General features: G+C 64.9%; 54 protein-coding genes and 4 pseudogenes (1 of these 58 running past the window's edge). 22 read left to right on the top strand and 36 right to left on the bottom strand.

Going from position 1 to position 57,401, the window contains the following annotated elements; genetic code table 11:
* The 13 genes and pseudogenes from ACHQ4I_RS08670 to ACHQ4I_RS08610 all read right to left on the bottom strand — a co-directional run.
* Window positions 1-1,109, bottom strand: partial view of an aldehyde dehydrogenase family protein gene (locus ACHQ4I_RS08670; RefSeq protein ID WP_420771178.1) — the 5' portion only. 274 nt of this gene lie to the left of the window's left edge; only the first 1,109 of its 1,383 coding nucleotides appear in the window; it begins with the start codon at window positions 1,107-1,109; the stop codon falls past the left edge of the window.
* Window positions 1,109-2,209 carry a phenazine antibiotic biosynthesis protein gene (locus tag ACHQ4I_RS08665; RefSeq protein ID WP_420771177.1) on the bottom strand — a complete coding sequence of 367 codons (1,101 nt, stop codon included), beginning with the start codon at window positions 2,207-2,209 and terminating at the stop codon, window positions 1,109-1,111. Before ACHQ4I_RS08665 ends, ACHQ4I_RS08670 begins: the two co-directional genes overlap by 1 nt.
* Window positions 2,210-2,258: 49 nt before the next feature.
* Window positions 2,259-2,939 carry a phenazine biosynthesis FMN-dependent oxidase PhzG gene (phzG, locus tag ACHQ4I_RS08660; protein WP_420771176.1) on the bottom strand — a complete coding sequence of 227 codons (681 nt, stop codon included), beginning with the start codon at window positions 2,937-2,939 and terminating at the stop codon, window positions 2,259-2,261.
* A gap of 30 nt (window positions 2,940-2,969) precedes the next feature.
* On the bottom strand, window positions 2,970-3,740 hold the full coding sequence (locus ACHQ4I_RS08655) for a PhzF family phenazine biosynthesis protein (protein ID WP_420771175.1): 771 nt from the start codon (window positions 3,738-3,740) through the stop codon (window positions 2,970-2,972).
* A gap of 104 nt (window positions 3,741-3,844) precedes the next feature.
* On the bottom strand, window positions 3,845-4,138 hold the full coding sequence (locus tag ACHQ4I_RS08650; protein ID WP_420771174.1) for a hypothetical protein: 294 nt from the start codon (window positions 4,136-4,138) through the stop codon (window positions 3,845-3,847).
* Window positions 4,135-6,009, bottom strand: a complete 1,875-nt coding sequence (locus ACHQ4I_RS08645) for an anthranilate synthase family protein (protein ID WP_420771173.1) — start codon at window positions 6,007-6,009, stop codon at window positions 4,135-4,137. Before ACHQ4I_RS08645 ends, ACHQ4I_RS08650 begins: the two co-directional genes overlap by 4 nt.
* Entirely contained in the window at window positions 6,006-6,629 is a 624-nt protein-coding gene (locus tag ACHQ4I_RS08640; RefSeq protein WP_420771172.1) for an isochorismatase family protein, read from the bottom strand. The genes ACHQ4I_RS08645 and ACHQ4I_RS08640 overlap by 4 nt, the downstream gene beginning before the upstream one ends.
* Window positions 6,630-6,647: 18 nt before the next feature.
* A complete protein-coding gene (locus ACHQ4I_RS08635; RefSeq protein ID WP_420771213.1) occupies window positions 6,648-7,856 on the bottom strand; it encodes a 3-deoxy-7-phosphoheptulonate synthase in 1,209 nt (402 codons plus the stop codon).
* Window positions 7,857-7,975: 119 nt separating this feature from the next.
* Entirely contained in the window at window positions 7,976-8,467 is a 492-nt protein-coding gene (locus ACHQ4I_RS08630; protein ID WP_420771171.1) for a PhzA/PhzB family protein, read from the bottom strand.
* Between the two features lie 592 nt (window positions 8,468-9,059).
* A pseudogene (locus ACHQ4I_RS08625) lies at window positions 9,060-10,783 on the bottom strand (acyl-CoA dehydrogenase).
* A gap of 11 nt (window positions 10,784-10,794) precedes the next feature.
* Entirely contained in the window at window positions 10,795-11,931 is a 1,137-nt protein-coding gene (locus ACHQ4I_RS08620; RefSeq protein WP_420771170.1) for a 2Fe-2S iron-sulfur cluster-binding protein, read from the bottom strand.
* A gap of 12 nt (window positions 11,932-11,943) precedes the next feature.
* A complete protein-coding gene (locus ACHQ4I_RS08615) occupies window positions 11,944-13,431 on the bottom strand; it encodes a phytoene desaturase family protein (protein ID WP_420771169.1) in 1,488 nt (495 codons plus the stop codon).
* Complete coding sequence (locus tag ACHQ4I_RS08610) at window positions 13,428-13,856, bottom strand: nuclear transport factor 2 family protein (protein ID WP_420771168.1); 429 nt, start codon at window positions 13,854-13,856, stop codon at window positions 13,428-13,430. Before ACHQ4I_RS08610 ends, ACHQ4I_RS08615 begins: the two co-directional genes overlap by 4 nt.
* Window positions 13,857-13,975: 119 nt before the next feature.
* Between ACHQ4I_RS08610 and ACHQ4I_RS08605 the strand changes: the two are divergent.
* Window positions 13,976-14,335 (top strand): annotated as a pseudogene (locus ACHQ4I_RS08605) (PadR family transcriptional regulator); the annotation flags it as partial.
* A gap of 688 nt (window positions 14,336-15,023) precedes the next feature.
* Window positions 15,024-15,983 carry a hypothetical protein gene (locus ACHQ4I_RS08600; RefSeq protein WP_420771167.1) on the top strand — a complete coding sequence of 320 codons (960 nt, stop codon included), beginning with the start codon at window positions 15,024-15,026 and terminating at the stop codon, window positions 15,981-15,983.
* A 232-nt stretch (window positions 15,984-16,215) separates the two neighbouring features.
* On the opposite strand, the gene ACHQ4I_RS08595 is transcribed toward ACHQ4I_RS08600, so the two are convergent.
* Window positions 16,216-16,767, bottom strand: coding sequence for a hypothetical protein (locus tag ACHQ4I_RS08595; RefSeq protein WP_420771166.1), 552 nt, complete (start codon window positions 16,765-16,767; stop codon window positions 16,216-16,218).
* A gap of 208 nt (window positions 16,768-16,975) precedes the next feature.
* Window positions 16,976-17,107: a hypothetical protein gene (locus tag ACHQ4I_RS08590; RefSeq protein ID WP_420771165.1), complete on the bottom strand. Its 132-nt coding sequence runs from the start codon at window positions 17,105-17,107 to the stop codon at window positions 16,976-16,978.
* Between the two features lie 83 nt (window positions 17,108-17,190).
* Between ACHQ4I_RS08590 and ACHQ4I_RS08585 the strand changes: the two genes are divergently transcribed.
* Window positions 17,191-17,358 (top strand): hypothetical protein, encoded by a 168-nt coding sequence (locus ACHQ4I_RS08585; protein ID WP_420771164.1) that lies wholly within the window; start codon window positions 17,191-17,193, stop codon window positions 17,356-17,358.
* Between the two features lie 259 nt (window positions 17,359-17,617).
* Window positions 17,618-17,752, top strand: coding sequence for a TetR-type transcription factor C-terminal domain-containing protein (locus ACHQ4I_RS08580; RefSeq protein WP_420771163.1), 135 nt, complete (start codon window positions 17,618-17,620; stop codon window positions 17,750-17,752).
* A 547-nt stretch (window positions 17,753-18,299) separates the two neighbouring features.
* Here the strand turns inward: ACHQ4I_RS08580 and ACHQ4I_RS08575 are convergent.
* Genes ACHQ4I_RS08575 through ACHQ4I_RS08565 form a run of 3 tightly spaced genes read right to left on the bottom strand, consistent with a single transcriptional unit; the run spans window position 18,300 to window position 19,597 of the window.
* Window positions 18,300-18,569 (bottom strand): hypothetical protein, encoded by a 270-nt coding sequence (locus tag ACHQ4I_RS08575; RefSeq protein WP_420771162.1) that lies wholly within the window; start codon window positions 18,567-18,569, stop codon window positions 18,300-18,302.
* Between the two features lie 10 nt (window positions 18,570-18,579).
* On the bottom strand, window positions 18,580-19,389 hold the full coding sequence (locus ACHQ4I_RS08570) for an Lrp/AsnC family transcriptional regulator (protein WP_420771161.1): 810 nt from the start codon (window positions 19,387-19,389) through the stop codon (window positions 18,580-18,582).
* Complete coding sequence (locus ACHQ4I_RS08565; protein ID WP_420771160.1) at window positions 19,379-19,597, bottom strand: hypothetical protein; 219 nt, start codon at window positions 19,595-19,597, stop codon at window positions 19,379-19,381. The genes ACHQ4I_RS08570 and ACHQ4I_RS08565 overlap by 11 nt, the downstream gene beginning before the upstream one ends.
* Before the next feature lie 539 nt (window positions 19,598-20,136).
* On the opposite strand from ACHQ4I_RS08565, the pseudogene ACHQ4I_RS08560 reads away from it, so the two are divergent.
* Window positions 20,137-20,444 (top strand): annotated as a pseudogene (locus ACHQ4I_RS08560) (phosphotransferase); the annotation flags it as partial.
* Window positions 20,445-20,938: 494 nt separating this feature from the next.
* On the opposite strand, the gene ACHQ4I_RS08555 reads toward ACHQ4I_RS08560, so the two are convergent.
* The 7 genes from ACHQ4I_RS08555 to ACHQ4I_RS08525 all read right to left on the bottom strand — a co-directional run bounded on the left by ACHQ4I_RS08555 (window position 20,939) and on the right by ACHQ4I_RS08525 (window position 25,730).
* Window positions 20,939-21,961 (bottom strand): MDR family NADP-dependent oxidoreductase, encoded by a 1,023-nt coding sequence (locus ACHQ4I_RS08555; protein WP_420771159.1) that lies wholly within the window; start codon window positions 21,959-21,961, stop codon window positions 20,939-20,941.
* 38 nt (window positions 21,962-21,999) lie between these two features.
* Window positions 22,000-22,530 carry a hypothetical protein gene (locus tag ACHQ4I_RS08550; protein WP_420771158.1) on the bottom strand — a complete coding sequence of 177 codons (531 nt, stop codon included), beginning with the start codon at window positions 22,528-22,530 and terminating at the stop codon, window positions 22,000-22,002.
* A gap of 171 nt (window positions 22,531-22,701) precedes the next feature.
* Window positions 22,702-22,866 carry a 2Fe-2S iron-sulfur cluster-binding protein gene (locus tag ACHQ4I_RS08545; RefSeq protein ID WP_420771157.1) on the bottom strand — a complete coding sequence of 55 codons (165 nt, stop codon included), beginning with the start codon at window positions 22,864-22,866 and terminating at the stop codon, window positions 22,702-22,704.
* 21 nt (window positions 22,867-22,887) lie between these two features.
* A complete protein-coding gene (locus ACHQ4I_RS08540; RefSeq protein ID WP_420771156.1) occupies window positions 22,888-23,817 on the bottom strand; it encodes a ferredoxin reductase in 930 nt (309 codons plus the stop codon).
* Between the two features lie 25 nt (window positions 23,818-23,842).
* The gene (locus ACHQ4I_RS08535) at window positions 23,843-25,057 is read right to left on the bottom strand and encodes a phytoene desaturase family protein (protein ID WP_420771155.1); all 1,215 of its coding nucleotides are present in this window, start codon (window positions 25,055-25,057) and stop codon (window positions 23,843-23,845) included.
* Window positions 25,027-25,317: an FAD-dependent oxidoreductase gene (locus ACHQ4I_RS08530; RefSeq protein WP_420771154.1), complete on the bottom strand. Its 291-nt coding sequence runs from the start codon at window positions 25,315-25,317 to the stop codon at window positions 25,027-25,029. Before ACHQ4I_RS08530 ends, ACHQ4I_RS08535 begins: the two co-directional genes overlap by 31 nt.
* A complete protein-coding gene (locus ACHQ4I_RS08525) occupies window positions 25,314-25,730 on the bottom strand; it encodes a nuclear transport factor 2 family protein (protein WP_420771212.1) in 417 nt (138 codons plus the stop codon). The genes ACHQ4I_RS08530 and ACHQ4I_RS08525 overlap by 4 nt, the downstream gene beginning before the upstream one ends.
* 105 nt (window positions 25,731-25,835) lie before the next feature.
* Between ACHQ4I_RS08525 and ACHQ4I_RS08520 the strand changes: the two genes are divergently transcribed.
* The gene (locus ACHQ4I_RS08520; protein WP_420771153.1) at window positions 25,836-26,402 is read left to right on the top strand and encodes a PadR family transcriptional regulator; all 567 of its coding nucleotides are present in this window, start codon (window positions 25,836-25,838) and stop codon (window positions 26,400-26,402) included.
* 43 nt (window positions 26,403-26,445) lie between these two features.
* On the opposite strand, the gene ACHQ4I_RS08515 is transcribed toward ACHQ4I_RS08520, so the two are convergent.
* Window positions 26,446-28,047, bottom strand: a complete 1,602-nt coding sequence (locus ACHQ4I_RS08515) for an AMP-binding protein (RefSeq protein WP_420771152.1) — start codon at window positions 28,045-28,047, stop codon at window positions 26,446-26,448.
* 248 nt (window positions 28,048-28,295) lie between these two features.
* Here ACHQ4I_RS08515 and ACHQ4I_RS08510 point away from each other — a divergent pair, with 248 nt between their 5' ends.
* A complete protein-coding gene (locus ACHQ4I_RS08510; RefSeq protein ID WP_420771151.1) occupies window positions 28,296-29,510 on the top strand; it encodes a PucR family transcriptional regulator in 1,215 nt (404 codons plus the stop codon).
* 607 nt (window positions 29,511-30,117) lie between these two features.
* Here the strand turns inward: ACHQ4I_RS08510 and ACHQ4I_RS08505 are convergent.
* Together ACHQ4I_RS08505 and ACHQ4I_RS08500 are read right to left on the bottom strand one after the other, a co-directional pair.
* Complete coding sequence (locus ACHQ4I_RS08505) at window positions 30,118-31,650, bottom strand: ISL3 family transposase (RefSeq protein WP_420771150.1); 1,533 nt, start codon at window positions 31,648-31,650, stop codon at window positions 30,118-30,120.
* 774 nt (window positions 31,651-32,424) lie between these two features.
* Window positions 32,425-33,066 (bottom strand): hypothetical protein, encoded by a 642-nt coding sequence (locus tag ACHQ4I_RS08500; protein WP_420771149.1) that lies wholly within the window; start codon window positions 33,064-33,066, stop codon window positions 32,425-32,427.
* A gap of 113 nt (window positions 33,067-33,179) precedes the next feature.
* Between ACHQ4I_RS08500 and ACHQ4I_RS08495 the strand changes: the two genes are divergently transcribed.
* From ACHQ4I_RS08495 to ACHQ4I_RS08475, 5 genes are all read left to right on the top strand, one after another.
* The gene (locus tag ACHQ4I_RS08495) at window positions 33,180-33,404 is read left to right on the top strand and encodes a hypothetical protein (protein ID WP_420771148.1); all 225 of its coding nucleotides are present in this window, start codon (window positions 33,180-33,182) and stop codon (window positions 33,402-33,404) included.
* A 661-nt stretch (window positions 33,405-34,065) separates the two neighbouring features.
* The gene (locus ACHQ4I_RS08490; protein WP_420771147.1) at window positions 34,066-35,550 is read left to right on the top strand and encodes a carotenoid oxygenase family protein; all 1,485 of its coding nucleotides are present in this window, start codon (window positions 34,066-34,068) and stop codon (window positions 35,548-35,550) included.
* Between the two features lie 9 nt (window positions 35,551-35,559).
* The gene (locus ACHQ4I_RS08485) at window positions 35,560-36,759 is read left to right on the top strand and encodes a sensor histidine kinase (protein ID WP_420771146.1); all 1,200 of its coding nucleotides are present in this window, start codon (window positions 35,560-35,562) and stop codon (window positions 36,757-36,759) included.
* Window positions 36,756-37,397 (top strand): response regulator, encoded by a 642-nt coding sequence (locus ACHQ4I_RS08480; protein ID WP_420771145.1) that lies wholly within the window; start codon window positions 36,756-36,758, stop codon window positions 37,395-37,397. Before ACHQ4I_RS08485 ends, ACHQ4I_RS08480 begins: the two co-directional genes overlap by 4 nt.
* Before the next feature lie 410 nt (window positions 37,398-37,807).
* A complete protein-coding gene (locus ACHQ4I_RS08475) occupies window positions 37,808-39,013 on the top strand; it encodes a lipase family protein (RefSeq protein ID WP_420771144.1) in 1,206 nt (401 codons plus the stop codon).
* Between the two features lie 21 nt (window positions 39,014-39,034).
* Here ACHQ4I_RS08475 and ACHQ4I_RS08470 read toward each other — a convergent pair whose 3' ends face one another.
* The gene (locus ACHQ4I_RS08470; RefSeq protein ID WP_420771143.1) at window positions 39,035-39,157 is read right to left on the bottom strand and encodes a hypothetical protein; all 123 of its coding nucleotides are present in this window, start codon (window positions 39,155-39,157) and stop codon (window positions 39,035-39,037) included.
* 15 nt (window positions 39,158-39,172) lie between these two features.
* On the opposite strand from ACHQ4I_RS08470, the gene ACHQ4I_RS08465 reads away from it, so the two are divergent.
* From ACHQ4I_RS08465 to ACHQ4I_RS08455, 3 genes are read left to right on the top strand one after another with little or no spacing between them, the layout of a single operon-like run.
* Window positions 39,173-39,304 carry a hypothetical protein gene (locus tag ACHQ4I_RS08465; RefSeq protein ID WP_420771142.1) on the top strand — a complete coding sequence of 44 codons (132 nt, stop codon included), beginning with the start codon at window positions 39,173-39,175 and terminating at the stop codon, window positions 39,302-39,304.
* Entirely contained in the window at window positions 39,301-40,533 is a 1,233-nt protein-coding gene (locus ACHQ4I_RS08460) for a hypothetical protein (protein ID WP_420771141.1), read from the top strand. Before ACHQ4I_RS08465 ends, ACHQ4I_RS08460 begins: the two co-directional genes overlap by 4 nt.
* The gene (locus ACHQ4I_RS08455; RefSeq protein WP_420771140.1) at window positions 40,475-41,344 is read left to right on the top strand and encodes a class I SAM-dependent methyltransferase; all 870 of its coding nucleotides are present in this window, start codon (window positions 40,475-40,477) and stop codon (window positions 41,342-41,344) included. The genes ACHQ4I_RS08460 and ACHQ4I_RS08455 overlap by 59 nt, the downstream gene beginning before the upstream one ends.
* Before the next feature lie 668 nt (window positions 41,345-42,012).
* On the opposite strand, the gene ACHQ4I_RS08450 is transcribed toward ACHQ4I_RS08455, so the two are convergent.
* From ACHQ4I_RS08450 to ACHQ4I_RS08430, 5 genes are all read right to left on the bottom strand, one after another.
* On the bottom strand, window positions 42,013-42,198 hold the full coding sequence (locus tag ACHQ4I_RS08450; RefSeq protein ID WP_420771139.1) for a hypothetical protein: 186 nt from the start codon (window positions 42,196-42,198) through the stop codon (window positions 42,013-42,015).
* Window positions 42,199-42,248: 50 nt separating this feature from the next.
* Window positions 42,249-42,788 (bottom strand): restriction endonuclease, encoded by a 540-nt coding sequence (locus ACHQ4I_RS08445; protein WP_420771138.1) that lies wholly within the window; start codon window positions 42,786-42,788, stop codon window positions 42,249-42,251.
* Complete coding sequence (locus tag ACHQ4I_RS08440) at window positions 42,781-43,680, bottom strand: hypothetical protein (RefSeq protein WP_420771137.1); 900 nt, start codon at window positions 43,678-43,680, stop codon at window positions 42,781-42,783. The genes ACHQ4I_RS08445 and ACHQ4I_RS08440 overlap by 8 nt, the downstream gene beginning before the upstream one ends.
* A gap of 298 nt (window positions 43,681-43,978) precedes the next feature.
* The gene (locus ACHQ4I_RS08435) at window positions 43,979-44,584 is read right to left on the bottom strand and encodes a restriction endonuclease (RefSeq protein WP_420771136.1); all 606 of its coding nucleotides are present in this window, start codon (window positions 44,582-44,584) and stop codon (window positions 43,979-43,981) included.
* Between the two features lie 599 nt (window positions 44,585-45,183).
* Window positions 45,184-45,357, bottom strand: coding sequence for a hypothetical protein (locus tag ACHQ4I_RS08430; protein ID WP_420771135.1), 174 nt, complete (start codon window positions 45,355-45,357; stop codon window positions 45,184-45,186).
* 513 nt (window positions 45,358-45,870) lie between these two features.
* Between ACHQ4I_RS08430 and ACHQ4I_RS08425 the strand changes: the two genes are divergently transcribed.
* The 6 genes from ACHQ4I_RS08425 (at window position 45,871) to ACHQ4I_RS08400 (ending at window position 55,523) form a co-directional block, all read left to right on the top strand.
* A complete protein-coding gene (locus tag ACHQ4I_RS08425) occupies window positions 45,871-47,493 on the top strand; it encodes a hypothetical protein (protein WP_420771134.1) in 1,623 nt (540 codons plus the stop codon).
* Complete coding sequence (locus tag ACHQ4I_RS08420) at window positions 47,487-50,321, top strand: ATP-binding protein (RefSeq protein WP_420771133.1); 2,835 nt, start codon at window positions 47,487-47,489, stop codon at window positions 50,319-50,321. The genes ACHQ4I_RS08425 and ACHQ4I_RS08420 overlap by 7 nt, the downstream gene beginning before the upstream one ends.
* A complete protein-coding gene (locus tag ACHQ4I_RS08415; protein ID WP_420771132.1) occupies window positions 50,318-51,949 on the top strand; it encodes a hypothetical protein in 1,632 nt (543 codons plus the stop codon). Before ACHQ4I_RS08420 ends, ACHQ4I_RS08415 begins: the two co-directional genes overlap by 4 nt.
* Entirely contained in the window at window positions 51,942-52,937 is a 996-nt protein-coding gene (locus ACHQ4I_RS08410) for a nucleoside hydrolase (protein ID WP_420771131.1), read from the top strand. The genes ACHQ4I_RS08415 and ACHQ4I_RS08410 overlap by 8 nt, the downstream gene beginning before the upstream one ends.
* A 509-nt stretch (window positions 52,938-53,446) precedes the next feature.
* Entirely contained in the window at window positions 53,447-54,490 is a 1,044-nt protein-coding gene (locus ACHQ4I_RS08405) for a hypothetical protein (protein WP_420771130.1), read from the top strand.
* 307 nt (window positions 54,491-54,797) lie between these two features.
* Window positions 54,798-55,523: a histidine phosphatase family protein gene (locus tag ACHQ4I_RS08400; protein WP_420771129.1), complete on the top strand. Its 726-nt coding sequence runs from the start codon at window positions 54,798-54,800 to the stop codon at window positions 55,521-55,523.
* Between the two features lie 81 nt (window positions 55,524-55,604).
* On the opposite strand, the gene ACHQ4I_RS08395 is transcribed toward ACHQ4I_RS08400, so the two are convergent.
* Window positions 55,605-55,871, bottom strand: coding sequence for an alpha/beta fold hydrolase (locus tag ACHQ4I_RS08395; RefSeq protein WP_420771217.1), 267 nt, complete (start codon window positions 55,869-55,871; stop codon window positions 55,605-55,607).
* Between the two features lie 22 nt (window positions 55,872-55,893).
* A pseudogene (locus ACHQ4I_RS08390) lies at window positions 55,894-56,364 on the bottom strand (dihydrofolate reductase family protein); the annotation flags it as partial.
* Window positions 56,365-56,564: 200 nt separating this feature from the next.
* On the opposite strand from ACHQ4I_RS08390, the gene ACHQ4I_RS08385 reads away from it, so the two are divergent.
* Window positions 56,565-57,388 (top strand): IS5 family transposase gene (locus tag ACHQ4I_RS08385; protein ID WP_420770937.1). Its coding sequence is split into 2 segments (ribosomal slippage): window positions 56,565-56,912 and window positions 56,915-57,388, totalling 822 coding nucleotides; the frame shifts between segments, so codons are not numbered across the junction.
* Window positions 57,389-57,401 lie beyond the last annotated feature (13 nt).

Genomic DNA, 57,401 nt, shown 5'->3' with positions numbered 1-57,401 from the left:
GTGGGGTCCCTTACCTCGAATACCGCCGGACGGAGGGCTGCGCTGCCGTCGCCGAGTTCGTCGACAACGCCGTCACCGCCGAGCCACGCTCGCGCGCCTGCCGCAGCTTTCAGAAGGTAGCTCTCGATCGAGCGAGCGGCCGACACCTGCTGAACCGGGAGACTCGCCTTGGAGTGCTCTGGAGGCAGGCTAGGCATCGCGGCCAGTCGCTCGGCGATGGACTCGGCGAGTGGACCGGGGTCGCCCTCGATCAGCACGGCACTGGTGTTCACGCAGCCAGTGCCTCCGTAATCGGCCACCGACTCGACGATAACGTCCAGGTGCTGGCGCCAGTCGGTGTCAGCGGTGATCAGGATCTTCGACCGCCCCGGCCCCTGCGGTAACACCTGGGCGCCTCGGTACTTCGCCACAACGTCGGCGCCGCCGTAGACCATCCCCAGGTCCGCACCGCGCAACACTGCGTCGGCACCGACATGGTCCGTGGGCAGCAGTACCACGTGGTCGGCCGGGAATCCGGCAATGCGCAGTGCGGTGATCAGCCGATACGGGGTGAACGGATCCCGACTGGACGGGCGGACCGCGACCCGGTAACCCAACGCCAGTGCCTCCGGCCAGATGGCGTGGGTGCCCGGATAGTTGCCAGCCGCGAGGACCGCGAACACCGACCCACGCCGGACCCAGACAGCTCGGCCGGATCGCGTGGAAGGATGCCGCCACTCCGCCGACGCTCCCCTGGGCCGGGCTTGGTGAGCGCTATCGAAGGCGTTCGCCACCCGCTGCGCCACTGAGCCGTTTGCCTTCCGCACCGACGAGATCGGCACACCACCGGCCCGGCTGACCGCATGCTGGTAGTCCGCGGGGGACAGGCCGCCAATGGTGGCATGCTCGAACAGTTCAGCCGCCTCTGCCAGCAGAGCGGCCCGGTCTGCTGTCGGCAGCGTCTCGGCACGGTGCAGCGCGGCCATCGCTCGATGGATGAACACCGGCGGGACCAGGCTCACCTCGGCGAGGGCGGCTCCGCTGACATCGGTGACCGACAGCCGGTTCGCCGCCCGGAATTCACCGGACGGCCCCAGCGCTGGAACGTCGATCGGGGCAGAGCCGGTCATCAGTACACGCCCTCGATGACGACCTCGTCTTCGAAGGTGGCGACCGGCGCGATGTCGGCCACCGCGTGGCCGACAGTGCCCTCGACGGCCGGCATCCGGGTGGCCAGGTCCCGTTCGAGGTTGTTGGGGAGCAGGAACGACTTGCTGACGTGGTTGACGACCACCTCGCCGCGCTGCCCGTCCGGCACGGGTTCGCCCGTCTTCGCATCGACGACCGTGAAGGTGACGTACGGCGAGAAGGGGTCGAAGATGCACGGCGAGCCGCTCTCCAGGCCCGCACGTTCCCCCGCGACGCCAAGCATCATCGTGCTGCCGTACTCGCCGCACATCGCGGTGTCCGCGAAGACCTCGTTCTTGAACAGGTTGCGGGAGTCCGGGTTCATCTGTGTCCCGCCCCAGCGGATCGCCTTCACCCGGGAGTTCACCAGGTCGACCAGCGCGTCGTCGGAGGCGATGCGATCGAGCAGCGGCGGGGTGATCGTGAGAAGGCCGATATCCTGGGTGCGCAGCACGTCGACAGCCTGGTCGATGACATGCCCGGCGTAGGCCTCGGCGTCGGCGAACCGCTTGCCGGCGATGAGCTTCTTGACCCAGCGCGGGTCCAAGTCGATCGTGAAGCCGTGCGTTCCGTGCGTGCGGGCATGCCGATGGAACAGCGCGGCGACAACATGCGGGCCGGTGGGAATGATGCCCAGCCAGTTGACGCCGCGTGGGACACCGTGCCGGTCCAGATGCGCGTTGCTCCAGGACACCATGCGCTCCAGCCAGTCCCGCATCAGCACGACCCGCTTCGGGGTGCCCGTCGTGCCACCGCTCTCGAAGAACCCGACCACGTCCGGACGCTTCCCGTAGCCCTTCGGAATCAGGTCCTCGGCCCGGGCTTCGCGCAGTTCGGCGGCGACGTTCGGGAACAGCCGCAAGTCCGCGTGGGTACGCACGTCCGCTCGCGGGTCGAATGCGAGCGTCTTCGCTCGCTCCAGCCAGAACGCACAGCCGGTCTCAGGGTTGAAGTGCCATTCCATCGCCGCCCGGATGAACTCGTCCGGGTCCGGCGTGACGTCGAAGGGGAGATCCAGAATCTTCTCGGTCGCAGTGGTCATCGGCGGTACTGCCTTTCTTTCGGTGTTTCGGTGAAGGGTTTCCGGTCGCTCAGGGCTGCAGCCGATCCGCCTGCCAGCCACCCGGCCCGAGGTCGTACCGCAGGCGACGGTGCAGGCGGTCGGAGGCAGCGGACCAGAACTCGACCACGGCCGGCCTCAGGCAATAGCCGACATAGGAATCCGGCCGCGGGAGCGGCCGGTCGAGCATCTCGAGCTCGAGGGCCTCAGCCCGTAGTGCTGCAACGTCTGTCAGGGGCGCGCTCTGATGACTGACGCTCGACATGGCGTGCAGCGGGATCGGCCGTGCCGACCACAGCGCGTCGGACTCGAATTCCGGCAGCGGTGCCACCGGGCCGGACAGAATGAGTTGCTGCCCGGTCTCCCGCCAATAGAGCAGCCCGGACGCCCAACCCGTGGCGGCCATCTCACGGCCCTTCTGGCTTCCGCTGTGGCTGGCGAAGACCAGTCCTCGATCGGTGATCGAGATAATCACCACGATGCGGTTGGAGGCGATACCACGAGCATCCGCAGTGGCCAGTGCCAACGCTCTCGGCTCGCGGACACCACGCTCGACGGCGTCTTCCAGCCAGCTGCGCACCAGATCCAGCGGCTGCGACGGCGGCCGATCATACTCCGGGAAGTCGAGATCGACGCTCCCCCCGAGTGACTCGAACCGGCTCGATGTCGATCTCGTGCCTTCTGGCTTCATGTCGTACCGACCCGTGATCATTTACAGGCTCCTTGCTGAAATCGGGTACCGCTAGATGTAGAGGGTTCCGCGGGCGATGATGACGCCGTGGCCGCTGACGTTTACGGCCGAGACCTGCTCGCCACCGCCCCAGGCAATGGCCCGCATCAGAGAGGGCCGCCCCAGTTCGATTCCCTGTTCGATCTCGATGTCCTGCTCCCATCCCGCCAGACCGTGCCTGGCCAGGTGGATCGCCAGCGGCCCGGCGGCCGAACCTGTCGCCGCGTCCTCCACCACCCCGTAGGCCGGCGAGAACATCCGGATTCGCCATCGCGCGCCAGCACCGGCAAAACAGTTGATGGCCATGTCCGGAAAGCGGGCCAATGCCCGGTGGTCGGGGAACACGGCGGAGAGCGAGGGAATGTCGGGCAAGCCGACGAACACGTGGCGCGGACCGTTTCGATATGCCTCCACCGGCGCGATCGAGGTCTCCACGCCGAGCGCCTCCATCAGTTCGGAGCCGTGCTCGTACAGTTCCCATCGGGGCAGCGGCTGCTCCATCCAGGCTTCAGTGGCGCCGTCGTTGGTACCGAGCCGGAACGGGATGACACCGATTGCGGTCTCCAGTTGCAACTCGTCCTGGCCGAGCTGCTCGGCGAGCGCCACTGCGGTGCCGAGCATCGGATGCCCGGCGAAGGGCAGCTCGTTGACCGGGGTGAAGATGCGGATGTGAGCGTCGCCGCCGCACTTCGGGGGCAGGACGAAAGTGGTTTCGGACAGGTGCATCTCATTGGCGATGCGTTGCATCAGGTCGGTGGTGAGGTCCTCGCTGTCGAAGATCACAGCGACTGGATTGCCGTCGAGGGGCCGACGGGCGAACGAGTCGACGACCACGTAGTCGTGCATGCTGGCTCCGCTCGGGATAGTAGGTAACGGATGGTCGGGGTTCACGAGTGATTCCCCTCGGCTGTGGCGACCACTTCGAACTCTGTCCGGTGGGTCGGTGGACGGCCGATCAGCTCTGCCGCCCGGTTCGGTGGCAGGCGCCGATCGGCGGGAATGTCCCGGGCCCACCACATGACCGCGCCCCAACGGTTTCGCTCCCGGTCGACGATCCAGAGCTTCACGCGCAGTCCCTCGACCTCGCACCAGGTAGCGACCGAGCTCCACATGTCCTGTTCGAGCGACTCGATCGTCGCGCCGGAATCGGTCAGATCCCACCACGCGATGGTGACGGTCATCGGTCGAGCACCCCCCGGATCGAATCAGCGATCAGGCGCGGTCCATCGACAGTGAGCACCGACTCTGCATGAAACTGCATCGACGCGAAACGCGGGCCGCGCAAGGCGTACACCTCACCGGTCTCGGCGTTGTGGCTCACCTCGACCGGACCGATCCCGTCGACCTCGATCTTGTCCTGATCGCAGAAGGCCGCGAAGGTGTTGTAGAAGCCGACCCGCTCGCGGACACCGAACAGATCCACCTCCCGCGCCAGACCCTGGTTGGGCGGCTGCAGACGGCGCAGTTGGAGACCGAGCCGGATGCTGAGTATCTGGTGACTCAGGCATACCGCGAGCAGAGGCCGACGTGCCGCCAGCGCGGTGTCCATCGCCGACCGCAGGTGGGCGATCTTGGGGTGTGCGGCGATCTGCGGATCCCCGGGGCCTGGACCCAGCACGATCAGGTCGTACCTGCCTAGGTTGTAGGGCTCGTCAAAGCGCCGGATCTCCACCGCCAGCCCGAGCGACTCGAGTTGCGCGGCCAGCATCGCGGTGAAGGTGTCCTCGGCATCGATGATCAGGGCCGGCACACTCGGCAGTTTCGGTACCCCGCAGCTGAGAGGCTCGCGTCGTCCGATCCAGAAGCCGGAGATCCTCTCGTTGCGGCGCAACAACTCGTAACGGACCTCTGGGTGCGTCGCGAAATCGGTGGTGCCCGCCGGCGGCCCCAGCGCGTCGAGCAGACCGGCTACCTTGGCTCGGGTTTCGGCTGCCTCGGCCAATGGGTCGGAGTGGCGGACCAGGGTCGCGCCGACGTCGATTCGCATTCGGCCCGCAGCATCGATCTCGGCTGTGCGGATAAGGATTGAGGAGTCGAGCCGACGATCCCCCTGGGGGCCGCGGCCGATCAGTGCGACGACGCCGCTGTAATAGCGGCGACCTTGCGGCTCGTACCGCGCGATCACTCGGGCGGCACTCTCCAGCGGGCTGCCCGTGACCGTGGGAGCGAACATCGTCTCCCGCAAGATCTCCCGCACGTCCATATCGGTCCGGCCCTCGATCAGGTACTCCGTGTGCGCGACCCGTTTCATCTCCTTGAGGTCCGGGCCGAGTATCCGACCGCCGCCGGGACAGATCCGCGCCATCATCTTCAATTCCTCGTCGACGACCATGAACAGCTCGTCGATCTCCTTGCGGTCAGCGAGGAAGTCCAGGACGCCGTGGAGGGTAGGGCCACTGCTGGGGTACCGGTAGGTACCGCTGATCGGGTTCATTACAGCGGTCCCGTCGCGCAGCGAAACATGCCGCTCAGGTGTCGCGCCGATCAGCGACCTCTTCCCGTCATGGATGACGAAGGTCCAGTAGGCCTGCTGTTCGCGCTGCAGCAGCCGCCGGAAGAACGAAAGCGCGGCCTGCGGTGCCCAATCGCTGATGTCTGCCAGGAAGGATCGCTTGATGACGAAATTGGCGCCCTCGCCCGTGCCGATCTCGTCGTCGACGATTCGCCGGACCAGATCCGCGTAGGCGTCGTCGTCGAGATCGAAGTGCCCGCCGACCGGGACGGTCGGCGCATTCGGCAGGCGGGTGAGCGCGTCGGCGATCAGCACCTGGTCGTGGCTGCCGACGGTCATCACCAGCAGCGGCGTGCCGTCATTCGGCGCGTCGAAGCCGCGCTCGGCCAGCTGCTGATACGGCACGACCGCCAGCACGTCCCAGCCCTCGGCATCGCCGGGGAGCGGGATCTCCGACAACGATCCCACCTCGACCACGTCGCCGACCAGCACGTCGAGCATGCCCGGGTCGCCGCTTTCGGGCCGGCTGACGAGTGCGAAGGCGGATGTCTGCGCCGCAAGGATCCGGCCGAGCAGATCACAGTCGGCGGGCGCCGTCACTGGAGCACGTCTTCGGTCAGGACCACGGTCGCGCAGCACAGAGCCGCATACGCGAGTGTGCTGTGATGGTCGGCTTCGGTGAAATCACCGAGCGCGTCGGCGACCAGGAACGGCTGGATGTCGTGGCTGAACGCGTCCAGTGCCGTTGTCAGTACGCCGACGTGCGCGTACACGCCGGACACGATGAGCTGATCGCGTCCGGCTGAACGCATCCGCGCCAACAGATCGGAATTGTGGAACGCGCTGTATCGCCACTTGGTCAGCAACCAGTCGGAGGCCGCCGGCGCCAGCTCGGGGACCACCCCCCGCTCGCCGGGTTCCGTGCTCATGCCCGGTCCCCAGAAGTCCTTCAGCAGTCCCCGCTGCCGATCGGTCATCCCCCCAGGTTGTGCCGTGTAGGCGATCGGCACGTCGAGGTCGACACACCGCTTGCGCAGCAGTGCGGCGTTGTGCACCAGTTCGTCACGCAACGGCGACGCCAGAGGCTTTAGGAAGAACCTCTGCATGTCGTGCAGCAGGAGCACGGCACGTGCCGGATCGACGGTCCACTGCGCGACATTGACCGGCAGCGTCGTCCGGTTAGGCATCGGATACGAAGGGATCCGCGGGATTCCCGCCATCGAGTAACTCCTTCCTTCTCAGTTACCGGTCAGTTCGGTCGGCACAGCTCGGGCCGCACCGACTGGATCCACTGCTGTCGTCCACGCGGCGACCACCTCCGCGGCCTGGGTGGCGTTGAGCCGGGGGTCGCACAGGCTCGTCCAGCGTCCGTAACTCGGCTGTGCCTCGAACCCGTTGTCGACACACTCGAGCACGTCGTCCGGGGTCGTCTCAAGGTGCAGGCCACCGGCCATCCCGCCCGCCAGTTCAACCGCACGCCGGAAAGCGCGCACCTCCCGGATGATGGTGCTCACGTGCCGGGTCTTGCGTCCTTCAGGAGTGACCGTGTTGTTGCCGTGCATCGGATCGCAGAGCCAGATCACCGGGTGGTCGGCGGACCGTACGGCCGCGACGAGCTCTGGCAACTTGGTCGCGACGGCGTCGGCGCCCATCCGGGCGATGAGGGTGAGCCGACCGGGTTCCCTGTTCGGATCCAGGAGGTCGCACAGCAGCGTGATCTCACCGGCGCTGATGCTCGGGCCGACCTTGCAGGCGACCGGGTTGGACACCTGCGCGAGCAGAGCCACGTGCGGACCGTACAGCTGGCGGGTCCGCTCGCCGATCCACGGCCAATGGGTGGAACTCAGCCAGAGCCTGCCGTCGGAATGCTCCCGGACCAGGGGTTGCTCGTAGTCCAGCAGCAGGACCTCATGGCTGGTCCACACGGTCGGCTCGGCAGCCGGCGTACCCGACTGTGCTCCGGCCGGTCGCCAGCCCAGCCGTCCCATGATCTCTCCGGCCGCGCTGAAACCGGTGAGCATCCGCAATGGATCTGGTCGACGAGTCTCGGGATTCGGTTCGGGGCCGTTGACGAGGTGGCCACGATAGATCGGCAGCTCCATTCCGTCGATCGACTCGGTGTCCTTCGACCGGGGCTTGGCGAACTGGCCGGCGATCCGCCCGACCTTCAGGACGGGTACGCCGGTGGCGCACTCCAGCCTGCCCGCGAGCTGTTCGAGCAGTTCTGTCTTGGCAGCGACGTGTTCTGCGGTGCGGTCGGCCGGGTCCTCCGCACAGTCACCGACTTGCAGCACCAGCAGCTCGCCCCGGGCCGCTTCGGACAGTCGGCCGTGAAGCTCCTCCACGTCGGCGGGTCGGACGAGCGGGGGGCAGGTTGCCAGGAATTCGCGTGCCAACCGGACCTGCTCAGAGTTCTCCCAGATCGGCTGCTGAGGGCCGCGGCGCATTTCCGGGGCGAGGTTCTCTTCGAACAAATGATTCTCTGTCGGCTCAGCCACGGCTCGTGGCTGGTTCGCCGCGGACTCTGACACGGACGCGCCCGTGAGAAGACGACTCCGCTGCGGATTCACGTCGGGATTCCGTCACGTCGGATGGCTGGTATGGCGATGCCCAGGGCGCGGTACTGCTCGATCGGGTTCATGAATTCGCGCTGCTGCTTGATCTTCCCGTCCTCGAACAGGAAAGAGTGCAGGAAATGGTTGCGGTAGTGTCCGACCGGGTAACCGGGGAACACGATTCGGCCCTCGCCGTCGCACTCGACCCAGAACCGGTTCGGGTCCTGGGTGTCGAAGATCTCGACGTTGGTCCAGACCCAGTCGGGAAAGCACTGGAGCGACCAGACGCCGTGCTCACCGAGGCGGTCCCGGCCGCTTATCGCGATCGGTTGGCCGGTGTCGTTGGTCCAGAGGCCGCCGACGCCGTCTTCGGTGAACAGCAGATGGCGGCGCAACCGGTCTTCCCCACGGGTGGCCATGTAGGTCTCGACGATCGCGCGGTTGTGGCGGCGCACCTCGTCATCGGTCGGCGCCACATTTGCGGCGGGTTCGGTCTGGAACATGCTTGTACCTCCTACTGGTGGATGGGATTGGTCACGGTCCCGGTGGATTTCGGGACCGTGGCGGCGTGCTGAGAGCCCATGGATCTCAATCGAGATCCGGGCAGCACTGTGAGACTCGGTCGTGCCCGACCACGTGGGAATCAGCGGCGGCGCAGGTTTGTGGTAAGGACCCGGACGATCGTTCCCGGCCGCATGAGCGTGGTCGGGCGGCAGTCCAGGGCGTGTGAGAGCCTCTGTTGCCCACGTAGCGAGGTGGGAAGCTCGATGAAGCACTGGCGACACCGAAGCGCAATTGCACAACAGCTCAGTTGCGGCCCCACACGGGCAACGCCCGGCCCCCGCTTGGTGGCTATGACGCACCCGAGAACTTGGATGGGATGGCGCAGCATTTGGGGCGACATGCTGTCCAGTCGGATGATTGAGTCGCTGCGATGCAAGATTCCTGTTCTGTCGATCCTCGGAAACGCCGACTATCCGCGGGCGCCGTCCGGGTGCCTCCGATAAGCACGTGATGGCCGCGCAGACGCGGTGGGGTCCGGGGCACCAATGTCCCGGACGCCACCGCCGAGTGGGTACGCAATCGGGTCTGCTGTCAGAACGCGGCCTCGTCCAGTTCCATGATGTCGTTGTCAAGTTTGGACAGTGCGATTCGAACAGCGGTCACCTTCGGCAAGATGTTGCGCGCGAAGAACTGGGCGACTGCGATCTTGCCCTGATAGAACGCTGTGTCCGGATATGTCTTCGTCGAGTCCAGGTGTGCCAGGGTGATTTCGGCTGAGACCAGTAGCCGCCAGCCGATGAGCAGGTCACCGACGGCGAGCAGCAACCGCACCGAGGCCAGGCCGATCTTGTACAGTTCGCTCGGCTGTTCCTGGGCGCCCTCTGAATCTGTTTCGCGACGTGACTCAGTGCGACGCCGCGGTCGCGGGCAATCTTGCGGAAGAAGAAGTCATGCACCTGGATGGGGGTGGTGCCCTCGTACAGCCAGTCGATCTTCGCGTCTCGGATGTACTGCACGATCGGATAATCCTGCAGATACCCCGAGCCACCGAAGGTTTGCAGCGATTCGGTCAGGTACTGGTAGGCGCGCTCCGAGCCGACGCCCTTGACGATCGGCAGCAGCAGATCGTTGACTCGCGCGGCCAACTCGGCGTCGGCCCCTGACACCTGCTGTGCCATCTGGGGGTCTTGGTGGGCGGCGGTGAAGAGGTAGACCGCGCGCAGGCCCTCGGCGTAGGCCTTCTGCGTCATCAGGGAACGGGCGACGTCTGGGTGGGCGATGATCGGCACCCGCGGTGCGGTTTTGTCGGTCATCTGGGTCAGATCCGCGCCCTGCACGTGCTGTTTGGCGTAGTCGCGCGCATGCAGGTAGCCGGTTGACAGGGTCGCGATGGCCTTGGTGCCCACCATCATGCGGGCGTGCTCGATGATCCGGAACATCTGCGCGATCCCGTTGCCGAGGTCCCCGACCAGCCAGCCCTTGGCCGGGATGCTGTGGCCGCCGAAGGTCAGCTCGGCGGTGGCCGAGACCTTCAGGCCCATCTTGTGCTCGACGCCTGTGACGAACACGCCGTTGCGTTCCCCGAGTTCGCCGGTCTGATGGTCGAAGTGGAACTTCGGCACGAAGAACAGTGGCAGTCCCTTGGTGCCCGGTCCCGCGCCCTCGGGGCGGGCCAGCAACAAGTGGACGATGTTCGGGAACAGGTCGTCGGAGTCGGCCGAGCTGATGAATCGCTTCACCCCTTCCAGATGCCAGGACCCGTCGGGCTGTTCGATTGCTTTGGTGCGGGCGAACCCGACGTCGGAACCGGCATCGGCCTCGGTGAGCACCATTGTTCCGCCCCAGCCGTTTTCGACCGCAGTCCGCACCGACCGCTGCTGCTGCGGGGAGCCGCCATGGAAGAACACGCTTGCCGCACTCGGCCCGAGGGCGTAGATGAACGCGGCGGGCAGAGCGCCGAGGATCAGTTCGGCCATTGCCCAGTACACCGTCCGCGGCACCGGTACTCCCCCGAGTTCGGCAGGCATACCGATTCGTTCCCAGCCTGATTCGCGCAGCGCGCGGTAGCTGCGTTTGAACGACTCAGGCAGGAGGACCCGATGGGTGTCGGGGTCGAATACCGGTGGGTGGCGGTCGGCGTCGGCGAACGAGTCGCTGAGTGGGCCTTCGGCCACCCGGCGCAGTTGGTCGAGCATCTGTCGTACAGTTGCGCTGTGGAGGTCGCCGTAGGCGCCGGAATCGAGCAGTGTGTCCAGCCCGAGTATGTCGAAGAGATTGAACTCGAGGTCTCGGACGTTGCTTCGGTAATGTCCCATCGTCTTTCCGCTCACACGTCGAGTTCGATGTCACTGATCGGGTAGGCGACACACGAGTGCGTGTATCCGAACTGAGCATCCGAGAGCCGCATTTTGGCTTCTTCGGCAGTGTGTACCTCGCCCTTGACGATCCGTACCCGGCACAGGCTGCACTCACCGGAGCGGCACGCGGCTTCGGGACGGATTCCGTTGTCTTCCAGAGCGTCCAGCAACGGCCGGTCGCGCCGGGTCTGGAACGAGTTGGCGCCGACGGTCACGGTGACCTCCTCGTCTGGGTCGGCATCAGCGGGCCAGTGCGGTTGGGTGGTCGGATCGCTGGGGGCTCCGTTGGCCTCGAAGCGAATTCGCTTGCGTGGATGGCCCAAGGCGGAGAGTTGGTCGAGGACGTAGGGGTAGAGCGCCTGCGGACCACAGACGTACACCATGCGGCCGTCGAGTCCGCCGGCCAGCGTGCTGATGGTTTCGGCGGTGAGGAAACCGGTGGGTCCGGTCCAATCGGGGTGGGGTTCGGCGACGACATGGTCGACGCGGACGCCTGGGTGCTCGGCCGCGAGGCCGTCGAGTTCGGCGCGGAAGATGACGTCGGAGGCCGAGCGGGAGCCGTAGATCAGGTGGAAGGTGCGGTCCGAGCCATGATCGACGATCTCGCGGATCATGCTCATCGCAGGGGCGACGCCGGAACCGCCCGCGAAGAACACCACGTCGTCGCCGTGGAAGAGCGGGTTGTGGTGAAAGGTGCCCATCGGACCGGTGGTGATCAGGCTCCTGCCGACTTTCAGGGTGTCGAGCAGCAGATTGCTGATCCGGCCACCCGGCACCCGCCGCACGGTGAGGTCGTAATGGTGCAGGTGCGCGGGGCTCGAGGAGATCGCGAAAGGTCGGCTGGTGCCGTCGATGAATACGTTGATGTATTGGCCGGCCAGAAACGGTGGCAGTCGGGTTATGTACGGGCCTGCGAGCCGGAATGTCTTGGTGGTCGGAGTTTCATCGATGATCTTGACGACAGTCAGTTCGAGTCGTCGTGGGTGGTAGGTGTCGATCGTGCGCTTGGTTTCGGTGGTGTAGTCGCGGGTGTCGGGGATGCGGGCGTCGATCTCGGCGAGGATGGTCTCGGCGCCGTCGAATCGGTCAACGAGGGGATGCTTCATCGTGTGCTCCGTTCAGGCAGCTTTGGCGCGTAGCAGGCGGCGGGCGACGCGGGCGCCGGCTTCGAGGGTGGGTTGGAATCCGCCGATACCCGCCCAGGAACCGGCCAGATGCAGTCCGGGGACATGGGGTTGACGTTCGCTGTCGCGGAACAGCCACCCTTCGGTGGCGTCCTGGTCGTAGCCGTAGATAGCGCCGCCGGGGTGGCCGAGATAGCGCATCATCGTCAACGGCGTTGCGACATCGACCTCTTCGATGGCATCGCGAATACCGGGGGTGACGGTCTCGCAGAGGTCGAGAAGGGTTTCCGCGTAGGCGAATTTGGTGCGCGCGTACTCCTCGGCGGCCACGTTGCGCCAGATATCGGCGTACTGCAACGTCATCAGGCTGACATGCGTGGATCCCGATGGCGCGAATCCGATCGGAGCCACGTCGTAGGAGGTGACGCAGATACCGCGGGCGGGTTCGAACGAGCGCCACGCGTTGTAGGTGCGGTCGTCGTCGGTGTCCATGTTGACGAAGGTGGTGCTGGTGGTGAAGCCCAGTTCGGCGGGGCTGGCATCCAAGCCCATGTGCAAAACGAATCCCGACACGCCAATGCGCCTGGTGGCTAGGTCCTCTCGCACCGCAGCCGGCAGGTCGATGCCCTCGAGCATGCCGTAGGTGATCGGCAGCGACGCATTCGAGATCACATCAGGGGCGGTCACTTCCGAGCCGTCCTCGAGCAATACCCCGAGTACCCGTCCGCTCTCGGTGAGAATCTTCTCGACAGCGGTGTTGAACCGCACCTCGCCACCGGCCTGCAGGAAGGCGTCGAGGATCGCCATCGACATCGCCTGGGACCCGCCGCGCACGTGCCAGGGCTTGAATTCGAGGTACGCGAACAGTGTCAACGCCAGATCCTGGAACCGCAGCTTCGACGGCGGTTGCCCGAGATAGCACCAGTAGGCGCCCAGCGCGAGTTTGATCCGGTCATCATCGAAGTGCTCATCCAGCACGTCCTTCAACGGCCGCAGGCCTTGCTTGAACAGCACCGGGTCGATCTGCCCCGCGGGCATGCCGCGCATGCCCGCGATCTGCCAGAAGGTGACCGCCTTGATCAGGTCGAAGAACGCGACCACCCGGGCGCGGTTGCCGGGGAACTGGGCATCGATCGCATCGGCCGCGCCCTCCCAGTCCGCGGGCAGGGTCAGATCGACCTGCCCTGGGATCACCGCCCGATAGATGTCTTCCTCCCGGACGAATTCCAACTTGTCAGCGATGCCGAGCTGGGTGAACAGCCCCTCCCGCAACGAGTACGGCTGACCTTCGACACCGACTCCGGACAACTGATGCAGTGCCACTTCGAATTCGAAACGCCCACGCCGGAACGAGGTTCCGCAACCGCCGGGAAGGTTGTGCCGCTCCAGCAGCAGGGTCCGCGCACCAGCGCGCTGCAAGGTCGCCGCGGCGGTCAGCCCGGCATTGCCCGCACCGATGACGATCGCGTCGTAGTCGCTCATGCGCCCGCTCCCTGGGTCGCGATCGCGGCGGTGGCATCACGCTGAATCCGCTCGAACTGCTCCCCCATCGCGGCCGCCAATGCCGTGGCCGCCGAGAGCGGGCGCACCATGACCATGAAGTCATCGATCTTGCCGTCGGCGTCGAAGTGCAGGAAATCGCACCCGGTGAGCTGCTTTCCATCGACGGTGGCCTCGAAGACGAACGCGTGGTCACGACCGCCCGCATCCGCGATCTCCCGCACATAGCGGAAGTCCTCGAACACCCGGCCGACCCCACGCAGGATCGCCGCGGTGATCGCCTTGCCCGGATACGGCTTGAACGCCACCGGACTGGTGAACACCACCTTGAACACCACATTGTCGGCCAGCAGCGCCTCGATCGCAGCCTCGTCTCGTGCCTCGACAGCCGCGCGGAATGGATGCATACCCCAACCTCACATACTATATTTGTTGAATAGGTGCATCAAACACTATCTAGTGCAGCTGTAGATGTCCAGACGCTAGACAAATTATTGATTAGTCACAGAAGTGGTAACGTGGGTGTATGGCGCTACGAAATGCGGTGCTGGCCGCGCTGTTGGAGGGTGAGGCTTCCGGTTATGACCTGGTCAAGGGCTTCGACGCCTCGGTGGCCAACTTCTGGATGGCCACACCTCAGCAGCTGTATCGAGAGCTCGAGCGAATGGCGGCCGAAGGGATCATCGAGACTCGGGTCGTACAGCAGGAACGCCGCCCGAACAAAGGCCTGCACTCCCTCACTCCGGCAGGACGCGCGGCTTTGCACGAGTTCATCGCCGAGTCCGCGAACCCCACCGCCATCCGCGACGAATTGATGGTCAAGGCGCAGGGGATGGCCATCGAGGACATCCCGGCCATACGTGCTCAGCTCGCCGAGCGAATGGATTAAGCCAAAGCCAAACTGGCCCGCTATGATGCCAACGTGGCCGAAGGCGCTGGTGAGTCGGCTCGGCCAGTCAACGTCCGCTCCAGCGGATCGACGACCTCATCGCAGGTCCGACCGTCGAGCAGTTAGCCTTCGACCTGTTGCGCCGGTTCCGGCAGCCCGGCGATCTGGCGCACGGTGTCAGGGGTATTTGTTCGGGTTGTTCGGGGTGTGGTGGCCGAAATCGTGTTGCCGCCAGTGCTTTCTCTCCGCTTTGATGCCGTGTCTCGATAGGAAGCCCAGCAGTCGGTGACCATCGACATCTGTGTTGCACTCCAGGCCGTCTCGAATGTATGTACGAGACGTGGAGTTGATCTTCTTTTCGTCCGCGGGGTGGGAGTCCTGGGATGTCCAGCGGCGGCCGGTCATCCCGAACGGTATGCCTGTCCCTCGTCGATGACGACTTGGTATTCGAGGATGGGGCCGGTGCGCGGCCGTCGACGATGGTGAATCGGTGGCTGCGTGAGTTGCCTTCGAGTGGTTGTCCGGCGCCGTCGTCGTGGGAGTCGTATGCGCGGGTGTTGCGGTCGTGGATGGAGTTCCTGGGCGAGTTCGGCGTGGACCTGTTCGATGAGCGGCGCCCGCTCACGGACGCGTTGAGTGTAATGCGGTGCACCGGGCGTGTGGCCCGATCGATGCTCGCTTCGAGGTGACAACCTGGGATCGGCATGTCAGCGTTCTGGCCGCTTTCTACCGGTGGGCGGTCGACGAGGGGCACTCTCGGGCCGAACCGTTCACCTACACACAAGCCAAAACTATTTACGGAGAACAGGTTCGGGAGGTCCGCAAGAATCTGGCGATGCGCCGCCGTCCGAAGGCGCATGTGACGATCAAGTATCTGGAACGCGATTTCGAGGCGTTGTTCCTCAAAGCCTTGGCGGGTCTGACGCCCGACGGTGCAGAAGACACCAGCTACCGCGGTCGCGAACTCGCCCGCAACGCCGCGATCGGGCGCCTCGGTCTGGCGACGGGGTTACGTCGCCAGGAGTTCACCTTTCTGCTGGTGCCGGAAATCCCTGCGCTGCCGCCGGATCCGTCGGCGTTGCCGATCCCGGCCCGGGTGCCGGCTGGGGTGACGAAGGGGCGAAAGTTCCGCACGACCTGGATCACCTATCAGCCGTTGGCCGAGGTGCATCGCTATCTCGACCTGGCTCGTCCGCTCGCGGTCGAGGGTTCGACGTGGCGGCCTCCGGCACGTTCGGGTGATCCGTTGTTGGTCAGCGAGGTCGGGCCGGTAGGTGGCCGAGTGAATGGCAAGCGGGTGCGGTGGGCGGCGCTTCGCCCGGCCGAGCGGCTGCGTCTGGTCGCGCCGGATGGCGGGTCGATGCTGGTCGCAGTGCGTGGTGATGGTGGACCGTTCACGGCGTGGGCAACGGTTTTCGATCGTGCCTCCGGTCGCATCCGGCAGCGGATCGAGCCTCGGTTTCCCACGGTCAACCCGCACCGGCTACGTCATTCGTTCGCCATCCGGACACTGGAGATGCTGGTCGAGGGCTACTACACCCAGGCGGCGAAGCTGGTGCGCGACACCGATGCCGATGCGGCGCTAGCGTTGTATCTGTCCAAATCCGACCCGTTGATGGTGTTGCGGGATCTGCTCGGACCATGAACGCTCGGCCACCATCGAATTCATCGATGCCGAGGCGAAGATTCTGGCCATCGGCCGCTACGACACCGACACCCCACCTATGCCGAAATACTCACTGCTGCCCAGGGTTTCGCAGATCTTCGTGTTCGGGTGCCGCGCCACGACCTCTGCGGCCGTCCGTTCCCGCCGCTCGGCCATGGCAGTGATCACTGGCCCGTCGGCGAGTGCGGTGTTGTCGGGCTGTTGCGCGCGGTCATGGATTGGTCTCGACGTCAACCAGGGCGAGCCGGGCATAATGATGCGCGGCGGCCAACTGTTGAAGCAGCGCCTCCCAATCCGGGCGACTCGCCTCCAACCTTCTTCCCGATGACAATTCCCGATGAATCCGCAACAAGATCTTCGCGGCCTCGGCTGCACACCATGCAGCATCGAGAATCCGCGCCCCCACCGATACCTCCGCCGATGAGTGCGACTGAACAGCCGCGATCCGATCGGCCAACCAAAACGCCTCGAAGATCGCTTGCTCTGCCACGTTCTCATTGGCAAGCTGCACATTCCTCGGGCTGGCCGCAGCTGCCCTCGCCTCGAGCATCGCCATATCCGAGGCCGACACGATCGACTGCCGGGTTATAGCACCCGCGAAGCGATACAACAGACCGGCCGTCATGGCATGGTCGAGATCGTTGTCACGCAACTCGTAGAACCGTCGCCACTGCACCTCCGCCCGGGTCGTAATCGACTCCATACCAAGCATCGACAGCGCCGCCACGAGTTGAGCGGTCGTGATCACCGGTTGATCGGTCACGGATCGAAAGTCACCTTATTTGTAAGAGGAATATGGCCATCTCAGAACGCAACAAGAAGATTAATCGACTTGTTGATTAGTTGCTTAATACCTTAATTGAGTCGGTCCAAATATTGGCAAACTATATGAATAGTCACAACGATTTGTATCTACCCTAATTGTCGACCACAACAAGGAGGTTGTCCCGAGCGCAGGCCCGTCGCTCTCCCTAGAGCGAGGCGATGATGTCGGCGTATTTCTCGGCGATCGACCTACGTTTGAGTTTCATCGTCGGGGTCAACTCCTCACCACGCCGCTCCCAGGTGACCGCCAGGACCACGAACTTCTTCACCTGCTCCACGCGGGCCAGCTTCGTGTTGGCCCCCGCACACACCGACGTCGATGGCGGCTAGCACCTGCGGATCGGCAGCGAGTCGAGCCGGCGTGACGTCGAGGTCGTTGCCTGCCTCGGTCGGCAGGCCCATCGGCTGGTCGGTGAAGGCGTCGTGCAGTCCGTCGTTGACCGACGCCGACCGGCGGCGGTTCGAGCCACTCGAACTCACCCTGCTGCTCTCAGCGGCCCTGGACGCCTTCGACTCGCGAGGCGGGTGAAGGCGGCCGCGTCCGCCAGCGCCGACCCCCGGCAGCAGTTCGTCGATGTCATCGAGACGATTGGGTTGCACATCGCGCACCGCACACGCGTGACCGCCCTCGATCCGGAGCTGCGGCATGCCGCCGGAGAATCGCAAACGCTATATGGCGCACCGCAAGAAAATCGAGACCCTGCCCACCGAGATCATCGGCACGGGCGTGCGCACCGGCGCCTTCACCGCGACCGACCCCTGCCGAGGCGGCACGCGCCCTGCTCGGCATGTGCCAGTCCATCGCCCGCTGGTACAAGCCCGACGGCCCGCTGCCACCGCGGGAACTGGCCGCGCGCTGCGTCGATATTGCGCTGGCCGCCGGGGCTGAACGGACAGCCCGCTGTGGACTGACACCGAGGTGAAGGCGCCTGCTCGGCCGCGTGTACGGAGTTACAAAGCACAGCGGCCCGCAGCCCATCGAGGACTGCTTCTTCGACCGTGCGAGGTCGTCGAGGATTTCGTGGGTGACTGGTCATTGGGTGGCGGGCACCATCGCCGTAGTGTGAGGCCGCGGTAGCCATTTCGGCAAGGGTCGTCGCGTTGCTGGCGACAAAGGCGCCGTACTGGTTCGAGATTCTTGCGTACGATGCCGTCCGCGCCGGTCAGAGCGGCGTCCAACGCCAGCTCTGAGCCGCCACATCGCCCAGCACCTCTTCTGGTGTACTTCTTCGAATTCGAAGGCAAATTCCGAGGGCGTACCGACCCGAAGGGTGTCCCCCGTGTTCAGCAGCGGGAGTGCGCACGTCGTATTCGGTATGCGACAGGTTTCCTTATAGTCGGTCAAGCTCAGTGCCGAAGGTATCGCTGCGATCACCGATGTGCCCGGACCTCGGTGCACTGTCCGCGACAGGGTACAGGAGCCGGCTCCGAGAAATTCCCTAATCGACTGCGCCGGAACAACTTACACGCTTATACTGCTCGCCCAGGTCTGCGGGCAACCGATCGCCCAGATGAGGCACTCAGTGCGCCGGACGGCGGATGCTGCCGAGCCGGCCGGATCGGCAGCACTTCCGGGGCGGCGCGACCGGCACCCTTCAGAACCTTGAGTACCGGTGCGCTGGACACCGATTGGATCGCACTGATACTGCCCAACTGATGCGTCAGGTAGTGGTGCAAGTGTGCAGGATCGTTGCACAGGGCGGTTGCCAGCAGATTCGTCGGACCTGTGGTGGCTGCCACGAACTGAAGTTCACTGTGGCCCGGCAAGTCTGGTTGCTACTTCGACGAGATGCGCCGGAGCCACCGACAGCCACAGCATGGCCTGAGTCATCACTCCGAGTGCTCGGCTATCGATCTCGATGTCAAAGAAGAGAGCCTTGCTGGCGCGAAGCCGCGCCAGGCGGCGTGCGACGGTCGCCGCCGTCCAACCCGTGGCCACGGCGAGCACGGAATAGTCAGCGCGACCATCGTGCTGCAGAACCTTCAGCAAATCCAGGTCTGTATCGGTGACCGTCTGACGTGGTTGCTCCCGGTCGAGGCCGAAGTGGTTGGGTGGTCGGAGTTGGCGCTGTTGTTCCTCGGTGAGGGTGTCGATGGCCCATTGCCGACTGGTGGGTCGGCCGAGGTAGGTATGCAGCAGACAGTGCGCGGAAATGGAATTGATCTCCGCGGTCCGCAGGAGGTCCCGCAGCAGGAGCGGATGACCGGTTGCCGCTGTCGCCGTGCCGACGATCGTGGTGATCTCAGTACCACCCGACATGAGCTTGACCCAGGACGTATCGGGCCGCTTTGCCAATGCATGCGCCAGGGGGTGTGCCGACACCGGGCTTGCAACCACCCGGAGCAGCCATTGGGTCTCACCGAAGCAGTGCGGGTCGGCGACGCCAACGACGCGTAAAGAGACCTCCCGGCGGAGCCTTTGATAGCGGCGGGCGATAGTCTGCGGAGAAGTCTCCAGCACAGCGGCAATCCGGTTGAAGGGTGCTCGGCCGTCCACTCGCAGGGCTTGGATCAGGCTGCGGTCCAACTCATCGAGCGCATTCAATCCTTCACGAAACACGGTATCCCCTCGGACGTTCATGCATTTCCGGAACTACAGTCGGAAAACCAATTCCAGGCGCCCTGGCTGCGATAACCGATTCGATGGCCTCGGCGGGATACGGCTTGAAGGCCACCGGGCTGCTGAACACGACCTCGTCTTCCAGGCGCGCCTCGATGTCAGCTTCGTCACGAGCGTCCACGGCTGTTCGGAAGGAATACATATCCACCCAATTAGTCAACTAGTTGAATAGTCAGCTTGAGACGATAGCGGACCGCGTCCAGAGGCTCGAGCCGAGACAACCGTAAACACTGGCGACCAGGCCCCGGGTTCCAGGAACATCCGCGAAAAGAGTGGCGCTAAGGAAGTACCGCAGGCAAATGAACCATTCACTCAGCACCAGCTGCGCATTCGGCGTTGTCGCGCGCCGGCGAGGATGGCGCGTTCACCCCGATGCTGATGAAGATCTCCGGGCACATCTCGATCCGCAGCCTCGGGAAGAACGCCGGCCGTCGGCCGAGGCGCTGGCACCGGGCGTGCCGAGACCGACCCACCGCGCGGGGCCTCCTGTGAGGGTCGGAGTTCTGAAGTAAGTGGTCGACCTGACAGGCGGGGCAGGCAAACCGGCTTCGGCGGTGCGGTCGTGGGAGGCGCCGACCGCGCGGTGCTGACCGCGCTGAATCGCCGCGACAGGACGCACGAGAACAACCGGCGGCCTTGGCCTTTAGGCGAGTGGCTCCGTGGCCTCCGGCCATGGAGCCTCCGCAAAAACCTCATGCCGTCGCCCTCGCGAAGGTGGGCCTCGAGGAACTGGCGAGCCACAAACCGTATGCCCAGCGCCAGCTCAGGCGGTGGCGGGGCAATAAGAACTGTCCAAGACCCGGGAGCTGCCCGTACTGGACGATCTCGCCGGCCGCCTCAGCGCCGCTATTCCCGAGCAACGCGAGATCACCTGATGCACGGCGACTTTCACCTGCCGAGTCTGATCACTGCGCGGGAGATCGGCCGTCACGGCGGTGCTGGACTGGGAACTGTCCACGCTGGATGCGCCGCGCGCGTATATGGGCAGCCTGCTCCCAGGCCGAGTAGACGTGACAGCTGGAGAGACCAGCGCGGGCGCGGTGTTTCGCGCGGTGCTCGAGCAATGGACGGCGCCGCGGAGCGTGATCGCCCGTCGCCATCGCGGGGGCGCATCGGCTGACCACCACCGCCGATGCCCGCCTCATCGTCGTGATCGGTGACGGCCACCTGTTCCAAATTGGCTGCATCCCGGACCTTCTCGCGATCGAGAACCCGTATCGCAGGCTCGGGTCTATTGACACCCCCACGATGCCCGAGGAAGGTCGACTACAGCGCCAGCGATGCCGCATCCCCGCAGAGCACCCGAACACAGGTCCGCCGTGAACTGCTGATCGCCGCTGATGTCGGCGTGAATTGGCGTCGCAGGCGCCACCGAAATGGCGAGCATTAAGCGGCCCCAACAGCGGCTGCTGCTGATTGCAGGGTTCCCGGCCTTCGTCGCAGGTTCGCTTTGTTTGCCCGAATCAAACATGCGACTCCGGCGATAGGCTCAGAGGTTCACCACAACGATTCCGAGATGATCGCCATTGATCACCTCACGCACGGCCTTGGGACCGAGTTCGATGCCTTGAAGACACACATGGGGGACGGTGAGCTCGCCGGACTGCAACCACTCCTTGAAACGCTGATTCCATACGCCACGACGATTCACCTCGTCGTCGGCGTGGAACCCGCACATGACGATCCGCTTGAGGATGAGCGGGAACGAATCCAGGACCACAGGTGCTGTCAGCCCGCTGCCTTCCGGTTCCATCTGGCCCGACAGGCCGCCGATGAGCAGGAAACGAGCTCCGGGCCGTGCAACCTCGACCGCCGCCTGCAACTGCTCACCGCCAACAGAATCGAAGACCAGATCGATGCCATCCGGTGCCGCCTGCGCGAGTTGCTCGGCCATGGGGATGCCCGCGGAGCGGACCACTGCGGCACTATAACCGAACTCCTTGACCAAGCGATCGGCCTTCTCTCGGGTTCCAGTGCTGCCGACGACCCGACCTGCGCCGAGCAGCCGGGCAATCTGTCCAGCCATCGAGCCGATCGCGCCGGCCCCGCTGGTGACGAACACCGTGTCACCCGGGCGCACGCCGAATCCGCTACTGAGCGGGGCATAAGCAGTCCACCCCTGGGAGAGGTGGGCCACGAGCGGCAGCGACGGATTCACGATGGTGCATTCCGCCAGCGGCACGGCCGCATATTCGCGCCACCCGCGCCAATGGGTTACGAGATCTCCCGGGCGCACCTGGCTGCCCGGGGGAGCTTGGACAACCTCGCCGACCGCAGCCCCGGCCAGCGGGTCGCCAACACGGATCTGCGGGAAGGGTGTCCAGTCGGCAGCGACATCGATCAGCATCCGCAGGGTGGAACCCACATGGAAACAATGGTTGCGTACGAGTGCCTCGCCAGCGCCTGGAACTGGAACTGAAACCTCGACGACCTCGAAGTTCTCCGGTTCGGGCAGGCCAGCCAGAACGGACTTCAACCGGACTTCGCGATGCGTCGACGGAATTTCGGACATTGATAGCCTTCCCTCGGGGCCCGGGGAGCATTCGCTTATTAGGCGAAATGCCTGCTCTCGCCGGTGCAAATGACGTGTATATGCTGGCGCGCCCTGCCTCCGAATACGAGCGGCAAGACACCCTCTTGCGGATATGTTCCATCGATGACCGGCGGGGCAGAGATTTGATACGAAGTTGCACCTCGAGGCCTGGATAACCTCCGCCCCATACCGGCGGCGGGGTCAGCGCAGCTACCAACATTCCTATGGCGCCGGGCAGGGATCGGGTATCCGTCGAGCGGACTGCGGCCGTCCTCGAGTGCCTGCATGGTCTCCGTCAGCGCGGCGATGCCAGTGAGCAACGAGTACGGTCCGCTGGACCATTCCTCACCGAGCAGGGGCGAATCGGCGGGCAGCCCTTTGATGCTGGCGGCGGTGTCAACCCATCGCTGCGCATGCGCTGCGGTATTGGCGTGCAACTGTTCGAGAAGGTTACGACGTTCCCGTAACGCGGTTCGACCCCAGGCCTTTTCGCCTTTCGCCAGGGTGGCGATCGCGGCGTCGATCGATGACGTTTCTGTGGTGCTCATTGAGGCGATCCTTCGTGTCGGAGACGATTCATCGGCGCAGTGAGGCCGGCTCGGGCGGCGGCAGATGCACCGAGATTCCGGAGCTGGCCGGAATGCGCAAGCCCAGCTCGCCCAGCACGCTCGACAAGCGGATGCGTTCTCGTGTGAGTCACACGTCGATTTCGATGTCGCTTATGGGTAGGCGACGCAGGAGTGGGTGTAGCCGAAGTCGGCGTCCGACAGCCGCAGCGCGGCTTCTTCAGCGGCGTGGACATCGCCTTTGACGATGCGGACGCGGCACAGGCTGCATTCACCCGAGCGGCACGCCGCTTCCGGCCGGATCCCATTGTCCTCCAACGCATCCAGCAGCGGACGGTTTCACGGTGTGCGGAAGCTGGTGGCCCCGACGGTGACGGTCACCTCGTCGGTAGGAGCGACCCCCGCGGGCCAATGTGATTGCGCGGTGGGGTCGGCGGGAGCGCCATTGGCCTCGAATCGGATTCGTCGACGCGGATGCCCGAGCGCGGTCAGCTGTGCCAGCGCGTAGGGATAGAGAGCCTGCGGCCCGCAGACGTAGACCATACGCGAATTCAGTTGACCGACAATGGCGGTGATGGTGTCGGCGGTGAGCAGGCCGGTGGGTCCGGTCCAGCCGGGGGCGGGTTCGCTGATGACGTGATCGACCCGGATACCGGGATGCAGGGCACCAAGGCGGTCGAGTTCGTCGATGAAGAGGATGTCGGCGGTATTGCGGGAGCCGTAGATGAGGTGGAAGCTCCGGTCCAGGCCGTGGTCGACGATATCGCGGATCATGCTGATAGCCGGAGCGACTCCGGAGCCACCGGCCAGAAACACCAGGTCGTCGCCGTGGAAAAGCGGGTTGTGGTGGAAAGTTCCCATCGGCCCGGTGGTAGTGAGGACGTCACCGATGCCGATGGTGTCGATCAACAGATTGCTGATCCGTCCACCCGCGACACGGCGCACGGTGAGGTCGTAGTGGTCGAGGCGGGCCGGGCTCGATGAGATCGCGAACGGGCGGCTGGTACCATCGACGAACAGGTTGACATATTGGCCGGCCAGAAACGGCGGCAGCGGGGAGCCGTCGGGACGAACCAGCCGAAACGTCTTGCTGGACACGGTCTCGTCGATGATCGCGGTGACCGTCAGCACCAGCCGAGCCGGGTGGTAGGTGTCGATGATCGACCGAGTCCGGGCGGAGTGATCACCCGTATCCGGTTCACGCGCGTCGATCTCCGCCAGAATCTCTGTGGCTCCGTCGAATCGGTCGGCGAGGGGGTGGGTTGTCATAGCATTTCTCCAGAGTCAGGCGGCTTTACGCAGCAGGCGGCGCGCGACGCGCGCCCCAGCTTCGAGGGTGGGCTGAAAGCCGCCGAGGCCCGCCCAGGATCCAGCGAGATGTAGGCCGGGAACGCCAGTTTCGCCTTCGCTGTTGCGGAACAGCCACCCTTCGGTGGCATCCTGGTCGTAGCCCGTAGATCGCACCACCGGGGTGACCGAGGTAGCGCATCATCGTCAACGGAGTCGCGACGTCGATTTCTTCGATGACGCCTCGGGTCCCTGGGGTAACGTGCTCGACCAGATCGAGCAGCGTCTGCGCATAGGCGAATTTGGTACGCGCGTAATCGGCGGGTGCGACCTTGTGCCAGATGTCTGCGTATTGCAACGTCATCAGGCTGATGTGGCTGGCTCCCGAAGGCGCGAATCCGATCGGGGCGACGTCATAGCAGGAGACGCAGATGCCGCGGGCCGGTTCGAACGTACGCCATGAGCGGTAGGTGCGCTCGTCGTCGGTATCGACGTTGACAAAGGTTGTGCTGGTGGTGAATCCGAGCTCGGCGGGTGTGGCGTCCAGACCCATGTGCAGCACGAATCCGGACACGCCGAGGCGGCGGGTCGCCATATCGGCACGTACGGCGGCGGGGATTTCGAGTCCGTCGAGCATGCCGTAGGTAACCGGCAGCGACGTGTTGGACACCACATCTGGGGCGGTGATCTCGGTGCCGTCGGCGAGCCGCACACCGCGGACTTTCCCGTGATCAGTGAGGATGGTCGCAACGGCGGTGTTGAAGCGGACCTCCCCGCCGGCCTGCAGAAAAGCGTCCAAAATCGCGGTGGACATCGCCTGCGAGCCGCTGCGCACGTGCCAGGGCTTGTACTCGAGGTAGGCGAACAGGGTCAGCGCCAGATCCTGGAAGGGCAGCTTCGACGGCGGCTGCCCGAGATAGGTCCAGTACGGCGCCAATGCGGCTTTGATCCGCCCATCATCGAAGAACTCGTCGAGCACGTCCCGCGCCGGGCGCAACCCGTAGCTGAACAGCAGCGAATCGATCCGGTCGGCGGGCATCCCGCGCATCGCGGCGACCTGCCAGAACGTGATCTGCTTGACCAGGTCGAAGAACTTCGCAACGCGGTCGCGGCTACCAGGGAAGGCTGCCTCGAGGGCCTCTATTGCGCCGTCCCAGTCAGCAGGCAAGCTGACGTCCAGCGTGCCGGGGATCACGGTGCGGTACAGGTCGTGTTCCTGCACGAATTCGAACTGTCGGCGATGCCCAACTGCCGGAACAGACCCTCGCGCAACGACATCGGCTGCCCGTCGATCCCGACACCGGACAGTTGGTGTAGCGCGACCTCGAATTCGAAGCGACCGCGCCGAAAGGAGGTGCCGCACCCACCGGGCACGTTGTGGCGCTCCACCAGCAGAGTGCGAGCCCCGGCTCGTTGCAGGGTCGCCGCCGCAGTGAGCCCGGCGTTGCCCGCACCGACCACGATGACGTCGTAGTCACTCATCCTTGCACCGCTTCCCCCCGCAGTTGCTCCACGGCTTCGGCCTTGATGCGCTCGAACTGCGCCCCCATCGCCTCGGCCAGCGAGGCGGCCGCCGACAACGGCCGCACCATCACCATGAAGTCGTCGATCTTGCCCTCGGCGTCGAAGTGCAGGAAGTCGCAGCCGGTGAGCTTCTTGCCCGCCACCGTGGCTTCGAACACGAACGCGTGGTCGCGCCCGTCGACGTCGGCGATCTCTCGCACGTAGCGGAAGTCCTCGAACACCCGCATCACCCCGCGCAGGATCGCCCCTGTGATCGCCTTGCCGGGATAGGGCTTGAACGCGACCGGGCTGGTGAATACCACGTTGTCGGACAGCAATGCCTCGATCGCAGCCTCATCGCGCGCCTCGACCGCTCGACGGAAGGGATGCACACCCACCTCCATAATCAACTTGTTGAATAAGTGTCTCGCACGCTACCCCGCACCGAACGCTTAGTCAACAAGTTCAGTAATCGCATTGAGTGCTAACATGTAGCAATGGCGTTACGCAACGCGGTGCTGGCCGCTCTACTGGACGGCGAGTCGTCGGGATACGACCTGGCCAAGGGGTTCGACGCGTCGGTGGCCAACTTCTGGATGGCCACGCCGCAGCAGCTCTATCGCGAACTGGATCGCATGGCTGCAGAGGGGTTAATTCAAGCACGGCTGATCCAACAGGACCGCCGCCCCAACAAACGCCTGTACTCGCTGACCGACCAGGGACGCGAAGCGTTGTGCGCCTTCGTTGCCCAACCACCCAAGCCGGGCGCGATCCGTGAAGAGATGATGGTCCAGATCCAAGCCATGGACGCCGGCGACCTCGACATGGTCCGCGCTACGGTCGCCGAACGCCTGGACTCGGCGAAAGCCAAACTTGCCCGCTACCAACGACTGCAAGACCGCCTGCTGGCCGGGCGGGACGAGGACACCTATCTCGCCGAGGCCGAGCGCGTCGGCCCGTACCTTACCCTGCTACGCGGAATCGCCTTCGAACAAGAAAACATCCACTGGGGCGAACGTGTCCTCACCGTCATCGATACGCGATCAGCACGCGCTCGGAGCTGACAAAGGCCGCGCCCTCCATGGCGCCAGAGCGCGACCGCGCAGGTCAGGCAGGGGTGCGACGGTCGGTGTCGCGCGCCCGTAGGTCCTTACGCAGGATCTTGCCGGTAATCGATTTCGGAATGGCGTCGAGGAATTCGACGCGGCGGATCTTCTTGTGCGGCGCCACCCGGCCCGCAACGAAGGCCATCACGTCCGCCCCACCCAGGTCCGCACCCGGCTGGCGGACGACGTACGCCTTCGGGATCTCCTGCCCGTCGGCATCGGTCACTCCGATCACTGCGGCATCAGCAATTAGCGGGTGCGTCAGCAGTAGCGCTTCCAGCTCGGCGGGTGGGACCTGATAACCCTTGTGTTTGATCAACTCCTTGACCCGGTCGACGATGTAGACCACACCATTGCTGTCCACGACGGCGATGTCACCGGTGCGCAGGAACCCTTGATCGTCGAACACCTCGGCCGTAGCGGCCTCGTTGCCGAGATAGCCCACCATGATGTTCGGGCCCTTACAGCACAGCTCCCCCGATGCGCTCAACCCCTCTATCGGAAAAGGGATTTCGACACCCGTGGGGGTGTCTACCAGCTTGCACCGCATGTTGGGGAGGGTGAGGCCGACCGAGCCGAGTGGGATGTCGTCGCGGTCCTCGGGGATGCCGTGGCTGGCCGGACTCATCTCCGTCATCCCGTACCCTTGCCGCACCCGGCTCCCGAGTCGGTCGGCTACCGCCCGGCCGAGTTGCTCGTCCAATGCCGCCGCCCCTGACAGCACGAGCCGGACGCTGGATAGGTCGTACTCGTCGACCAACGGGCTCTTGGCCAGGGCCACCGCGATCGGCGGGGCGATGGGCAGATGCGTACAGCGGTGCGTGGCGGCAATACGCAGGAATTCGGCCAGATCGAACCGGATCATGGTCACAAGAGTGGCGCGTCGCCGCAACGCTCCATTGAGCAAAAGGGTCAGCCCGTAGATGTGAAAGAACGGCAGCACGGCCAACATCCGATCATCGCGGCCGAGACTGGTCTGCGGCTCGATCTGGCACAGATTCGCCACCAGATTCCGGTGAGTCAGCATGACCCCCTTCGGATTACCAGTCGTGCCCGACGAATACGGCAGCACCGCAAGGTGCTTTGCCGGATCGAAGACCAGCGTCGGCGCGGGCAATGACTCGCTGAGCAGATCCGCCAGCGACTCGTGGCCTTGCGCGCCATCGAGCACGATCACCCGCTCGGCCGCGATCCCCGCGGACCGGGCAGCAGCCAACGCCGACGGCAGCAACAGCGAAACGGTGAACATGAACCGGGCACGGGAATCGGCGAGCTGTCGACTGAGTTCCTCGGCGGTGGCCAGCGGATGCATTGTGGTCGCCGTCCCACCGGCCCGCAAGATACCGTGCAGCACCGCCGCGAACGCGGGCATGTTCGGCACATGCACCGCCGCTACATCACCCACCCGCAAACCGCGCGCAGCCAAAGCTCCGGCCACGGTATCGATCTGGCCGATCAACTCGCCGAACGACACCACCGCCCCGGTGGATCCCTCGATCAGCGCGGGCCGGTCCAGGTCATCGGACGCCAATCCACCGAACAGGTACTCGTACACGCTCACGTTCGGAATCTCTACATCGGGATACGGGCTCGTGAAGCTCATCGGCTTTGTCCTCGCGATCGTTTGTCGACCAGCGATCGACGCACCCGCCAACCGCTGGTGTGGTCCACATCTCGCAGCAACTGTACAGTCGACAATGTAATTAATCAAAATGTTGTATACTACGAATAGGAAGTGTGCATCGTCCGGGACCTCCCGTTCGAGGTGGGATGCAAGCAGCTCGCGCCGTGGCGCGACTCGCACGATCGGCCGGAAGGACCGGAACAACCCAGGGGTGGAAGGAGTCGACGATGACAGTGAGCGAGGCAATGAGAATGGGGCTCACCGTATCCGGCAGGCCGATGTCCGCACCACTACAGGACGTCCGGATGGTAGCCAGGCAGATGGTTGCGCACTTCGTGGACAATGTCGTGCCCTGCGCCACGCTGCCCGGTGACATCATTGCCGGCGATGTCACCGCCGCCACCCGCGTCTGCCTGGAACTGTCGGTCAGCATGCTCGACGGGAAGGACGTTACGGCGAAGACCGACCGGCTCGCCGAGGCAGCCGCCGGGTGGGCCCGCGAAGGGGTCCCGATCGACACGATCCTGCATTCCATCCACGAAGGATTCAAACTCGGCATGGACCTGGTCGTGGCGAATGCGACGGTCGAGGACTACGACACTGTGGTGGACGCTGCCAAACTGGTGGTGGAAATGCTCGACACAATGAGCTCCACAGCCGCGCGCTCCTACGTTAGAGAGCACAAGGCGGTTGTCAGCGAGCACCACAATGCGGTGCACACCCCCACCTCCGCGCTGCTGAGCGGGCACCCCACCTCGACCATGGCCCGCGAATGCGGAATCGATATCGCCGACGCATATTCCGTTGTGGCACTGGTGATTCCCAAGCACCCGGACGAACGACATCCGATGCTCGACGGCAAGGTCGTCGCGCGTCGCAAACTCCGCCGCCTACAGGCCGAACTTGCAACCCGCTGTGGTGAGCAAGCGCTCGCGATGCTCAGCGTGGACGGCGGGACGATTCTCATCCCGACCACGAGACCAGCGTCTCAGGCCCTCGACAAACTCGTCGCCCAACTCTCGGCGGCCGCGCACGTACCGGTGACCGCAGCCGTTGTCACCGCGCCGGTGGTCGATGTGCCCGAGGCCGCCGTTCGCGCCCACGAGGTACTCGACATGGTGGCGCGGTTGAAATGTGTCCCCGGACTTTATCGGTTCGAGGATATGGCACTGGAATACCAACTGACCCGGCCGGGGCCCGGCCGGGACATTCTCGGGTCGCTGCTGGATCCCCTCGACGCCCACTCCGAATTGCTCGAAACCCTGCAGGTCCACATCCGCAACAACCTCAATCGCCAGCGCACCGCACGCGTCCTGCACATCCATACCAACACCGTCGACTACCGATTGCGACGCATAGGTCAGCTCACCGGCCTCGATCCGACCGTGACGTCGGGTCTGTGGCGGCTTCGTTCGGCTCTCATCGCCCGGACGTTCGGTTAGCGGATGAGGTCCTGGCGGGACACCGCGACCCGGTACTGGTCCGGGAGCGTCGAGAAGTACGCGTACGTCCACGTCGACGTACAGGTGCATCCAACGCGCAGTCGGGGCGGGTACCACCTTCGCGGGTGGGTTTGGACCACTGGCCGCACACCGGCCGGCCGCCGGGGCCAAGACACGGTGTAGCCCGGCGAGTCCTGTGATGCGCCGAGGAAGAACAACACGTTCATCAGGGCGGCGGCGGTAACCCGCTGTCGGCCAGTGCGAGTTTCTTTACCAGGATCGTGGATCACCTCGAGTCGGCCGGAGGCGAGTGGTTCGGTGTTGTTCTTCTCGGCCAGTGCCACCATGTCGGTCGACGGCGGTCGCCCGGCATCCGGATCGCAAGGCGCAAGTGATGAACATTCCGCCGCCACAGCCTGTTGCAACGAGATGGTCGGTGAGGTGAGCCAAAGTACGTCGTCGACGACACTTGCGGCTCCGCCGCCGAACCAATCCGCAGCGCGGAAGAGTTGGCATACATCATTTTCACTTCGGGACCGACAAGCGGACGCGAGGGGTCTGTCCAGTAAACGGCTCTGTCGCACTTTCGGTGGTGACGGATGGTGGGCTATGCCAACAAGATTCGGTGGCGGAGTAGCGCGAAGCTAGCTCGCCCATACATTTGTCGCTTGATCAGTTTGGTTTTGGTGTTCACGCCTTCGATCGGGCCGCTGCTGTAGGGAAGGGTGAGACCAGCGACGGCGGCGTCGTGATCTTGGTCCAGACCGGTCAGATAGGGATCGAGTTCGGGCAGTCCGGCCTCGCGGACCTGCTTTATCCAGCAGTCGAGTTCGCTGCCGCGGCGATTTGCCATGATGTCGGCGAAGTCGTGCACGATCCCTGCGAGAGCGGTCATCTCGGAGCAGGCGGCGAGGAGTTCTTCGAGATGGGCGCGACGCTCATCGGGCAGCTCCGCCGGGCGGGTCATGATCCAGCTGGTTAGCCGCTTCGGTGAGGGCCCGATCCGGTCGCTGAGATGGCGGCCCTGGTTGATGTATTTGTAGAGCAGGTTCAGGCTGCCGGTATATCCGAGGGCTTTCAATTCCTCGAATAGGTGCAGGACAGGGGCGCCGGGATCGGCGCTGCGGCGGACCCGTAGGTGATCACGGTAGGGGTCGACCAGGCAGGCGCGATATTGGGGTGGTCGGCGCATCTGGTCCGGCTCCGGTACTCGGGCGTAACGCTTGACCGTGTTGAGTGCCAGGCCCAGACGGCGAGCGCAATCCAGTAGCCCGACGCCCTGATCGAGCAAGTTGTGGATGGCGTGCCAGCGCTCCAGGGTTGTTTGTTCGCGCGTGAGCTGCTGCCGCTTGGGGCCATGCTTTGCCCAGCAGGCGCTGTGGGCGACAACGGCTTTCTCGACCACGCGCCCCAACCCGTTCCACAGATGCCAGCGGTCGGAGGCCTGCACCGCTGCGGGCAGCGCCCGGCGGGCGCCCTCGGCGTAGGCGGTGGAGCCGTCACGCACGATGATCTCGACGCCGGGATGGTCATGGAGCCATGCCCGCAACGAGTCGGACTTGCGGTCAGGCAGCACGTCGATGCGTTCGTGGGTGGCGGCGTCGATCAACACGCTGGCATAGCTTTGCCCGCGGCGCAGCGCGAAATCGTCCACGCCCAGTACTTTCGGGACGGGTCGATCCGGCAGTGGGATCCTCAGCAGCGCCCGGATCGCGGTGTGACGAGACAGCCGGAATGCCATCGCAGAAAGTAGCCGGATACTGGCCCGTCCGGCCAGCTCACGCACCACCGACCGCACCTGGTCAGTCAGGCGCGTGGTGCGGCGCTGATAGCGATCGAGAACACCGGGTACCTGCTCCCGAAATGTCTTGCGGCAGTGGGGTGTCGAGCAAACAAGGCGCCGAACTCGGATCCACAACACCACTGACCGGCCGTCGAGCGGAATGTCGGCTGCGGTCCGATGGTGGTAGGCGTGCAGCTGCACAGATTCTGCTCCGCATCCAGGGCAAACGGCGGGTATATCGGGCGTCCGCGCCCGCAATAGGATTCGCTTGCCCTCATCGACCACATCCTCGACCACCAATGGCCACAACCCCGAAAAGACCACGGCGGCAGACACATTCACCTCACCCACTGGCACATCGTGCCGTCACCTGCGCGTGGTCACCACCGAAAGTGCGACAGAGCCGAAAGTGCGACAGAGCCGTTTACTGGACAGACCCGCCGCCGTCGAGCGGCTCGCCCGTGCAGCCGTCGCACCCATTCTCACCGGGACCATCGATCGTCCGGCGCCAATCACGCACGGCCCGATCGATGATGCTTGACCGATCATAAATTGCACCGGGTCGGCGTGTAACGCTCGATCTCCGCCTCGAAGCAACCTGCGCGGCCGACGATGGGCCGCGTCGTAGTTGACGCTGGCGGCGAGCAGCGCACGGGATTATGCACTGACTGAATATTGATCTGCGCCAGTGAAGGAAAAGGCGAAAGCGGCCGGTGGGACCAGGCAGCTTGCTCCACGGCCCCACCGGCCGTTTCGTATGGGGAGCGCCGGGGTGTCAGCTGGATGGGGCCGTGTGCGCCTTTACCTGTGGATCCGGGCCGTGATCGGCGTGGTTCAGCCGCCACGTCAAGTATGGCAATGGCCGTCGCCAAAACCGGAGCGCGGTTCGAGCCGATCGCGGCAAAGTACGCCCAGGAGTGGCCGGCCTGGGGGCATCGCAAGATCGCGGCCTTGATGCGCGCCGACGGTCACGAGGTGTCGACCTCAACAGTAGAGCGGGCGTTACGGCCGGGTTGCTATTTCCGCGTGGTTATCGGGCCGATCACAAATCATGGGCGATGTTGCGGCGCGATGTGTTCCACGATCCAACGAAGGACCGCCCGGTTTTCCCAGTTGAGGGCGATGATCCGGTCAGATGTCCTTGTCGAAGTACGGGAACTGCCGGATGTGCTGGTAGTAACCGGTGGAGCCGGGGACATCGGAGTGCAACACACCGTCGGTGACATCCCAGCCCTGGACTCGGGGGAAGATGGCGGACTGGGTCGACTCGGTCGTCCAGCTCCGGGTCCAGCCGTCACAGCTGCCGGTGATCTTGTGCCAGGTGTGGTAGGTGAGTTCGGGAGCCCAGTCTTCGAGCTTCACATCGGGCATACATGCCTCGGTGTGGCCGTCGAGGTCGGTGTGTGACATCACGCCCCGGTATTGACCACACAGTTCCGGGTAGATGTGTACGACGTCTTCGGAACCGTCCGGATTGAAGGTGATGGCGTAGTCGTAGCCGACGTGGGTAGGCGGCGCGCCGGGCGCGCCGATCGGGTTGCCGTCGTAGCCGGGGCTGATAGCCCAGTCACCGTATTCAGTTTCTTCCTCGCCCATCCAGTCGTTGACCGGCATGGGCGCGCTGGTGAGGTTTTCGCCGGGCTTCGGTGTGATCGGAACGTAAGGTCCGGCCTGCAGGCTCAGGTTGGGCATGGTGATCGTTCCGTTGACTTTCGCGGTGCCCAGCGACTGCTTCCAGTGAACCTTCTGCCCGTCCCAGTCGGCCGGGTCCATGGCGGCTCCGACCGGTATTCCACCACAGGTCCGCGCCGACATAGCCGCGGACGTCGACCACCGTGTGGTAGGAGTTCTCGTCCGGCACCCAGGACACCGACGCAATCGGCGAGATGATCGACGCCGGTGACGTCTTGGTCTGCCAGGTTGTCGGGATATTCATCGCGAAGATCGAGTTGTCCGGGCGGACGCCGATCACGAGCAGGGCGGGCAGCGGATTCAGAACCGCTGGTGTGGTGTTGAACGAGAACGTCAGTTTCGCGGCGCTGTGCGGGTCGACCACTCCGAAGAACGGCTCGTTGTTGGGTGTGTTCGCGCCAGACCCGATGTCTCCGTAGGTGGGCGTGCTCAGCGGTGTCGGCCCGGGGCAGGGGCTGCCCGGTGACCCCGTCGGAGTTGGCCGACGCTGCGGGGGCGTTGGCCACCAGCGCGGCAAACGCGACCGACGCCGCGAGCACGGGCGGCGCCGCCCGCAGCGGCCGGTACAACCATCGCAGCAGCGGCCTTGCCCCTTTCGTCGCATGCGGGAGCGGACTCCGCAAGCCTGTCTGTTTCGTCATTGGGTCCTCCCATATGCGACCTGATCAGAAAGTCAGATCGCAGGACTGCTGGCGCGATTCGTGGATGATCCTCAACAGGAACGGTTCCAATCGACCATTCGAAGCTCTTGCCACCCGGCCTTTCGCCGTTTTGTATTACGAAGCGGATACGACAGGCGGGCAGCCGCTGAACTCGAGCCGGACCGTACCTCCACTCGATACAGCCACCAGGCAGTCCAATCCTGACCCACTGCAACCGTCTGCACTGTCAACCGTTCGATGGACACCGGATTTCAGTCGTCCGGGCGTCGCGCATCAACGGGCCGGCGACGCAATATCGAACCACGAGTAATGCGATCTGCGATGCGGCGGCCGCCGAGATCAATGCAAATCCAGAGCCGATCGCTTTTGGCTTGGATCTTGTACCCCGCCGGTGATCGAAACGAAGGAGACAGCCCTTATGACCGCAACGGTCGCGTCGACGCGTGAGTCCGAGAATCCATACCTGAGCGGCAACTTCGCCCCGGTCCAGCGAGAGATCACCGCAACAGAACTCGAGGTCACCGGGAAGATTCCCGAGCACCTCGACGGCCGGTATTTGCGTATTGGGCCGAATCCGATGAGCGATCCTGATCCGCGTGGATTCCACTGGTTCCTGGGCGAAGGTATGGCCCACGGGCTTCGCCTGCGTGACGGCACTGCGCAGTGGTATCGCAACCGCTGGGTGCGGTCTGCCGCCGTCGCCCGCGCGCTGGGAGAACGATGGCCGGGCGGCCCCTATCAGGGAGGATTCGACCTCGCCGCCAACACGAACATCATCGGCCACGCTGGCCGCACGCTTGCTCTCGTCGAGGCTGGCTCACGCCCCTACGAGCTGACCGACGAGTTGGAAACAATCGGCGGCTGGGACTTCTGCGGGACGTTGTTCGGCGGCTACAGCGGTCATCCGAAGCGAGATCCTGCGACCGGAGAGTTGCATGCTGTGTCGTATAACCCTCTGCGCGGCAACATCGTCCAATACACGGTGGCCGGTATCGACGGGAAAGTCCGCCGCACCGTGGACATCCGGTTGAAGGCGCAGACGATGATGCACGACTTTTCGCTCACCGAAAACTATGTCGTGCTCTATGACCTGCCTGTCGCGCTGGACTTCGGGGTATCACTGCGCAACGCGCCGGCCAGGGCCGCGGCACGGATGGTGAGCAGGTTCGCCGCCCGCCACGCCGCGCCGGACTTCCTGCTGCGCGCGGCCCTACGTGCATCAGCGTGGGACGCAAGTCCGGACCTCGGTTTGCCGTACCGATGGGCACCGGAACGCAGGGCGCGGGTGGGCGTACTACCCAGGGAGGGCACCGCCGCCGACATCCGCTGGTTCGAGGTGCAGCCCTGCTATGTGTTCCATCCGCTCAACGCCTACGACGACGGCCGCCGCATCGTACTCGACGTCGTGCGTCACGCGTCGGTGTTCAACAGCGGCTCCGTTATCACACCGCCCGGGTCGCAGAGTCTGGATCGGTGGACCGCCGACCTGGCGACCGGGCGCGTCCACGAGCAGCGGCTCGACGACACCGCGCAGGAGTTTCCGCGTGTCGATGAACGGCTCGTGGGGCGACGACATCGGTTCGGCTACGCCGTTGGCCTCGCGCTCGGAGCCCAGGGGACACAGGTTTCCGACGCCATCCTCAAGCACGATGCTGTCACCGGATCCACGCGAGTCGTCAGGTTCGGTGAGGGTCGCGAGCCTGGCGAATTTGTCTTCGTCCCGTCGGCCCCGGACGCCGCCGAGGATGACGGTGTGGCAATGGGGTTTGTCTACGATCGCACAACCGACCGCAGCGATTTGGTGTTGCTCGACGCACAGACGCTCGAAACAGTCGCTATGGTCCATCTCCCAGCACGGGTGCCGCACGGCTTCCACGGCAATTGGGTACCGTCGGAGGGATAGGATCGGCAAATGATCGGCGCGCGGCGGGCCGGGGAACACCTCCCGACCGAAGGGCAGGAGGCTCGGTTGCCCCCGCTGTGGGACGTCTACGTCGCCGGAGGCTGCTTCGCGGGCATGGCGGCAACAGTCCTGCTTCATGGCAACTTCGCAGGCAACATGCCGTTGGCAATCGCGGCGCTGGCGGGCATCGCTCTGTGGGCCTTGACGCTGGTTCGCCGCGTCCTTCGTGTGCAGGAGTCCAGCTGGCAGCATGTTGTATTCATCGCTGTGCCGATTGGTTTGTTTTTCCTCGCGCTGTCGGCTTCGCCGCCCGCCATTGCGGCGATACCGGCTGTCTATCCGCTGATCTTCGCGCCACTACCATTACCGACCGCTCTCATTGTGACCACCGCGGTCAACGTCACGCCGTTGAGCATTGCGCTGGTGGTCCACGGCCCACAGTGGTCCAACCTGCCTCTGCTGGTGACTGTGACGTTGATCGGCATGATCGTCGCGCCGGTGATCGGCACCATGATCATGACGTCGATCGAACAACGCGAGCGGCTGGCCACCGTGATTGCCGAGTTGGAGACCAGCCGCGCCGCGACTGCCCGCCTATCACGAGAAGCCGGCGCCATCGCCGAGCGCGAACGGCTCTCTTGGGAAATCCACGACACGCTAGCCCAGGGGTTCACCAGCATCGTGACGCTGGCACAAGCGGTGGAGGCGGAGCTGGACAACGACCCCGCCACCGCTCGCAACCATGTGAACATGATCCGCGCCACCGCGCGGGAGAACCTGGCCGAGGCGCGGGTAATGGTAGCGGGGCTGACCCCCGCCGCTCTCGGCGAGGGTTCGCTCACAGCGGCAATCCGGCGCCAGTGCCAGCAACTTTCGGCCGAGACGGGTATCGCGATAACAATGTGCGCCGACCCGAACCTTACCCCCACAGCCATGGCCACCAGCGTGGTGCTGCTGCGCGTCACTCAGGGCGTCCTCTCCAATGTACGCAAACACTCGAAAGCCGACGCCATCCGAGTCGAGTTGTCGCCGACCACGCAAGGGTTGCGGTTGTCGTTGTCGGACAACGGTGTAGGACTTCCTCATGATCACACCGACGGGTTCGGAATGACGGGAATGAAGGCGCGAGTAGCCCAGGTGGGGGGGAATTTATCGGTGTCTGCAACACCGGGCGGCGGGGTGACCGTGAACGTCGAGGTCCCGACATGACTGCTCACCCTCCTGGCACCACGACCGTCCTGCTGGTCGATGATCACCCGGTCGTCCGCGAAGGCCTCCGCAGCATGATCAACGCCGAACCCGATCTGACTGTCGTCGGCGAGGCCGTTTCGGGTACCGAGGCGGTAACTATGGCCGAATCCCTCTCACCGCACGTCGTTCTCATGGATCTGCGAATGCCAGATATGGACGGAGCGACGGCGACCGAACGCATCCTCGCCGCAACCCCCGATATCCGTATCGTCGTTGTAACCACTTACGAGTCGGACACCGACATTTTGCGTGCCGTCGAGGCCGGTGCCGCAGGCTATCTCCTGAAGGATGCATCCCGAGCGGAGCTGGCAGAGGCGGTGCGCGACGCAGCTCGCGGCAAGACCGTGCTCGCGCCATCGGTGGCCGACCGCCTAGTTCGGTTCGTGCGTCGGCCTGCGTCGGCAGCGCTATCGGCCCGCGAGATTGAAGTCCTCGCCCAGGTGGCCAAGGGCAAGACGAACGTCGATATCGGGCGCGAACTCTATATCAGTGAGGCCACCGTGAAAACCCACCTGCTGCGGGCATTTTCGAAGCTTGGCGTGTCTGACCGCACGGCGGCGGTAACCACAGCGATGGCCCAGGGGCTGCTCCCGTGACCCAGCGAGCGGCCACAAGGATCTACGCACGATTTCGGTCCGGACAGCCGCACACTCGCCACTGCCGGGAAAGATGAACAGATATCAACGATTGGCGCCGAAACTGTGTCGGTGGGTCGCGCGCCGCTTGCCAGTTTGTAGTTCTGCCGGGCTATCCACACAGCACGCGATTAAGCCAACTCCGCCGATAGTTTGCCGGAATGCAGTTGGTAGTCGATGTCGTCCTGACCCAACCAGATCGACATTGCGACCGGGCGAATGCCCAGTTCCACATAGGTTTGTCCCTCCGTGTTTCGAGACGCAGCCGCTTGAAGCCCTGTCAATGGCGACGACCCTGGCGGCCGCCGCCGCAGTTGACTGGCGGCCCCGAGTCCGGCGAGGATCAGCAGGCCGCATTGTGGCGAGGGATATTGTCGTCGCCGACCGGGGATCAGACCTTCGACGCGTGGCCTGCGAACCTCGCCGCACTGGAGCCGGGACAGATCATCGATGCCCGGGACGTGATGGCGACGACAGCTCAGCATATGGCGGCACCGATCGAGCGGGCGGTGCTGTTGAAGTTTCGCTCCACCTCGGCGACGGGCACGCCCTCCTTCGGCACCGCCACATTGATCATCCCGGCGGCGTCGTGGAACGGTCCGGGGCCCCGTCCGGTGGAGGTGGACGCGATGCCGATCAACGCACTCGGGTTGCACTGCACGCCGGGCTACCAGTTGTCGCACGGCCTACTCGATCGAACCAATACCGATCTCGTCTGGTTTCTGCCGGCGATCTGGTCGGCCCTGAGCAAAGGGCACGCGGTTCTGCTGCCCGACCATGAGGGCCCGCTGATGGCGTACGGCGAGACGAATGTGGCCGGGCACATGATGCTCGATTCCATTCGCGCCGTGCGTAATGCCCTGCCGGAGTTCGGTAACAGTCGTTATGTGGTCGACGGCTACTCGGGCGGAGCGATCGCCGCGTACGCCACTGCGATGTTGCAGAGTGAGTACGCGCCGGAGCTGTCGGACGTTCTGATGGGCGTGGCCTCGGGCGGACTGGCGGCCGACTACCGTGATGACGACGAAACCCGCATCGACTACCACACTCGGCTCACCGTGATCGCCACCCCGACCATGAAAGCTGTTGCGCAGAAAGGGCGCCGGCTCACCTTGCTGAACCGGCACGCGGTCAGCGCGCGGCGCGGGCTGATCCTGTCCGGCGCCGCCGGGACCGGCAAGACCACCGCGGTCACCCAGTTCGGCAAGATGCACGAGGCCGCCGACCGGGCGCGGCACCCGCACCGATCCGACCGCATCCCGGTCGTCTACGTCACCGTCCCGCCCGCGGCGACACCCCGGATGCTGGCCGCGGAGTTCGCCCGCTTCCTCGGCCTTCCCGTCACGCAGCGGGCGAACCTCACCGATATCATCGAGGCGGTCTGCGGAGTCTGCTGCGACACCGGCACCAGCGTCGTGATCTGCGATGAGCTGCACAACATTTCACTGACCACCCGTGCTGGGGCTGATGTTTCGGACACGTTGAAATACTTCGCCGAGCGCATCCCGGCCACGTTTCTGTTCTCCGGAATCAACGTCGAACGCGAAGGATTGTTCTCCGGCACCCGCGGCGAGTAGATCGCCGGACGCCACACCCTGCTACGCACCACCGGCTTCCCCTTCACCGACGACTGGCGCGCCGTCGTCGCCTGTCTCGAAGACACTCTGCGCCTGCACGACCACCGGCCCGGCACCCTGGTCGGGCTGGACCGCTACCTGCATCAGCGCACCGCTGGAATGATCGGCAGCCTGTCGGCACTGATCCGCGAGGCCGCTCTCGACTCCATCCTCACCGGCACCGAGAAGATCACCAAAACCAGCCTCGACACCATCGACCTCGACCACGCCGCCCACATCAAATCCCAGTGACCACAACCCATCCCGAACAACCGAACCAGACCGTCAGCGGCACCCTGACGCCGTTGCCGGTCCGGCTGCGCCCGCACCCGGGTGAGACCGCGGAAGCGTTCGTCGTCCGCCTTGCCGTCGCCAACCACCTGCCACCGAGTTACCTGCGGCGCTTGATCACCCCGGGCAGGCAGGGAATGGGCCCTATCGACCCTGCCAAGCTCGCTGCCGTCTGCGGCCGCACCACCGAGGTCGTGCTGCGCATCTTCGGCGAACTCGCCGCCCGCTACCGCCCCAAACGCAGCGGCACCGCCGCCGAACAACGCGAACGAGTCCGACGCAACGCCGAGGCCAAGCGCCGCCGTTACGCTGTGATTCGTTGTGACTACAACGCCGGGCTGTCACGTCGCGCGATCGAACGCAAGCACAATGTCGGATGGCGAACCGTCGCGGCGGCTCTGGCCTCACCTGTCCCACCGGCCCGCAAGAAATACCCCGACCGCGGACGGCCTGGCCTCGGCAGCCTCGCCACCCATATCGACGCATTCCTGGCCGAGGACCCCACCGCCAGTGTCCGCGAGATCTGGGAGCACCTTCTGGACCACCATCACACCGCGGTCGCCTACGGCACCGTCAACGCCTACGTCGTCGAACTCCGCGGCCCCACCCGCCCTCCCGCGCCCGATACCCTCGATCCCATGATCGTCTGGCTGAACGGAACCTTCGGAGCCGGAAAAACCACCACCGCAGCAGAATTGACCATCCTGCTACCCGGGTCGCGGGTCTTCGACACCGAGGAAGTCGGGGTCATGCTCCGCCACGTCCTGGCCTCCGAACCCGTCCGGGACTTCCAGGACTGGCAGCCCTGGCGCGGACTGGTCGTGGCCGCCGCGACACAGCTCCTCGACTACCTCGGCGGTGTTCTCATCATTCCCCAGTCCGTCCTGGTCCACCAATACTGGCAGGAGATCCGCACCGGACTGACCACCGCCGGGATCCCGATCTGCCACGTCGTGCTCCACGCCGACCGCGACGAACTCACCCGGCGCATCCAAACCGACCCCACCAAGGGGCCCTCACAATGGCGTTTCGATCACCTCGACGACTACGACGCAGCCCGCTCCTGGCACAGCAAGGAAGCACACGTCATCGACACCACCAGGTTGCGGCCATACCAAGTCGCGAAACTCGTTGCCGCGCACGCTGATCAATTCCGACCAGCCACCAAGAATCGGCATCCGGCGGACTGAAGACACCACAGCATCGCAGGGACATGGGCAAGTTCGACATGTCAGGATGGGCCGCATGACTCCGGTTCCAGAAGGCCGTGCACTTCCCGCTGATCCGGCCCGGGCAAGCGGCTACGACAGCATCGCCGAGGGCTACACCGCCGAAAACGAGACCAGCCTGTTGAACGCGTACTACGAACAGCCCGCGATGCTGGAACTCGCCGGGGACGTGACCGGCCGACAAATCCTCGACGCCGGCTGCGGCTCCGGTCCCCTGTTCGCCGCGCTGCGCGAGCGAGGCGCCATCATGACCGGCATCGACGCGAGCGCCGGGATGCTGGAGCAGGCCCGACGGCGCCTCGGCGCAGACGCGGACCTGCAAGTCGCCGACCTGGCCGACCCGCTGCCGTTTCCCGACGGCGCCTTCGACGACATCGTCGCGTCCCTGGTGCTGCACTACCTGAAAAACTGGGGACCGACACTGGCCGAGCTGCGCCGCGTGCTGACCCCCGGCGGCCGACTCCTCGTCTCGGTCGAGCACCCCTTCGCCCTCGAGCTCATGCGCCGCTCGGCCGGGGACACGACCAACTATTTCCAGACCCACAACCGGACCGAAGAATGGACCATGGGCGGACAGACCACCCAACTGACCTTCTGGGACCGGCCGCTGCACGCGATGACCGACGCGTTCACAGCGGCCGGCTTCCGCATCGACGTCATCAGCGAACCATCGGCCGTCCCCGCCGCCCGCGACATATTCCCGGAGGTCTTCCGAGGGAGAACCGGCACGAGCTTCCTGGGCTTCCTGTTCTTCGTCCTGCGCACCGACTGACCGCTGCAGCCTCGCACTGTCAACCGTCCAGCAATCAAGACCCGACGGGCTTGCTGGATCCGCGGACGATAGCCCTATGCCGAACTGCCAACACCTGGACCACTATTGATCAAAAGACGATCTGCGTCAGCAAGATGAGAATTCCTCGGGCACAGACCTTCTAAGCTATCCGACCCACCCCAGCTCCGCCCCATCGACTGCGTCAACATCGATGAGAACGAACACTGGCAGACCAGGAACACCCCGACAGCAGATCGACCGGAGCGAGCACGACTGGGTGCATGCCTGGACCGCCAGGCAGACGTTCCACCTGGCCTGTGGTCCAGGCAATTTGACCGAGGCGCCCACACTGTTTCCTGCCTGGGCATCGACGCGGGCCTGAAGGCGCGAAGGCATCCGTACCAATGAGTGCGGACGCTATGCTTGCTGCCGTGGCGTCAAGCGATCACTGACATTTCACCAATCATTGAAGAGCTCGTGATCCCACGCGAATCCGATCATCGGCAGAAGAGTACGGTCGGCGTACGTGCCCAGGCAGCTCGACACACCCGGCGGGGCGCGGTGCCGATGCTCGTGTCGCGCAGGAAATCCCACCCACACCGAACGCTCGATCCCTCCGTACTGGCGGGTGGTGGCGGCGTCCAGGCAGCCCGCCAGCCCGCCAGAATTCATCCGGATTTCATGGCTGAAATCCGCTGCTGATCCGCTGGAATCCGTTCGGAAACCCCGCTGGAATCCATCAGTAAAGTCATGCGGACATGGACCAACAAGTAGCCAGCGCCGACATCGCTGTCCGTTGCCAGTTGACCTGACGTATTGCCATCGTTCTGGCGCAAATGCGGGGATTCTGCCACTAATCTGACGATCTGGTCTCAGGCGACGCACGGTGGCGCGACCAAGCGGGTCATGCGAGGGTGAAAGTGCCAGCGGCAATGAGATCCAAGAGGCGCCGATGTAGAAGGACCACAACGTCCTTACTCGATGTGAACGCCATCAAATCATCGGTTGTAATGAGGAGGATTCTGGTGTTCTCTAGCAAGGCGAGTGCGGCGGATTGGAACGCTGCGGTCTTCTCGTGGGGGTCGCCGGTGACGCCGTTCGCCGCGACCAGCACACCGAGAGCGCAACCGCGATGGCGGATCTTGGTGGCGAAAGTGTTGACGGTCGCGGAGTTGACGGGTTCGCTCCAGTTCTTGCATTCGACCAAGAAGATCTCGGGCAGCGCACGCAAACCGTCGTCGTCTCGGAAGTTCATGACCGAGATGTCAACCTCTTCAGAGGCGAATCTGTTCAGGCTGTTGCGTTGAGTGTCGCATCCCGGCACCGCTCTGAAGATGTGCTCGAGCGCGTCCTCATAGGCATGGCCGCGCAGGTACGTCGAGTTGGTCGGATCGGCTGCCCGTCGCAGGTGCGCGGCGACGGTGACGCAGCTCAGTTCAACCACGGTAGGCAACTCCGTGCACGACAGCGTTACGCATGGCAACCAGCACGCTGCTCAGCGGCCTGGCGGCCAACATCTCGATGAGATCATCGGCTGACACCGCGACGACACGAGATTCCGGTTCCTTCGCCGTCTGCTGCGGAATCACCCCATGCAGGGCGTGATAGATCAACAGGCCGAAAGGTGCAGTTGTTCTTCGGATCTGTTGCGCGAAGCGGCCACTGGCGTCGGCCAGGCCACGATCCGACAGTGTGTCCCACAGTTTCATCTGGACTAGCACCGGTCCACCAACGGTGAGGTTCTCCGGCCCCAGCAATGCTAATGCCAGATCTGCTCCGTGGTCACGACCGATTGGCGTCGAGATCTGGGCATCTCCGCGGAGTAGGTCAGCTATCAACCATTCGAAAGCACCACTGATACTCGTACGTTCGGTACGCCCAAGTTCTCGCAGGTTCTCGTGCGCCTTTGCGGCTTGCGGGCGCGAGAGAGTTGGATTCTGGGTTCGGCTGTCGGGGGACCGAGGGGTCTCTCGACGGATCGCCCGCAGGAACTGTCTGAGGTGGAGCTCCAGGGCTGCTTTGTTGTCGAGATCGGCTTCGACCCGGGTGAGTCGCTCAAGGGCCAATGGGACCATGCGACGAGGCTCGACTACCAGGAACACAGGGATTGCGCGGCCCAAAGCAACACCGATATCCACGAACGTGGCCGCTTGGACGTTCCGAGCCTCAGGTTGACCAAGTACCGCGCATACGAAGTCGACTGGTGGACTTATTGTTTGGGATGTCCAGTCGATATCCAGCCGATTCAGCTCGACCAGCTCGACGTCCAGATGCTTCATCACCAGTCGAAGCTGCTCATCCTCCGAGTTGAGGTCCCCGACCAGCAGGCATCGCATAGGGGCTACCTTACTGCTGAAAGCCTCGACCAGGGACCGCCCCATCGAGCCTCGACCAACTCCGCACGGTGTCGAAACGATGACTTACGTCAACAATCTGGCAGAAGACCGCCACCGGGCTCCGCCACATACCTGACGCAGCCCTGCTTGCGACCCGGCGGGCTGCGTCACCTTAACTGGCAACGGACAATCGCCCTCCACACCGACCACCAACGCCGATACCCATACGTCGAATCGGGTCGACTGAGCGCGGAGGGATCTGGGACCTAACACCGCCGTCCCAGGTCCGTGCAAGGCCTCATTCCCCCGGAGCGGGACCCGTCCCGGAGTTCCACGCGGCCAACGCTCGGTTATCGACCAGTCGGATGCCGCTGCGAGCAGCTGTCGCGCGGGCGGGCGCGGTGAACGACGCCGTCGCGACCAGGGCGGCGATATCGAATTGGTGCCAGGTGATCAGCCCGCCGACGAGCTGCTGCATCTCCTTGTCGCCGACCCGGCGATTGATGTTGTACCGCTTGGCCTGCAGGATCAACCTGCGCCCGTCGGGAGTCACTGCTTGCACGTCGGCGCCATGGTCACCGGACCCGCCGGAGACCTCCACCTGGCGGCAGCCGCTATCGCGACACAGTGAGGCCAACGCGTGCTCGAACTGCTTGTCGTTCATGCTGTGGAACGGCAGTACTGCGCGCAAGCGCTTGTCCGCGAGCTCTTTCCGTCGTCGAATACGGGTCCTCCACAGCACGACCGCTGTGATGGTCGCGACCACGAGGACGATGATCGTCGCGATCACCACGACGAGGTTGTCCTGCGCGAATTTCACCACCGGAGCCAGCACTACCGCCCCGGCGACGCCGAACATCAGCAGCAGAGCCGCGCTATCGGAGTGGCGACGTCGTCGCGCCATATGTCCCCCTGTTGGACTGTGCCGATCAGTCTCGGCGAAAGAACCGTAGCGTGTCCGACCGACAACTTGCGTGCGTTCCGTCCGCGAAAGCTGTTCCAGCAGCAGACTTCGGCTTGTAAGCAACGCCGAACGCGACGCCGCCGAACGCGCCTTGATGGATGTGTTGTTCAGCCGTGCGTCGAATGATCTGCGCACTGTCCTCGGGTTCGGATATGCCCCCGGGCGCCCAGTACAGCGTCGTGCACGATGCGCTGAGCACACCCTCGGGATCGATCGCGCGCCTGCCCGCGCGGCCGACTGGCGTGGTCTGCTCAGGTCGCCAGCTACAGGTGCGACTGCTTGTACCTTTCAGTAGTACTCGCAGCTGTAGCCGAGTTCGCGAGCTCGAACACGTCGTTGTCGCGGATCTTGAAATCACGGAAAGGGGTTCTGCAGAAACCCCGTTGGACCTGCGGTCGCCCGCTATCGGTGTTCTGGAAAACCATCGATTCAACCAACAGGACGACGTCGTTGACGACGTTCGCGATGATGATCGGTGTCTGGTGGCCTGTGAGTGGGTCGAACAGCTCGGTCGATGCTGTCTTGCCGTGCGGTCCTAATCATGGAACCGCGGCGGCGGGTTTCTGCGCCGCGGTGGTGTCACGGGCCAGCTCGGACAGCTCTGTCAGGAACCCCTGGCTTGCCTGTTGTTGGTAGGCGTCGTTGTCGCGCAACGCGTTCAGCCTCTTGGCCCAGCTCGACGAAGACGGGTTGCCGAAGTGTTTGGCCGTCACGGCGACTCCGGATCCGTGGCGCTTCGTTTCTCATCTGAGCGTGCGTATGCAATTACGCTTCGATCAGGGATCGCACCGCGTCGCAGTCGCTAACATTCGGCTGCCGATGCTCAAGCATCTTGGAAAGGTCTTAATAGAAAATCTGTCCTGGAATGCAAATCAATGGTTATCAGCTACTTAGTTGTTTTTGTCGTTCGATGAACATTATATGACCGGGATCTAAGGCTACTGTTCGGTAACGATCAGGCCCTGTAATCGCGTCTGCCTCTTATTCTGTCTTTGCGTATCGGTGTTGCCACGCCTTCATTTGTCTGGGGGGATGTCGTGGATCAGTTGCCGGTGGTGGACAGTCGAGATCTGGCGGTCCGGTTGCTTGTTCCGCAGGAGCGCTGGGGATGGGAGTATGTCGTTCCCGCGCCGGTGGTACCGAGCCCTTTACGTGACAGTGCTCCACGCTGGGTGGGGTTTGCGGTGCCGGAGACGCTCCGGCGGGACCGGGCAAGAGTGCGTACTATGCCGCTGGTCGTCGGAGTCGCGGCGCTGATAGCGGCGTGGGCGAGTGTGGTGGCGGTGTCGTGGGGGATCGCCTTGTGGCCGTTGGTGGGTGGCTGCGTGCTGGCGCCTGTTGCGGTGTGGTGTGCGCTGGTGGGTGCGCGTCTTAGCGCGGCCCGTCGGGTGCACGAGTCGCGGTGTGCCAGGGAATGGTCCCGTTTCCAGGCTGCCCTGGAACGTTGGCATTTGCAGGTAGCTGAGCATGATCGGCGGGAACAGGAGCGTGTGGAGTCGACGGTGCTGTGGCATCCGGTGCGGCCGGAGCACCGTTGGGGGCAGGTGAACGTGTTTGGTGGCACGGTCGATGGGTGGTCGAGTCTGCTTGCCACGCTGGGGCTTTCGCTGCTGTCGGATGGTGCGGGACTGCTGGTGCTGGATTTCACCGAACGGGGCGTGGCCTCAGACCTCGCGGGGCTGGCGCGCACAGCGGGGTTCGCGGTGCGGGTGGATCGTGTGCCCGCCGACGGTGTGGTGGCCGTGGGCGGTCTGTCCCCCGCGGAGGCCGGGGAGCTGGTGTCGGAGGTGTTGGCCGGTGTCCGTGGGGGGCAGCCGGATACGGTGCGGGCACGGGCTGTGGACGCGGAGTTGATCGAGGCCGTGACTGCCTGTCTGGAGACTCCTCGCACTTTTGAGCGGATCGCGGCGGGTCTGGCCTTGTTGCGGCGGACTCTCGATGTCGAGGAGCAGACATGTCTGTCGGCGCAGGAGGTCCGCAAGCTGAGCCGGGTGACCGAGATCGTGGGCTCCACCTCGTCCGCTGCTGAGGAGTTGCGTTTTCTGGCCTCCTCGATGCAGTCGCTCGCCCGCCTGCCGACTGCGCGTTTGTCGATCGGATCGATGTGGCCGCAGGCGGGCCTGCGGGTGATTGAGACGGCCGAGGCGAACGCGCGCCGTAAGGATCTGCTGGATCGGTTCGCGTTTTTCCGGATGGTGAATGAGGTCCGCGCCACGGTCTCGGCACCGGCCGATGCGGTCGTGGTCGCTGGGGCGGATCATCTGGGTGCCGCGGAGTTGGAGGTGCTGGCTCGTCACGCCGGGCGGGTGGGGATGCGATTGATTGTGATGTCGGAGCATCTGCGTGGTGAGCAGGCGCAGTTGCTCGGCGCTGCGGGTAGTGCGGCGGTGCTGATGCGGCTCGGGCATGCTGGGGAGGCCGCCGCGGCAGCCGATTTCGTCGGTCGCGGGCATCGGTTCGTGTGGTCGCAGCTGACCGAGCAGATCGGCCGCAGCTTCACCGACGGAGTCTCCGACACTGCCGGTGATTCGGTGACCTCGACCGTTACCGACAACTCTTCGCCAACCTCGGCGGGGAGCTCGGATTCGCGATCACGGGCAATGACATGGTCGCAAACCACTAGCTGGTCGTGGTCGCGAAACTCCTCGACCGCGCATACATGGGCGCGGGCATACGAGTACGTGGTGGAGCCGACGGTGTTTCAGTCGCTGCCGGCGACCGCGTTCGTGTGGGTGGAGACCGGAGGCCGCGGTCGGCGGGTGGTCGCCGGTGACTGCAATCCCGGGATCGCACTACTGGATAGGGTCGCGCGCGGTCCGCAGGCCGGGGCGGCGGTCGTATCGTGTTGAGCGGGTTCTGTTTTCACCAACTGCTGACCATTCCGTCACCGCCACTGGCCAGCAGCGAAGCAGCGACGGACCCGCGTGAGCAGCGCGCTCAAGTGGCGGTGTTCTCCGCGTTGACCGCCGCGCACGCCGACTTGAGTACCGTCGGCGCGGATTCCGCCCTCGCCGTGGCGTGGGACCGTATCGATGCTGACCGCCAGGTTCGGATATTGGTGGGCGGCAATCCCCGGTTTCCTGCAGTGCCCGAGCACTGTCGCGACTCTGGTGCGGTGATGTTTCCGCCGGGCGCCATCGCCCGGGAGATGGACGCCGAGTCGGTGGTTGCGCAGTGGCGGCGGGTGCCGGTGTGGGTGCGGTGTACCGGGCGTGCGGATTCGCTGTGGTTGCAGACTCCTGGTGGGCAGGCGCGGATGCGGCGGGGCGGGTTCGAGGATTTCATCGCGCATCTTCCGGGTCGGTTCGTGTGGCTGGTGGTGGCTTCGCCGGTGCCGGGCGCGGAGGTCGATGACGAGTTGGCGGGGTTGGAGGTGCAGCTGCCGAGGCTGCGGGCGCGTGAGGATTCCGAACCGGCGCGGATCGCGGTGCAGCGCGGGGAATTCCGGTACCGGGAGCTGTCGCGAGCGCATGGACCGGGGCTGTGGCGGGTCCACGTCTTCGTCGGCGGCGATGACGACGCCAGCACGCGCCGGGCGGCCGGATTATTGTGCAGCGCAGCCGATCTCGATGATCTGCCGTATGTCCTAACTCCGCACCCGCAGGCCTTGTCCGCCGACCGCGTGTGGTCCTCGTCGGTCATCGGCACTGACGGTGAGGCCCGGTCACCGTTCGTGGCGGGTGCGGAACTGCTGGCGGCGCTGGCTCGTCCGCCACGTCGGGAACTGCCGGGAATCCGGATGGTCGAAGTGGCTGGCTTCGATCTCACCCCTGAGCACGTCGGGGAGATCGATCTCGGCGCGATTCTCGATGATGCCGATCAGCCGGTCGCGCGGTTCACCGTGGGCCGTGAAACCCTCAACCGGCACGGCTTCGTCGCCGGCGCGACCGGATCCGGCAAATCACAGACGGTGCGGCATCTGCTCGAGGGACTGCACGCGGCCGGGGTGCCGTGGCTGGTGATCGAACCGGCCAAGGCGGAATACGCCGCGATGGCCGGGCGGATCGACGCGTCGGTGGCGGTGCTGCGGCCCGGCGACCCCGATGCGGTCCCGGCCGGGATCAACCCCCTCGAGCCCGAGCCAGGGTTTCCGATGCAAACCCACATCGACCTGATCCGCGCCCTGTTCCTGGCCACCTTCGACGCCGTCGACCCGTTCCCGCAGGTGCTTTCTCACGCGCTGACACGCTGCTACACCGATCTCGGATGGGACGTCGTGTCCGGCGAGCCCAGCCACCCTGACCGCTCGCCTCGGCATCCGCGCCTGAGTGATTTACAGGCCACCGCGGTGGCGGTGGTCGAGGCGATCGGATACGGGCGGGAAGTGACCGACAACGTGCGCGGATTCATCGACGTGCGACTCGGGGCCCTGCGTCTGGGTACCCCGGGACGATTCTTCGACGGCCGCTACCGCATCGACATCGCCGCGCTGCTTTCCACCAACACGGTGATCGAGATCGAAGATGTCGGTGACGATGCCGATAAGGCATTCCTCATCGGGGTGGTCCTTATACGTGTCGCCGAGCACCTGCGCGTCCACCGTGACAACCGGTGCGCGGGGCTGGCGCACGTGACGGTGATCGAGGAGGCCCACCGGCTGTTGCGTCGCGCCGAAGCTGGTAGCCCGGCCGCGCGTGCGGTCGAACTGTTCGCCGCGTTGCTGGCCGAGATCCGCGCCTACGGCGAGGGAATCATCGTCGCCGAACAGATCCCCAGCAAGATCAGCCCGGATGTTGTGAAGAACACCGCGCTCAAGATCGTGCATCGGCTACCCGCCGCCGAGGACCGCGACCTCGTCGGCTCCACCATGAACCTCGACTCGGCCCAGTCCCGTCAGATCGTGTCGCTCCCGCCGGGGCGCGCGGCGGTGTTCACCGATGGCATGGACCGGCCCATCCGCGTCGAGGTCCCCCTCGGCGTGTCCCGTGAGGCACGCGGTCCGGCCCGAACACCGCCGCTTTCAGCGCACGTAAGCGAGACGCCACTGACTTTGCGGAGTCTGCACCGCGCCCACACCCTCGCCAAGGATCCTCGGCTGACTCTGTGGATTGAGCTGATGCTGATCGCACACCTCGTCGGCCGCCCCAGCCCACGCCCCAATCCCGACTGGCTCACCGGATGGACAAACCGGACCGAGCCAGCGATTCTGGCCGAGGCCATCGACCACCGCATCCGCACCGCGATCGACCACCGATATACCGGGCTGGCCGCATACTTCCCACCCGAGCAGCTCCTTGAGCATGTGTGCGCCCTCGCCGCCGCAGCGCTCCGCGGCTCTCCCACACAGTGCATCAACAACGAATTCCGTTGGCAGGCCGGTTTTTATCGGTGGGTCGACGTCGAGCACTCCCTGCAGAACCCTGCGCTGCCGTCGGATCGGCCGCATCCCGACACCGCCGCATGGGCGCAGCGGGGACTCCACCTGCCCGGCGCCACCCTCGCCGAGCAACGCGAGATGCTGCACGCCCATCCGGACAACTGGGCCGACCCGCGCATCGTGACCGGGCCCGACCCCAGCCTGCTGGTCACCACTATCGATCGGCTCAGCCGCGCCGCCTCGGTCGAACAGCGATTACGCCACGCCACCACTCATCTGCATGGGTTGACGCGATGGCCGCTCGCGCTGCTCCCAGCACCAGAGGACACCGCGGCGATACCCGCGCGAGGTGACCCATGAGCATCGACAGCCATCCTCCCCCCGACCGCCGCGACACCCCCGAAGTGCCGCCAGAGCCCTTCGCACACCGCGATATCGAGGGTCGGTCCGCCCTTATCGCACGACGCGCCGCACCCGAAACGAAGGGCGCCAGCAGCGACTCCCAGACCGATCACAACCCCGAGGCCGGTCTCACCCCCAGCGAACACATCCTGAAGATCGACCCACCAGGCCCAGCAGATGAGGCCCGTGGGGGCACAGTCGAGCACGCACCCACCGACCGTCAGGGCACCACCCCCGAGCCGGGGGTCCAGCCCGACACCACCGCGAATCTACAAACCGAACAAACCCCAGACCGACAACCCACTCCAGACTTCGGCAGCAACCCTGAACACATCGAATCCGGTGATCAGGCCGAGCGCCGCGAGAAAATCCTCGACATCGTCACCGCCCGCAACGGCGTGGACGCCGACACCGACCGGACCACCGTCGGGAAGGCATTCGACGCTGTGCGCTCCCATCTGGCCCCAGCGATCGTCCACGCGACCAGCAGAATCCTCGAGGACTGCAAAGAACTGATCGCCGAGCGGCCCGACACCGTCGTCGTCTTCCTCGGCCGCGACGCCCACACCATGGCACTGGCCGCGCAAGAACTCGACCCCGAACTGTTCGCCCGCCACTGCGCCGAAGCCCCGATCTCGCGCTGCCTGGCAGATTCCCTCGTCCAGGACCTGGAGATCAATGCCGGCAAGTCCTTCCCGGAGGTCGACAACTTCCGTGACGCCCGCGACGCCGTCGACCCCGACCAGATCCCAGGATCGAGGGCAACGATGACCCGCTTCCTCGAATCACGCGGAATACCGGTCGGTACCCCGGGAGCCAACATCGTCCTCGTCGACACCAGCTTCAAAGGCAGCGTCCAATCGCTGCTGTCGGTCACCTACCCCGAAGTGAATTTCCACGGCAAATACCTCGCGTTCAGGCAAGCCGAGCGCGACCCGCACGCCGCCAGCAAGCAGGGATACCTGCTACATGAAGCCCCCGACGGCACCGTGGTCTCCCACGACGCCGCAATACCAGCCGACCTCGCGGCAACCTTGTCCGACAAGGACACTGTGCTGGCGATCGAGCAGTCCTTGCGCGGCCCATACTCGAAAGCCGAACGGTTCAGCCCGGACGGGACGCCCGAACAACATTTCCAAACGCCACCGACCGAGCAGATCAACCCGCTCGACGTATCACCGGACTACCTCGAAACCAACACACGCCTAGCGGTCATGGACGCCAACCAGATGGCGGTCGGCGACTACGCCCGCGAGATCGCCCAACGCCGCAACACCGGGCAGGACATCGGTGCCGAACTTGCTTCGGCCGCCGAAGCCGGACTGCGACAGGTGCGATCATGGGCAACACGCTCGACAACAGATACCGATCCGGATCTCGCCGAGATGATGAACTCGATCGTTCGCCGAAGCGACAAACACATCGTCGGCGACCTGCATACGGCCATCCACGCCAGCGGGCTCGATCCTCCTCGAGCTGAAAACAAGTGGCGCGAGTATCAGCAGCTGAAAAGCCTCGACGCCAAACAAGCCTTCCTCACCGAATTCCAGCGCACCAACCCAGCCAGAGGAGCCGAGCATGGGTGACATCGACGACGAGCAGAAACAAACCTTACAGTCGGCTTGGGCTACGCAGCTCGGGGTCGCCGAACGCTACGACGATCTCGGCTATCCGCTTCTGGCCGCCAAACTGCGCGCCGGCGGCGCCCCGCCTCCCTCCGTGCAGGGCACCCCGATCATCATCGACACCGACATCGGCGGCGACCCCGACGACGCGATCGCGGTCACCTGCGCCGCACGCAACCTGCCCGAACTCGCCGCCGTCCTCACCGCCGACGAACACCACGGACAGCGCGCCCGCCTCGCCCGCCACCTGCTCGACCTCAACGACCGTCCCAACGTGCCCGTCACCGCCGGCGCCGACCTCGGCAACACCCGATACCACGCCGCCGACGGACTCACCCCCGACCACATACCCGGCCAACCCACCGACGTCCTTCGAACCGTGCGCGAAGTCTGCGCCAGCACTGAGAGGCCCGTGCGGTGGGTCGGCATGGGTCCGATGAGCAACCTCGCCCACGTCCTGCGGACCGCGCCCGATTTAGCCGAGCGGCTCGTCATCACCCAGATGGGCGGCGCCCTCAACTACCGAGACCCCACCCGCGCCGAGCACAACTTCCGCCTCGACCCCGACGCCGCTCGCCACGTCATCGCCACCGCACATGACCTGCTGCTGGTCACCTCCGATGTCACCTTCACCGACGAAATCGCCATCGGCCCCAGCAGCAGCACCTACCAGCACCTCGCCGCCGACGCCGCCCCCAACTGGGCCAAACTGTTAGCCGCACACCTGGACCAATGGTTCACCCGCATGTACCCCACCAGCAAGCAACACGACCCCCTCACGCTCACTGCCGCACTGCAACTACCATTCGTCGACTTCAGCCGCCGCCACATCACCCTCGCCCCCGACGCTCGCATGACCGCCACACCCCACGGACACTTCACCTGGATCACCACCCGCGCCGACTACCCCGCCTTCCGCAACTGGCTGGAAAAACAGCTGCAGTACTGAACGCAGCGGAAGTCCCGCCTTCTGTCCCGGCCGGGGTCATCGGTGTGCCCACATCCCGGCGCCATCGCCCTCACCTGCGCTGCCCGCCGCCCCGAACTCGCACTGGTCGTCACCGCCGACGAACGCCACAACCACCGCGCACGATTCGCCCGGCACCTGCTCGACTTGATGGATCGACCGATGTACCTGTCATCGCCGACGCCCTCATCGGGCCCTCGCCCGTGACCCGCGAACCACCTGCACGACGGCCCAAGCGATTGTCGCTGCTGCCAATACCCATATCAGCGGCACCAGTGCAGAGCCCGGTGTGCTCTGTCGGCTGTGTCTGCCCACGCCGTCATCACTTCCCTTCTCGCCCTTCACAATCCGTCCACCTCACACTGCATCGATCATGCGGTGAAGTCTCGGCATCGAGCCTAAGGGCACGCCGAACCCGAAGCGCCAGGCAATTTTTCGGCGATCTTCGCGCACCGACCGACGACGCCTCGCCCAAACGGCATCATGGCTATGTGCCAATACAACGCACCGAAACACCGCTGGCGGACGAATTACTCGACTTCTGCCGCAAGGGCGGCCACAAACTCACTGCCGAGGCGCTCGCGACCCCTGCCGGCGCCAAGGTTCTACATGCTCTGACCGGCGGTCCAGTCCCCGCGGACTCGGCGGCGCGCACCGCGCTGGCCCACTGGCTCGTCACCGGGATCCACGAGCATATTGCGGTACTCGGCAGTCCCAACGACATGGCGATCGCCAAGATCGCGCTCGCGGCAGACACCCACCGCTACGGCCAGAACGTCGGCGAACGCCTCAAAGACGTCTGCAGGAAGAGCACGCTCACATCGCACGAGTACTACGAGCACCGCCACCGCGTCGTCGCCGAACTAGCCGTCGGTCTCAGATACGACTACCAAGTGCAGCAGGAGAGCTACCTCCACGGGCGGACCTCCCGCCCCTCCCAAGCCAGCAGCTCCGTCACCGGATCGGCCCACACCATATTCGTCGTCGGCTATTACACCGATCCGTGCTGGGACCCCATCGCGTCCACATTGGGTGGCGTCCTCGCACATCTCCCTGTTCCCGTCAACGTCGTCTCGATGGCCTCGAGAGCGGCACTCATGGTCGGATACGCGATGGCGGCCGAGTTGGTAGCCATGAACAACTACAGTCCCGAGCGGTACACCCTCTTCCGCCGCACCGGGTCTCGACGGCCCCAGCCCCTGCACCGCTACCTGGGACGTACGGAATGCCTTCCTGGCAGCCTCAACGAAGCACGCGAGGACATCGTCGCCCGCTCCGACCTGCTTATCGTCTTCGGCGGCGACGCGGGAACGACTTACGAAACCCAACTCGCCGACCAGATCGGCGTTCCGGTCGTACCGATCGCCGCCACCGATGGGGCCGCCCACGACTACTGGGACACCGGCGGCACCACCCCGAGAACCCACCCCGCCATCGCAACGACGTACCACGACCTAGCCAACCCTGACCACACCACCGCCGTGCGCGCGTCGGCCCGCATCGCCACCCACCTCCTCCTCGACCCGACCCCCTGAACCGCCGCGGCGGATCGCGGGCTCGAACGCCAACCCTCCCCACAGCGAAATCGAGGTCGACCGGACTCCCGGACATCTCGGCATACGTGACCGTGCAAGCCGCAAACCTCATCAGGCAACGAACCCACTGCGCCACGATGCGATCCGCAACCATCACACGGTTCCCGCGCGGGCTGAAATCGCAGCACACACACCTCGACCCACACCCACAACACCAGCACAGCCGCCGCGCACCACAGACGGAAGCAATCAGAACAACCCCGCCCACCTCTATTGCGTCACAACATGATCCGAGGCAATCAATACCGTGGCTGACTCGCACACCACAAACTTCCGACACTCCGCCCCGCAAGACCACCCGACACCTCGGCCAGCGACGCAAGCCCAAGGACTCCGGTTGATCCTGGTCCGGCACGGAGAGAGCTGGAGCAACATAGACGGCACGGTCGCCGGCGAGCACACCTGCCGGGGCCTCACCGACATAGGCAACCGCCAAGCCCGCGCTGTAGCCGAACACCTTGCAGCCCAACAGGAACGACTCGCGATTACCACGGTGTACTCGACGCCAGTACGACGAGCGGTACAAACCGCCGAACCAATCGCACACCGACTCGGAGTATCCCTGCGACCGGAGTTCCCCTACCACCAACACGGAACCGCCGAAGGCCAACGGCGACACCAGATCTCCCCCGATCCCACGCTCCCACCCCGCCAATCCCCCGACGACCCACTCGCACCCGGCGCCGATTCCTGGGCCACGGCCGTCCATCGAGTCGCGCGCATGCTCGACATTCTGGCCACCCGACACCGACACGACACCGTCGTGCTCACCTGCCACCGCGAAACCATTCTCGCGGCAGCACAACATTTTCAACGCACCCAGCCGACCCTCAACCACGCCACAGCCGAAGCCGACTACACCTCCATCACCGAATGGAAACACCGCACCCGCACCGCAAACCCCCACCACTGGCGCTGGGTCCTCGTCCGACACAACGACACCCGACACCTCGAGCAGTCCAGCATCAGCTAGCTACAGGCAACGTTCAGGCCGTCCACAACCGCACGACCGCTGGATGCACAACCCCATCTGCCGCTGGACTACAGCATTTGGTCACGGTCGGTGTGTGAGGAAGGCATGCAGTGCGGTGATCAGTGCGGCCGGATTGTCCTCTTGGACGTTGTGTCCTGCGTCCGGTACGATCACGAGTTCTCCGTCCGGGATTCGCCCGACCAGGCGTTCGGCGGTGGCCTGGGTGAGCACCCTGCTGCGTCCGCCGCGCACCAGCAGTGTCGGTAGCGAGGTCAGCTGAGTGGGCAGCCGATCGGTGGCCGCGAGAATGGCGGAGAAGTCGGGTGGGCGCAGATCGTACTTCGGCACCCACGCCGTCCAACGGCCGTGAACTCTCGAATTCCAAACTGGTCTGCGGGTTCAGCGAATCGGTCAGGCGCATGCCGCTGCCGACGAAGAACGGTAGGACCACGAGTTCGAGTTTGTCGAGAACGCCGAGGGCGCGGTAGGTCTCGATAGTGCCGGGGCCGCCGATGAGGTGCACGTCGCCGCCGCGATTGGCCGCGCGGATCTTCTCCAGCAGCCGCTGCGGATCGTCGTCGACGGTCACATCGTCTGGAGTGCCCTCGGGCCAGTGCGAGCCGAGCACGAAGACGTCCAGGTCCGGCCAGGGCCAGCGATCGGCGGTGAGGGCGGGTTCAAAGGTGGTGCGGCCCATCAGGGCGGCCTCGCAGGTCTTCAGGAATTCGGCGATACCGTGACTGCCCGGGCCGTGCACCGGATCGATGACCTGAGGTGGCCAGCCGTCCGGAGTCGTCACATAGCCGTCGGCGGTCATACACAGGCGAGCCAGGATTTGCACGAGTTCGTCCTTTCGTCGAGTCACAGAGGAGACGGCGCCTGCTGCCGAAACTCATCGGCGGACGCAGAAGAGCATGACCGGGATCGTGCACCAGATCCTGGACTGTATTCCGGGCCGCCCGATCGGCAACCACGCTGCCGAGCAGGTCGTCAGCGCAATCGGCTGCGTCGGATCCGGTTGTGCTGCATGGTGTTCGGTTTGTGACCGACGAGTTGTCGAAACGTCTTGTGCCGGACGAGTTGTGGACTCTGGCCGAGCCATTATTGCCCGAGTTCACGCCGCGCCCGCAGGGTGGTGGCACCGCGCCGACCGATGAGCGGGTGGTGTTCACGGCGGTGGTGTTCGTGGTGACCAGCGGCTGCGCTTGGCGGATGCTACCGCCGTCGTTCGGCGTGACCGTCCCGACGGCGCATCGCCGGTTCAGCGTGTGGACCGAGGCCGGTCTGTGGCGGCGTCTACATCGCGCCGTGCTGGACGAGTTGGGCAGCGCAGGCTTGATCGACTGGTCGCGGGCGGTGATCGACGCGGCGTCGGTGCGAGCGAAAAAGGGGGATCCATGACCGGTCCGAGCCCGGTCGACCGCGGTAAGTCCGGCTCGAAGATCCACGTGTTGTCCGACCGTGCGGGAATCCCTCTGTCCGTGGGGATTTCGGCCGCCAACACCAACGACGCCGAGGCATTGAAACCGCTCGTGAAAGCACTGCCCGCCATACGATCGCGGCGTGGCCCGCGTCGGCGCAAGCCCGGCAAGCTGCACGCCGATAAAGCCTACGACACCGCGGACCTGCGGCGATGGGTGCGTGACCGGGCCATCGCGGTACGGATCGCACGAAAGGGCATCGAATCGTCCGAGCGCCTCGGCTGTCACCGCTGGGTGATCGAACCGACGATTTCCTGGCTGACCGGATACCACCGGCTCAACATCCGCTACGACCGCAAAGCTACACACTTCCTCGCCTTCCTCACCCTCGCCGCCACGCTCACCTGCTACAAGAAACTCACGAGGGCGAAATCAGCGACATGAGACACGGTCTTAG

Source organism: Nocardia nepalensis (genome assembly GCF_048910785.1).
GTDB classification, from domain to species: domain Bacteria; phylum Actinomycetota; class Actinomycetes; order Mycobacteriales; family Mycobacteriaceae; genus Nocardia; species Nocardia nepalensis.
The sequence above is the reverse complement of the archived record's forward strand: the minus strand, read 5'-3'. Positions and strand labels throughout refer to the sequence as shown.

Coding starts and splice junctions, on each gene's coding strand:
- ACHQ4I_RS08665 (WP_420771177.1), bottom strand. CDS start 2,209: ATGACCACTGCGACCGAGAAGATTCTGGATCTCCCCTTCGACGTCACG.
- phzG (WP_420771176.1), bottom strand. CDS start 2,939: ATGATCACGGGTCGGTACGACATGAAGCCAGAAGGCACGAGATCGACA.
- ACHQ4I_RS08650 (WP_420771174.1), bottom strand. CDS start 4,138: ATGACCGTCACCATCGCGTGGTGGGATCTGACCGATTCCGGCGCGACG.
- ACHQ4I_RS08640 (WP_420771172.1), bottom strand. CDS start 6,629: ATGGCGGGAATCCCGCGGATCCCTTCGTATCCGATGCCTAACCGGACG.
- ACHQ4I_RS08635 (WP_420771213.1), bottom strand. CDS start 7,856: ATGCGCCGCGGCCCTCAGCAGCCGATCTGGGAGAACTCTGAGCAGGTC.
- ACHQ4I_RS08630 (WP_420771171.1), bottom strand. CDS start 8,467: ATGTTCCAGACCGAACCCGCCGCAAATGTGGCGCCGACCGATGACGAG.
- ACHQ4I_RS08620 (WP_420771170.1), bottom strand. CDS start 11,931: ATGAAGCATCCCCTCGTTGACCGATTCGACGGCGCCGAGACCATCCTC.
- ACHQ4I_RS08615 (WP_420771169.1), bottom strand. CDS start 13,431: ATGAGCGACTACGACGCGATCGTCATCGGTGCGGGCAATGCCGGGCTG.
- ACHQ4I_RS08610 (WP_420771168.1), bottom strand. CDS start 13,856: ATGCATCCATTCCGCGCGGCTGTCGAGGCACGAGACGAGGCTGCGATC.
- ACHQ4I_RS08580 (WP_420771163.1), top strand. CDS start 17,618: ATGTGCCAGTCCATCGCCCGCTGGTACAAGCCCGACGGCCCGCTGCCA.
- ACHQ4I_RS08555 (WP_420771159.1), bottom strand. CDS start 21,961: ATGTCCGAAATTCCGTCGACGCATCGCGAAGTCCGGTTGAAGTCCGTT.
- ACHQ4I_RS08550 (WP_420771158.1), bottom strand. CDS start 22,530: ATGAGCACCACAGAAACGTCATCGATCGACGCCGCGATCGCCACCCTG.
- ACHQ4I_RS08540 (WP_420771156.1), bottom strand. CDS start 23,817: ATGACAACCCACCCCCTCGCCGACCGATTCGACGGAGCCACAGAGATT.
- ACHQ4I_RS08530 (WP_420771154.1), bottom strand. CDS start 25,317: ATGAGTGACTACGACGTCATCGTGGTCGGTGCGGGCAACGCCGGGCTC.
- ACHQ4I_RS08520 (WP_420771153.1), top strand. CDS start 25,836: ATGGCGTTACGCAACGCGGTGCTGGCCGCTCTACTGGACGGCGAGTCG.
- ACHQ4I_RS08515 (WP_420771152.1), bottom strand. CDS start 28,047: ATGAGCTTCACGAGCCCGTATCCCGATGTAGAGATTCCGAACGTGAGC.
- ACHQ4I_RS08510 (WP_420771151.1), top strand. CDS start 28,296: ATGACAGTGAGCGAGGCAATGAGAATGGGGCTCACCGTATCCGGCAGG.
- ACHQ4I_RS08500 (WP_420771149.1), bottom strand. CDS start 33,066: ATGGACCCGGCCGACTGGGACGGGCAGAAGGTTCACTGGAAGCAGTCG.
- ACHQ4I_RS08495 (WP_420771148.1), top strand. CDS start 33,180: ATGATCGACGCCGGTGACGTCTTGGTCTGCCAGGTTGTCGGGATATTC.
- ACHQ4I_RS08490 (WP_420771147.1), top strand. CDS start 34,066: ATGACCGCAACGGTCGCGTCGACGCGTGAGTCCGAGAATCCATACCTG.
- ACHQ4I_RS08485 (WP_420771146.1), top strand. CDS start 35,560: ATGATCGGCGCGCGGCGGGCCGGGGAACACCTCCCGACCGAAGGGCAG.
- ACHQ4I_RS08480 (WP_420771145.1), top strand. CDS start 36,756: ATGACTGCTCACCCTCCTGGCACCACGACCGTCCTGCTGGTCGATGAT.
- ACHQ4I_RS08470 (WP_420771143.1), bottom strand. CDS start 39,157: ATGCAGGTAGCGGTCCAGCCCGACCAGGGTGCCGGGCCGGTGGTCGTG.
- ACHQ4I_RS08465 (WP_420771142.1), top strand. CDS start 39,173: ATGATCGGCAGCCTGTCGGCACTGATCCGCGAGGCCGCTCTCGACTCC.
- ACHQ4I_RS08440 (WP_420771137.1), bottom strand. CDS start 43,680: ATGCGATGCCTGCTGGTCGGGGACCTCAACTCGGAGGATGAGCAGCTT.
- ACHQ4I_RS08435 (WP_420771136.1), bottom strand. CDS start 44,584: ATGGCGCGACGACGTCGCCACTCCGATAGCGCGGCTCTGCTGCTGATG.
- ACHQ4I_RS08425 (WP_420771134.1), top strand. CDS start 45,871: ATGCCGCTGGTCGTCGGAGTCGCGGCGCTGATAGCGGCGTGGGCGAGT.
- ACHQ4I_RS08415 (WP_420771132.1), top strand. CDS start 50,318: ATGAGCATCGACAGCCATCCTCCCCCCGACCGCCGCGACACCCCCGAA.
- ACHQ4I_RS08410 (WP_420771131.1), top strand. CDS start 51,942: ATGGGTGACATCGACGACGAGCAGAAACAAACCTTACAGTCGGCTTGG.